This window comes from Bacillus sp. J41TS8 (genome assembly GCF_018333035.1).
GTDB classification, from domain to species: Bacteria; Bacillota; Bacilli; order Bacillales; family Bacillaceae; genus Bacillus; species Bacillus paralicheniformis.
This window is the reverse complement of the sequence record NZ_BORF01000019.1, coordinates 1-57,671: the sequence shown is the minus strand read 5'-3', so window position 1 is coordinate 57,671 and position 57,671 is coordinate 1. Positions and strand designations below refer to the sequence as shown.

Genomic DNA, 57,671 nt, shown 5'->3' with positions numbered 1-57,671 from the left:
ACCGGTCAGCGCAAAAGCTCCGCATCAAAATGGAGACCGAGATTCTTTCCTCATATCAATTGTCATGGACGGCTTTTTCGATTCTTTACGATCTATGGGTATGGGGCAGACTTGAAACGAGAAAACTCGCTGAACTGTCAGGCATTTCAACAGCCACTGCGAGCAATGTCATTAAAACGCTTGAAAAAAAGAACTTTTGCGGAAAAAGCACGGATCCGAGAGACCGCAGACACGTATACGCCGAGATCACCCCTGAAGGAAAAGCCGCTATTGAAGAGCTCTATCCGGCGTTCCACAAAGGGGAAACAATGCTGATCAAAGGCATGACAAAAGAGGAGCAGAATACATTGATCGAGCTCCTTCGAAAAGTGAACGACAATCTTCATAAACCATAAGCAACGACGGGAACAAGTAGCGGGCTGTCTCCCTGTTCCAGAGAGCCGGCGGCTGGTGCGAGCCGGTACAAAGGCAGACGCGAATTACCTCCCCGAGCTTTCTTTGTGAACCTTCAAGTAGCAAAGAACGGGAAACCGTTATCTGAAATAGAGCGGAAGACGGAGGTCTTCAACCAGGGTGGTACCGCGTGCATTTGAGCCACGTCCCTTATCGGGATGAGGCTCTTTTTTTATACAAAAAAGGAGGAGTTATCATGCAGCAACAACAATTTGATCAACTGACAACTGCCGAGAAGCGGGAAGTCGAAAGGCAGCTTCGCTTATATATGAACGGAGCGGAGGAGGTCATTCCCCCGGAAGAACTGCGGGCAAAGCTGGCCAAATCGATTTTGACCGGCGAACCGCTGAAAATTAAGCTTGGTCTCGATCCGTCGGCGCCTGACGTTCATTTAGGCCACACTGTCGTCTTGAATAAGCTGCGCCAATTTCAGGAAAACGGGCATATCGTCCAGCTCCTGATCGGAGATTTCACAGGAAAAATCGGCGATCCGACAGGAAAATCCGCCGCAAGGAAACAGCTGACGGACGAAGAAGTCCGCCGCAATGCCGAAACATACTTTCAACAGTTTGGAAAAGTGCTTGATCAGAACAAAGTCGAGCTTCACTACAACTCAAAATGGCTGAAACGATTAACCTTGGAAGACGTCATTGCGCTCGCGGGCAAAATTACCGTCGCCCGTTTAATGGAACGCGATGATTTTGAAGAAAGAATTGCCATGCAAAAGCCGATTTCGCTTCATGAATTCTTTTACCCGTTGATGCAGGGATATGATTCGGTCGTTCTCGACAGCGATATCGAACTGGGCGGAACGGATCAGCATTTTAACGTGCTCATGGGCAGACACTTTCAGGAAAAGTATGGAAAAGAAAAACAGGTCGTCATTCTCATGCCGCTGCTTGAAGGACTTGACGGGGTTGAAAAAATGTCGAAATCAAAGAACAATTACATCGGCATTGATGAAGACCCTCATGAAATGTTCGGGAAAACGATGTCGCTTCCGGACAGTTTGATGAAAAAATATATCCATCTTGCGACCGACTTGGAGGCGGAAGATAAAAAACGCCTTATCAAAGATTTGGAAACGGGGGCCGTTCATCCGCGAGACGCGAAAATGCTTCTCGGGAAAACCATCGTCAACATGTATCATGGAAGCGAGGCAGCCGAAGCGGCCGAACAGCAGTTTAAAAAGGTTTTTCAGCAAAACAGCGCACCGGACAATATAACGGCTGTACACTGGCAAGGTGACGGAACGGTTCCTGTCACCGATTTATTGGTGACGCTCGGACTCCTCCCTTCCAAAAGCGAAGCCCGCCGAATGATCCAAAACGGCGGTGTTAAAATCAACGGCATCAAAGCAGAATCGATTCATGCGGATGTTACGGTCGAACACGGTATGATGATCCAAGTCGGCAAACGGAAGTTTGTCAAATTGCAAATGCCTCAATAAACAAACAGCCTAATCATCCTTTTAAAAGGATCGATTAGGCTGTTTTTCATGAAAAGCGCAGGCGTTAAAATTTGCAACAGGACGGTATCCAATCGCCTGATTGTTTCGATTCGAAGCCGAATTGCTAAGAACGTTGTATAAACAGCAAAAAGCATATCCGAACGGCCTTCCTCTTCGGCCTGATCTTGATGTTGCCCTCACCTCTCTGATTGCAAATAAGGCCGCCAGCGGCGGCCTGCCATTTTACGATTCATTTTTCTTCTCTTATGCAGCAACAGCGCTGCCATCCTTCCTTCAGCAGCTCAAATGTCAGCTCGTTTGTGTTGTGCACGATCAAATCAGCCCCGCTCAGCGATGTCTCATCACCGACTCCCACCGCAAACATCCCTGCGGATTTGATCGCGGCGATCCCGGCTTCAGCGTCTTCGATTGCTGCACACTGAGACGGAGGCACACCGAGCAGCGCTGCGGCCGTCAAAAAGATTTCGGGGTCGGGCTTTCCGCGAGCAAGCGCAGCCGGGTCAACGACAGCATGAAATTCGTCCATGAGCCCGAGCCGTTGCAAAATAGCGGGCGCGTTTCGGCTTGACGAAGCTAACGCGATGCTTACATTTTCCCTTTTCAATTCGGCAAATAGCCCGGCGATTCCCGGCAACAGGTCATGCGGTGTCAAGTTTTGGATCAGCTGTTGGTAGTATTGATTTTTCCGGCGCATGATCTCTTGTTTCTCCGCCTCCCGATACGTTCCGGCCGCACCGCCGTGAATCAAAATCGTGTTAAGCGACTGCTCTCTGTCGATGCCTTTCAGCCGTTCATTAAAGCTCCGGTCAATCTGAATGCCGATTTGTTCGGCAGTATGTTTCCAAGCGAGATAATGATACTCGGCCGTATCCGTGATCACGCCGTCCAAGTCAAAAATGACCGCTTTCATAATGTCGAACCCTTTACCCGGCTGATCATCATAAAAGCTTCATAGGGTTCCATGTCCATGCTGCCACTTATATCAAGCCGCTCGCGGGCGTAATTGGATAACAGCACATCCCACTTGTCTTCAAGCAATTCCGGCGGAGCATGAAACAGCGCCTTTTCTTCTGACAAATTCACGGCGACTAACAGCTTTTCGCCCCGGTATTCACGGATATACGCAAAGATTTGCGGATCATCCTCAAGCAGCAGCTGGTAATCTCCATGTACGATAACTTTATGTTGTTTGCGCAGCCCGATGAGCTTCTGATAATAATAGAAAATTGAATCTTCATCTGAGAGCGATTCTTTCACATTGATTTCTTGATAGCGGGGATTTACCGCCAGCCAAGGCTCTCCATCTGTGAAGCCCGCGTGTTTTCCGTCATCCCATTGCATCGGCGTTCTCGCGTGATCCCGCCCTTTTTTCGCCACGGCTTTTCGAAAGTCTTCCTCTGTCATCGTTTGATTTTCGAGCACAAGTTCGCGGTATGCGTTTTTGATTTCGAGATCATCATACATCTCGAGCGGCATTTCACTGTTTGTCATGCCGATTTCTTCTCCCTGATAAATGAACGGGGTTCCCTTCATCCCGTGCAAGACCGTTGCAAATGCTTTGGCGCATTGTTTGCGCAGTTCGCGGTCATTGCCCCAGCGGGATATGACCCTCGGTTGATCATGATTTTCGAAATAGAGCGTGTTCCAGCCGACATTCATTAAAGCGGCCTGCCACCTCGTCATCGTCTTTTTTAAAGCGATCGGATCAAACGGCTTCATCTGCCATTTCCCATTCGGCGAATGTTGTTTTGTATCGATGTCCATATGTTCAAATGTAAAAATCATGTTCAGCTCATGTCTGCTTGGATCCGTGTATTTTATCGCTTCTTCAACATCTGAGCCGTTTGCTTCGCCGACCGTCATGCAGTCGTAACGGGACAGCACTTCCCGGTTCATCTCTTGTATAAATTCGTGCAGACGGGGGCCGTTTGAATGATAGCGGCCGACGACATAAGGACTGCTGTCATCTGTTTCATAATCGGGAAAGTCGACATATTTGGAAATGGAACCGATCACATCCATCCGCCAGCCGTCAACGCCTCTGTCCATCCAAAACGTCATCAAATCGTATACTTCCCGGCGAACCGCTTCATTCTCCCAGTTTAAGTCAGGCTGCTTTTGTGAAAAGTAGTGAAGATAATACTGCCCTGTCCGCTCATCGAATGTCCACGCCGATCCTGAAAAGATCGATCCCCAATTGTTCGGTTCTGAACCGTCCGCCTTTGGATCTTTCCAAAAATAATAATCACGGTAAGGATTGTCCTTTGACTTGCGGCTTTCGGCAAACCAGGCATGTTCATCAGACGTGTGGTTCACGACAAGATCCATGATGATTTTCATTCCGCGTTTATGCACTTCATCAATCAATTGAAACATATCATCGTTCGTCCCGAACTTTTCGTATATGCTTCTGTAGTCGCTGATGTCGTAGCCGTTGTCATCCTGCGGGGAATCAAACACAGGACACAGCCAGATAACATCGGCTCCGAGGCTTTTAATGTAATCGAGCTTTTGAATCACGCCCTGCAAATCACCGAATCCGTCTCCGTTGGAATCATAAAAACTCCGCGGGTAAATTTGATACACGACTGCCTCTTTCCACCATTGGCTCATCGGGCATCCTCCTTTCATACCGTCCGTTCAGTGCGATTTGCTCTCCATAAACTGTCATGGAAAGCGGTTCTCCTTTTACAAGGTTGAAGGCGACGCTGTTTTCCTCTACCTGCACATTGATTAGCCGGTTCCGATAATTGATGTTGAACGAATAACCGTCCCATTCCTTCGGCAAAAACGGAGCAAACGACAGCGTCTCATCTTGGGTCCGCATGCCGGCAAATCCTTGCACGATCGCGAGCCAGCTTCCAGTCATCGATGTAATATGAAGCCCTTCCTCTGTGTCATGATTGTAATTATCCAGGTCAAGCCTCGCTGTACGCTTATACAGTTCAAGCGCTTTCTTTTCCATTTTGAGTTCAGCCGCCAGCACCGCATGGACAGACGGCGAAAGGCTCGATTCATGAACCGTCATCGGTTCATAAAATTCAAAGTTGCGCCGTTTTTCTTCCGTCGTAAATCGATGATTAAAGAAATAAATGCCTTGCAGAACATCCGCCTGCTTAATAAAACTGGAGCGGAGAATTTTGTCCCATGACCAATTCTGATAGAGCGGGCGGTCATCCGGTTCAAGCTCATCCGCTGCCTGAAGCTCTTTATCCAGGAATGTATCATGCTGAATAAAAACATTTAATTCCTCACTGTATGGATAGTACATTTTCGCAATGATATCCTTCCACCTCTCGATTTCGGCTTCCCGTATATCAAGCCGGCGGCGTTTTTCCTCCGGGAGGACAGCGAGGTTTTCGAGCGTGTACTCAAGCGTCCACGACGCAATCAAATTCGTATACCAGTTGTTGTTGACATTGTTTTCATATTCATTCGGCCCTGTAACGCCGTGGATCATATATTTGTTGTTACGTTTTGAGAAGTGGACACGGTCAGCCCAAAATCTGCTGATTTCGACGAGAACGTCTATCCCGTATTCTTTCATATAGTCACGGTCGCCTGTGTAATTGACATAATTGTAGATCGCATAACAGATTGCGCCATTGCGGTGAATTTCTTCGAAGGTGATCTCCCATTCATTGTGGCATTCATCGCCTGTGAAGGTCACCATCGGATAAAGGGCTCCCTTCAGCCCCAGTTTGGCCGCATTCCGTTTAGCTGCCTCCAAATGATGATATCGGTATAAAAGCAGATTCTTTGTCACCTCCGGCTCGGCTGTCGCCAAATACACAGGAACGGCGTACGCCTCAGTATCCCAGTAGGCGGCTCCTCCGTATTTCTCGCCCGTGAATCCTTTCGGCCCGATGTTTAAGCGCGAATCGGTTCCGTAGTATGTCGAGAAAAGCTGAAAGAGGTTGTACCGGATGCCCTGCTGAAGCTCATCATCCCCTTTAATTTCAATGTCAGCCTTTGCCCACCTTTCCATCCAATGTTCGGTATGCCTCCGCTTCGCTTCTTCATATCCCTGCTGAAGAACATCAGCCAAAAGCGCCCTGCCCTTTACTAAAAGCTCTGCTTCTTCAAAGTCCCGGGACGTTGTGACAATGATCAATTTTTTTAAAGAAGCCTTTGTTCCCGGCTTCACTTCGTAACAGAAGCGGTTTTCCGCGTACATCGCATCCGTTTGAAAATGCTCGCTGACATATCCTTCTGTCACATTGCACATTGAAGCAGCCACCGTAAAACGCGGCGTTCCAAACGGATTCTCAATCGTTTTTGTCACAAGATGACCGCGATGAGATTCGGCGCCTTTCGCTTCTTCCTGCCAAAACCGCTCTTCGAAATTGGCATCCTCATTTGCGACATGGCCATCAAGATAAGGGACAAGTGTAATAACAGCTTCATCGGTCAGGCATTCCGCTTCATAATGAATCGCGCACAGCTGCTGGACATCAAGACTAAGAAAGCGCTCCGACGAAATTTTGACAGCCTTTTGATTCACGCGAACGACAGCGCTTCTCCGCAGGATGCCTTCCTTCATATTGAGCTCCAATTCAAACGATTCGATGCCGTTTTGATTGAGGTCGACTTTTTCGTCGTCTACATATACATCAATTCCGATGAAATTCATCGCATTGATCACTTTCCCGAAATATTCGGGATAGCCGTTTTTCCACCAGCCGACACGCGTTTTGTCCGGAAACCAAACCCCTGCGATATATGTGCCTTTGAGACTTTCGCCTGAATAGCTTTCTTCAAAATTCCCCCTGATCCCCATATAGCCGTTCGCCAAGGATGTCAGACTTTCCTGAAGCCGCTTATGTTCTTTTTCAAATTGGTTTGTTTTGATTTTCCACTGGTCGATCTCAAATAGCCGCTGATTTACCATGATTTCCTCCTGACTGAAGATTTTCGTTGTGATGGCGGGTTTTGAATATATGCCTGAAGATGAAAGAGACCATCAAAGCGCTTCCGCACGAATGGATGAGCAGCATCATGATGAAGTCAAAGCGGATCATACCAAAAGCCATTGCAGCCGCTGCCGGAAGCGCTGATCCGCACACCGCCGCTGCGGCCGCTTCCTTAAACGACCTTATCCCGGTCATGTTGGATTTTTTGGAGATCCAGATGCCTCCCGTCAGAACGGCCGTTACAAAAAGCGAAATGATGAAAACCGCGGAACAGGCCAGCATGATGATAAGCGGCTTATATTGGGCAAACCACATGGCACCGATAAAATCCCCTACATGATCGGCATCTAGATCATTCAGCCCGGCCTTTGCCGGATAGCGGACAGAAAACCCCGCTCCGCTTTGATCGCTGATAATCAGATGATCTGACTGAAAGATGAGCGCGTTTTGATAGCCGCCTTCCGCCTTTATCCGGCCGTTCTCACCGCTTGTTTTCAATTCATGCTTCAAATCGACCGCCAGCAAGGTTTTCTCTTTCTCCACACGGTACAGCTCGTCTGTGCCTGTCAATCTCCCGTTTGTCAATTGGTAGCCTTTTAATTGTTTGATGAATGCCGCGTCAGCCTTTTGAACAACGTTTGGGAGCAAATTCCCGGCGTTGAAGCGGTCCATTTTCATCAACGCAATCGACACGGGCGCCGTTAAGCAAGCTGTCAAAAACATAAACAGAAAAGAAATTTCGAGCCAGCTGAATGTATGTTTGCAGCGCATGACGCCCGCCGGTGATGCCGCTGCTTTAAGAAAGCGGACGATCAGCTTTTCGTGTCTCATGTCGTTCATCGGTTTATCCCTTCGTTCCGCCGGATGTCAAACCGGACACAAAGTTCTTTTGGAGAAAGAAGAACAAGATGCAAATCGGCAGAGCCGCAAGAATCGCGCCCGCTGCAAACAGCGCGACTTTTTGCTGCTGCGGATTGGAGATGAATGTCTGCAAACCGACGGCGATGGTCAGGCTTTCCGGCGAGCGAAGCAGAAATTTCGCCAGCAGATAGTCGCCGAACGGCCCCATAAACGCCCACAGCGCCTGGACAGCAAGCATCGGTTTCACAAGCGGCAGAACGACCGAAGCAAAGATCCGCAGGTGCCCCGCTCCGTCAATCCGCGCCGCTTCATCGATTTCTCTAGGCACTGTATCAAAGTAGCCCTTCATCAGCCATGTGTTCATCGGAATTCCGCCGCCGATATAGATTGCAGTTAAAAACCAATATTGGTCCAAAGCTCCGATCAGCATGGCCAGGACGTAAAAAGCGGTCAGCGCCGCCATCGTCGGCACCATTTGAATGATCAAAAAGAAAATGAGACTCTTTTTTCGGCCCGCAAACCGGTAGCGGCTGTACGTATAGCCGGCAAGCGTCACAATCGTCACCTGGAACACCATGACAGACAGCGCGATCACAAGCGTATTTCCGTACCAGTTGAGGTAAAGCGTCTCTTCAAACAGCCGCTTAAAGTGGTCCAATGTCCATTGGCCCGAAAAATCGAGTGTAAAAGCCGCTACATTCCCGACCCGAAATGCGGATGATGCCGTAATCAAAAGCGGATAAATAATCACGATGCTTAAAAACGTCAAAAATATATAGGTCAAAACCTTGTTCAGCATCCCGGTGAACCGCGTATTTTTGAAAATCCCTCTCATCTACATGACCTCCTCATTGCCAAAGGCATTCGATTTCTTAAAAGCAATCAGGGAAACCCCGATGACAATGAAAGAAATGAGCAGTGTGACAGCAGCCGCCACGGAATACTGCGGCGACGTTCCCGTCGTCAGCTTATAGATCCAGGATATTAAGATGTCGGTTGACCCGGCTCCGGCTCCCGCACTCCCCGGACCGCCCTCATTAAATAAATAGATGATCGAGAAGTTATTGAAATTAAACGTATACTGGGTAATCATCACCGGTGCGGTCGCAAATAAAATCATCGGCAGCGTAATGTGTTTAAAGCGCTGAATAAATGTCGCGCCGTCAATTTTTGCCGCTTCATAAAGCTCTCCGGGAATCGCCTGAAGCACCCCTGTCACCATGACATAAATGTATGGAAAACCGAGCCACGTCTGAATCATAATCAAAGCCGTCTTTGTCCAGAACGGATCGGTCTTCCATGCGACAGCCGGGATATCGACGAACGGGAGCTGGTTCAAAAGCGGGATCACTTGGACGTTCATCGCGCCCGCCGAGTCATTAAAAATGTTGGCAAAGCTCATAATCGTAATAAATGCCGGAACGGCCCACGGAAGCAGAAAGATGATCCGGAACATCCGCTTGCCTTTAATAAAGTTTTGATTGACGACCAACGCTGTCACGATGCCGAGAACAATTTGCAGCGTCGTCGCACAGATCGTCCAGATGATCGTCCAGCCCAGTACATCGGCGAATGTTTGCCGATACGAGCCAAGGAAAAAGATATTCATGAAATTTTTAAAACCGACCCAGTCGATGAGACTGTTGGGCGGAATATGATAAAAATCGTAGTTTGTAAACGCGATAAACAGAGTCACCAGCACCGGAAAAATAATCACAAACACCATCATGAGGTATGCCGGCAGCGTAAATAAATACGGGAACCCTTTGTCACCTGCGTTTCTGATCATATCCCCGGCCGTCTCGCTGATTTTCAAACCCGCCGCTTTCATCGCGGCGGTCTTCCGGGCATCATACAGATTAAAGATGTAAAACATCAGAAAAACGAGCGTCAATATCAATTGCAGCGTGCCCTCTATCAACAGAAACAGCGAGTGATCTTCTCCCGGGACAGTCCCCAGCGTCGCGAGGCCGATCAGCGCCTGATAACCGAAAACCGCTAACTCACAAATAAACAAGCCTGTGATGACAAGAAAAAGGATCCCCTTTGAAAACTGCCGGTTTGCAATCTGGCCAGCACCGGGAATCATCGATAACAGCGCTGCCTTCCGGCTCCGTTTTGCAAGTGTTTGGTTTTTGTTCATTTTTTTCGCCCTCTATTCTTCCGGACGCTAAAACCGCCGTTTTATTTCACATACTTTTCTTTAATGTTTTCTTTGATTACGCCGACGGCATCGTCCGCTGATTGCTGAGCCGATTTTTTCCCTGCTGCTGCGTCAAATATCAGGCTTTCTGCACCTGTCCACACCTCGGCCATCTCCGGAATGTTCGGAGTCGGCGTCGCCGTTTCGTATTGTGTGATGACCGCCGACGTCAGCTCGCTTTTTTGCTCCCCTGCTTTTTTTCGTGCAGCGAGGTTGGCCGGAACTTCGTTCGTATCTTCATAAAAACGGTAAGCGTTTTCGTCATTTGCGGCATATTGCAGCCACTTTTCGGCAAGCTCTGCCTCTTTCGTATATTTTGAGGCGACCCAGCCTTTTCCACCTGCAAACGGGGCATATTCTTTTCCGTTTGGCAATGTCGGGATTTTCGCGGCACCGTAGTTCAGACCGGCTTCTTTATAATTGGAAGCCGACCAGGGACCTCCGATAACAGCCGCTGCTTTTCCTTCCATAAAGGTCTGCTGAATAAAATCGTCAGCGCTCGTATTGTCCTGCATGCCTTTCGGCCAATATTCACTGAACCATTTCTCGGCGTATTCCACCGCCTCCACGGCTCCCTTGTTGTTCAGACCGATGTCTCTGGAATCCGTGCCGTCAGCTCCGAATACATATCCGCCGTATCCCGCCATTAAACCGTATGACATGTAAAAGTCCGTCCACTTTGCGAGAAAAGCGGTCGATTTTCCTTTTTCCGAAGAAAAAGCGAACCGCTTGTCTTTTGTTAAATCCTCGAGCTCGTTAAAGGTTTTTGGCGGCTCTTTTAACAAGTCTTTGTTGTAATAGAGTACGAGAGTTTCAATAACAAGCGGGATTCCGTAGACTTTTCCGTCAACTGTTACTTGCTGCATTTCTTTGTCGCCGAAGCTTTTAGTATCAGACGGTTTGACTTCCAGCAAATGCCCTTGCTGTCCTAAGCCGCCGATACGGTCGTATGCCGCAAGCATGACATCGGGCGCATTGCCTGCCGGGCCGTCAAGAGGAAGCGCTTCAAGCTGATCGAACATTGGCTTTTCAACAATTTTGACTGTCACATCATTCTCTTTTTCAAAACCTTCCTTTATGCTTTCAACGTAAGGTTTATAGACCTCTTCTACAGACACGGTCAGCACCTTTTTCCCGCCGCTGCCCCCCGTTTCTTTTGAACTTGAACAGGCGGCAAGACCGAACAGCAGAACTGACGCCAGCATCGCTAAAAATCCTTTTTTTAAATGTTGCATCTTTTTTCCCCCTTCTATCTTAGAATCTGAGACAATTGTAATCCTCGATAGAAAGCGGTTACAATAGTTTAAATTCTGTTACCGGTAACAGAATTTAAACCGCTCCCAAAATGAAAAAACCGCCTGGCTGTATGTCAACCGCATCATTATGGTGAAGCGCTTCTTCCGACCACGCATCATATATTCTTTTGTCGCTTGCAATCTTCAAATCCCGCAATCTGACACGCCGCGGCTCGCTGCCCTGGTGGAAGAAGTAGATCAGCTCTTTTCCTTCATGTGTTCGGGAAAAACTGACAAAATCGTTTTCGTCGTCAACCAGCTTCCACTCGAGCGCTCCATAAGTCAATACGTCATTTTCTTGTTTTCGCAAAGCGATCAGCCGTTTCATAAATGTGAGCATCTCTTGATTCTGTTTCTCTTCTTCCCAAACCATGCACTTCCGGCACAATGGGTCATCCCCGCCGTCCAGCCCGATTTCGGTTCCGTAATAAATGCACGGCGAGCCTGTCTGAGCAAACATAAATGCCAAAAGAGAGCGTACTTTTTTCTCATCTCCTCCGCATCTTGTCAAAATCCGCTTCGTGTCATGGCTGTCCAGCAAATTAAACATCACCTCATTGACCTGCTTCATCCCGCTCATGAGATGCGAATTGATGCGGCTCGCCATTTGCGAAGCTGAAATCGATCCGTCTGCAAAATAGTCAATCATCGGTTCTGTGAACGGGTAGTTCATAACCGAATGAAATTCGTCTCCTCTAAGCCACGGATCAGCCTGATGCCAGATTTCGCCCAATATAAAAATGTCGGGCTTTTCTGCAGTAACGGCTTGACGGAACTTCTTCCAAAACGCATGATCGACTTCATTTGCCACATCCAAACGCCAGCCGTCGATATCAAATTCGCGTATCCAGTACAGCGCGATATCAAGTAAATAAGCCTGAACTTCCGGGTTGGCGGTATTGAGCTTCGGCATCTCGGGCGTAAACGCAAATGTATCGTAGCCGCCTTCTTTAACAGGAAAAGAATGAACATGAAACCAGTCTTTATAACGGGACTTTTCACCGTTTTTGACGACATCCTGCCACTCTCGCGAAGCGCTGCCGATGTGATTAAAAACAGCGTCAAGCATGATCTTCATTCCCCGCTCGTGAAGCCGGCTGACCAGCGTGCGAAAGAGTTCCTCATCGCCAAAATGCGGATCGATCGAGCAATAGTCCAATGTATCGTATTTATGGTTGGAAGGCGCGGCAAAGATCGGCGTCAAATAAATGCCGCCTACCCCCAAGTCTTCCAGATAGTCCAGTTTGTTTATGATCCCCTGCAAATCCCCTCCGAAAAAATCGTCCACCTCGGGGTCCTTGCTTCCCCATGGCAAAGCGTTTTCCGGAGACAAATCCTCTCGGCCGCTGGCAAAGCGCTCCGGAAAAATTTGATACCAGACGGTTGATTTGACCCAGTCAGGTGCATTAAACGTATCTGCCTCATGAACAAACGGAAATTTAAAACAGTACTTGGCCATATCTGCCGCTTTTCCGGCAAACGGACAGGCACCACTGCTTCCGTAAAAAGTGTCTTGACCATCAGCGCCTGTAAGGATAAACCCGTATTGCAGACGCCTGAATGGAGGCGCCACTTCGGCAAACCAGTAATCATGCGTGCTTGTCGCGGCAATTTTCGCCATCGCAAGCTCGTTCGCTTTCCATGTGCCGCCGGTGTGTTCGTAAGGATCTCCCCAAATCAAGCAGACGTGTTCGGCATCATTCTTTTTTGTACGGATTTTGATGTGCAATGTCCTTCCATCGTAAGAATAGGCATCAGAGCTGAAAGGCTGATGATGAATCGCTGCATATTCCATCATGTTTCCCCCTTTTTGGTTGTCCGGCTGTGATAAACCGGCTTTTATTCTGAAATTATCATGACGGCATAACAGGAACAATCATTTTCAGCTTGTTACCGGTAACAGAATGAGACCCTTACAAAGTCGATTCCCGGACAATAAGTTCCGGCTCAAAAAATTGATTGCCTTGCGACGCTCCGTCTTCATTGATTTTTTTCAGCAGGATTCTGGCGCAAGCCTCTCCCATTTCAACAACAGGCTGTCTGATCGTCGTCAGGCGAGGCGAAGCGATCCGGTCGAGAAACACCCCGTCATAGCCGGTAACCGCGACATCTTCCGGAATTTTTTTGCCGAGCAATTGCGCCGCACGGATGACCCCGAGCGCGATGCGGTCGGAAGCGCAAACCACGGCTGCCGGTGCATCAAGGGATGCCAGCACTTCCAGTGCGCGTGCTTCACTTTTTTTCGAACTGTTTTCCATCCGGAAAATCGCCGCTTTTTTCAGACTGCCTTCCATCGCCTGAAGGTAGCCTTTTTCCCTTGACCGTTCAAAGGGTTCATCCAAATCGATTCCAAAAAAGACGACATTGCGGACGCCCAGCCCAATGACGTGGCGTGTTGCCATATAGGTACCTTTTTCATTGTTAACATCAATAAAATCATAGCCCATTTCATTTTGGCCAAATACAACGACAGGCTTTTCAAATACTTTAATCAGCCCTTCAAAATCGGCTTTTCTCAATCCCGTCGCTATAATGCCGTCACACTGGCCGATATTGAGAGATTTCCTTGTGACAAGCTGCAAAGCATAATGGTGACGGTCCAGCTCGCGGCTGATTCCCGTTAACAGGTTCATATAATAAGGTTCAGTCGTATCCATTTCTTCCAGTATGAGCAGCTTGACGACCTGTGTTCTGTTTTGAACGAGCGCTCTTGCTGCATAGTTCGGTATATAATTGAGCTCCTTCATTGCGGAATGAACAAGCTTTTTCAATTCATCCGTCACAGTCTCAGGATGATTGATCACCCGCGATACCGTCATTTTCGATACATTTGCTTTCTTTGCTACATCAGATAACGTTGCCATTTCATCCCCGCCTTACCTATACGATTCAAACTGTCAGCTAGTCCTTCCTGAGGGCTGATGACACCTTGTTAAAATTAATTATAAGATGGAATCAAAGAAATTTTATAAGAAGGAGAAAATAAAAAAACGGATTTCCTTTAGGAAATCCGTCCTATCACTCTTTTCTTCTATCTTTGAACATAGATCGAAACCGATCCGCCGTTTACGTGAAACTCTCCCCAGCCTTCTGCATTGATGACAACAGAATCGGAACGGTTTCCGGTGATGTCATGCCATGTCTCACCGGCGTTTTGCCGGCCGACATACATTCGCTTTGTCCCGCCGGGTCCGTCTGTTATTAACGCCGCCAAACCAGAATTTGCAACCGAGCTGTCGCCTTCCCTCGTCCAGCCGACAATGTCATGATGATCGAAATAATCATGCTGTGCTCCGTACGCATATTGTATTCTCGCTTTTAAGATCGGTTCGATTTTGTGTTTCAGGGCAGGAATTTCGCGCTGCGAGGCTCCTTTCGTCCCGTACATATCCCCGTAGAAAATCTGCGGGTAGCCTGCTTCTCTTGTCAAAATAAAAGCGTAAGCCAGCGGCTTAAACCATGTTTGGACAGTCGACTCAAGCGATTGCCCCGGCTGTGTATCATGGTTATCAACAAACGTAACCGCTTTCACAGGATGCTTGGAAACGACTGTTCCGTTCAGCAATTTCCTCATATCATAGCCGCCTCCCTGTGTCGATGCAGCATGGAACTGGTAATGAAGCGGCACGTCAAACACTGAATGATTAAAGTTTGTTTTGTTCAAATAGTTTTCCAGCGCACCTAAGTCATTCTGCCAATATTCGGCTACCGTAAACATTTCCTTTCCTGTTTTTTCCCTGACATGATTGACCCAATCACGCAAAAAAGAAAATTTAATGTGTTTGACGGCATCAAGGCGGAATCCGTCCAATTGCAGCTCATTGGCATACCACGTTCCCCATCTCTTTATTTCTGCCGTGACATCAGGATGATCATAATCGATGTCGGCATACATCAAGTAATCATAGTTGCCGTTTTCATTGGAAACTTCCCAATCCCATGCCTTTCCTTGAAACTTATAGATGCGGTTCAGCTTTCGGGACTCGTCCCAATCGGTTCCGTCAAAATGGTACCAATGCCATTTGAAATCGCTGTATGTGCTGCCGCGCCCCGGGAATTGAAAATGTGTCCACGCTTTGATTCGCTGTTCTCCTGATGTTACGCGGTTGCGGTCGGCGGGATCGACTTCAACAGCCGTTACATCTTCGGTCGCATCAGCGCCGCCTTTGTGGTTGATGACTACATCGCCGTAAACGTTGATGTCCCGGGAATGAAGACTGTTGATCGCAGATTGCAGTTCTCCCTTTGTGCCGTACTTTGTCCGAACCGTCCCTTTTTGATGAAACTCCCCTAAATCATACAGATCGTAAGCGCCGTAGCCTACATCGTCTTGACTCGTTCCCTTATATGCCGGGGGAATCCAGACGGCAGTAATACCGTGTTCAGCCAAATATGCCGAGTCATTTTGTAAGCGTTTCCAATGTTGGCCGTCATTTGGCATGTACCACTCAAAATATTGCATCAGCGTCCCATTAAGATTTGCCGCCGCAGCTGCAGAGTGAGGCAGCAAGAAGATGAGCGCAAATAACAGCGGCAGCAATCGGGCATAAAGCCGTTTGTGTTGTTTCATGATTTTCCTCTCCCCTTTCAAAGTGAAACACATGCTATTGTATAAATATTTTGAATTTTTAACAAATATCGTTTTCCCTATATTTTCTTGCAACAGAAAAGCGCCGATATGGCGCTTTCTTCTCATTTATTCAATATCCTCTCTGCTTCTTCACTTCTTCAAGCTGAGATACAGTTACCAATTGATAGCCCTTTGCTTTCAGCTTTTTAATAATCTCTTCCGCCGCTTCTGCGGACGTTGCATAAATATCGTGCATTAAGACGATTTTTCCGTCTCCCGCATGACTCATGACATGATTGACAATCTTTTGTTTATTTCTGTACTTCCAATCTTCCGGATCAACATCCCACAACGAGACCTTCAGATTGGAAAGCGAGCGGACGGAATCATTGATTCCGCCATATGGAGGGCGCAAGTGTGCCGGCTGGTGTCCGCTGATTTTTTCGATCATTTCTTGCGTGTCGTTAATTTCCTGATACGCTTTTTCATTTGACAGCCTTGTCAATAACGGATGGTCCCAGGAATGGTTGCCGACTTCGTTTCCTTCCTTCAGCATCCGTTTTATCGTTTCGGGATAATATTGGGCTCTGCTTCCAAGCACAAAGAAGGTCGCATGCCCTTCATGCTTTTGTAAAGCATTCAATATTTTATTCGTTGTAGCGGGATTCGGGCCGTCATCAAATGTGAGAGCAATCACTTTTTCATCAGGATTTATTTTCGCCTGTTTCGGAAGGGGGACAGGCTCCTGCTCTCGTTTGGCCTGAAGACGGCTCTTTTTCATATCCTGATATTGGTCTTTTAAAATATCTTTTACCCATTCTTTTTTTATTTTTACAGACTGCTCAAGACCGGTTTGTTTTTTCTCAAAATAAAATTCGACTTCGTTTTCCAGAAGCGCGAAGCGGCTGAAATGCTCTTCCTGAGGGCTTGTCCCTTCTTTTAATAAAGCAGTGTCGGCAGACGGATTCCGATTTTTCAATTCCTGATAGGCAATGCTTGAAATCCTGTTCAGAAAATCTGAATTTTCTTCGAACAGGTCTTGAAGGGACAGCAGCTTTTTCTGTTTTAAATCGGCGTTAAACGTCTTGACAGACGTTGTACCCGAAACGCCCCCGGCCTCTATGTATTGATTCAGCACCACACTGGCTGCATCTTTTGTGTAATAGACAACCTTATATTTGATGTTCAGTTCAAAAGGCCCGTCTTCATGCTGAGCCTGGGCCTTTGCATTATCCTCTTTAAAACTGGCCAATTCTTGATTCACATAATCTTTTATTTGTTCATCGATTTCTTTTATGCGAAATACCGGATAGTGGATGGCATACCGCTCTTGTTTGCTGTCGCTGACCATGGATTCGACGCCGAGGCCGGATTGTGCGCCGTCTTTTTTTGGTTGAGGGGGCTCTTGACTGTTGCTTGACACCTTATTGTAAGAGTACCCCGCCAAACCTATTAATATCGTTAAAAAAATCAACATTTTAACCCATCGAAATGATGGTTTGCCAGACATCGCTGCTCACTCTCCTGTTTCATGACTTGCTTTCTCTGTTTCTATTACAAATATTGTTTCTCATACCGGGACTAATATAAAAGCGTCGACGGAAGCTTTATTTCCTGATTTCCGGCCGCATACGGGGCGATATCATACTGCTGAAATACAATTGAAATTCCGCTGCTTGTATAATAGAAAGCCGTGTGTTCATCCAAGCGGATATCGCTCTTTTTAAGATCAGAATAAAACTGTTCCGGATGTTCGTTGATATAGCTGAAAATATAGTTTTTTGCTTTTTCGATTTTTGCCTGATTGTTTAATACGTCAGTCAGCACGACTTGTTTGCGCTTGTCAAAGTCAAAGTTGTAGGATGTAGCGGTGTACATGCCGTGCGCGCCGCCGGAGAACTGATAGTCATAGATTAAAAAGCTCAGTTTGCCTTCCTCGTTGTATTTGACTTTGTAGGACGTTTCATAGACGTTCTCCTCGTCCTTATCCTTCTTTTCGGCATCTTTAACGATTTTTTGAAATTCTTTATAAGAGTTTTTTAAATGATGTTTTACCGCTTCGTTGGCCAGCTGGGCATCTTCTTCCTTCAAATCGCTGAATACCGGAAAAGAAAGCGAACTGATGTCTTTGTAATATTCCGTGTGAATCGCGGCTTTTCTATTTTGTGAAGCGTTTATTTGAGATGTTCCTTTATTGATGATGAATAGCAGCGATGCTGTGAGTACAAGGAATCCTAAAATAGCCATCGCTTTTTTCATAAGCATGCTCCTTTGTCAATCTTCTTTTAAACTCGTAACATATCATTTTCTTTTGTAACACAAATGTAATATTTATTTCATATTTGTAATGATACCCACTTTTAAATCCCCCGTCAACTTTTTTGGGTAAAAATTTCTTCTGACGGCAAAAATAAGACACTCTCAATTCCTGAGAGTGTCGTTAACGGAATGATGAATGAGACGTGCGTCTTCACGCTTTTTTTGAGGGGCTGTAAATGCAGGAAAAACGCAGGCTGGGGTCTTCGTGATCAGTCTGACCGGAGTCTTCATTTTAGCCGTATTGTTTCAGCATGTCGGATAATGTCCGCTTCATCCTTTCGATTAATTCGGAAGGCTTCTGAATAATTGCTTCCCGGCCGAATGAAATGAAATAATCCGCAAAAAAATCAATATCCTTCGGCGCGATCTCTCCTTTCAGCACGCCGGACCCGTCTTCTTTTACATCCAGCTCAAGGTGTGGCCATTTGAGTGAACCGTGCCGTTCTACTCCTTTTTTTGTCAGCTCCGCTGATAATTCCAATGTCTCCCTTGGCCGGGACACAGCTGAAAAACGGTTCTTTAAATTAAGACCGGTCAAATCAAGTGGGGCCGTATGTTCATCAAGCTCGGCCCGCTTAATCCGGTCACACCTGAAGATGCGGTAGTCTTGTCTTAAAAAACAGTAAGCCGGGCAATACCACTTCCCTTGATTGGCATAGATTCCGATCGGCTGAATGTTTCTCTTGCTTACTGCACCGTTTGCTTCATATTCGATGATCAACACCTTTTGCTGAACTGCCGCTTCAAGCAGCACCTTTAAGACCGGAATGTCGTCTTTTTGCTCATAAGGCGTATAAAAAGCAACGCGATCCTTCATACTGTCAATCGCATCCCGGATGTCTCCTGTAAGGTTCAAATAAAATTTCTTTTTGATGGAGTCGTACTGAGCGTCAAACGGCAGGGATATATAATGCTTCAGCGCATCGATCGCAAAGAAGATGGCGATCGCTTCGTTCTCGCTGAAGGCGATGGGAGGAAGAATCCTTTCATTTAACACTTGATACCCTCCGTGGGGGCCGGTTTCAGAATAGAGGGGCACCCCCATTTCGCTGAGCTCTTGCAAATCCCTTAAAACCGTTCTCTTGGAAACGCCGAATTCCTGCGCCAGCTCCCCGACCGTAAATCGTTTTTTCCGGTTTACCATCATGATCATTTCATTCAATCGTTTCGCTTTAGACATGAAAACCTCCAATCATTTTTTAACCATGACATAAGTTGTCACCATTATAATATACAATCTTCTTAGATCAACAAAAAAAGGAGATGTTCGCTCTATGAAAACGCAATTTACACCTTACATCCTGATGAATGGAAGAGCAAAGGAAGCGATTGATTATTATCGTGATGTACTCGAGGCTGAAGTAAAGTTCAGTCAGACGATTGGCGAAGGCCCCGCAGATGAGGCGGCGAATTTTAAGGATGGCGAATTGGCTTTCATCGCACACGCCGTTTTGACAATCGGCGACGCCGTCATGATGATCGCCGACATCATTCCTGAACTGCCTTTCCAAAGTGGAAACCAATTGTCCATTTGCGTAACGGCAGCTGACGTTTCTTCGGCCAAGCGGCTGTTTGGCAAGCTGAGCGAGCGGGGCGAGGTCAAGCTTGAGCTGAAGGAGACTTATTTCAGTCCCGCTTACGGCATTGTCACCGATCCGTTCGGCGTTACCTTTCAAATTTTTGCCGCGCGTCCCGCATAAATGAACAAATGAGACATATCAAAAAAGGCCGGGTTTCATGAACCGGCCTTTTTTGCACGGAAAAATTTTCAGGGTTTTTTGGCTAAAAAGCGGTATTTGACCACAAAAATTTAAAAAACTGCGTTTTTTCAAATTCACTTGACAAAGGGCATTTATGGAAACGCCTCTTCTTTTTGGTATAATAAGGGGTAGCAACAGTTCGGTTCTATATAAGGGCGGTCGGCTCACCCTCCATCTCTTGGAGAGAAAGGGGGTGAGCATGTGACAGTATCAGAGGCGTTGCAACTTATGGTCTCTTTCGGCATTCTTGTCGTGGCAATTCTGTCATCGAACGACAAAAAAAAGTAAGATCGCCCTTGATTCCCACACCAAGACGATCTTACTTTTTAATTGGGATCTAAAAATAGAGCCGACTCCTTTTTACGGAGCCTCTCTGTTGCTTCCGGGAGATGTTGCCGCATCTTCCGGTTTTTTTCAGTTTACGCATTCATCTAAAGATTATTCTTTTTCACACCTTGAATATATCACGATTTCCTTTATTTATCAATATGGATGCGTTTATATAAAAATGGAGTCACGGTCAAATGCGATATGAGAAGATAAATTCCTGATGACAGGATCATCTGGTCAATCGTAACTTCAAAATCGGGAAAATGCCTTTCTACATCAGAAAGGCCCCTCTTTTTTTACTCCCCGCTTCACATGTGAGGAGAGGTTGACCAATATCCCGGCTGACGTCAGCATGAACATTAACGAAGAACCTCCGTAGCTGACAAACGGAAGAGGAATTCCGGTAATGGGAAGAAGGCCGAAAACAGCGCCCAGGTTAAATAATGCCTGAATCATGATCTGGAATGTAATGCCGACCGCCAGCAGCTTTCCAAACGGATCATCGATTTGCGCAGCGATCTTAACACCTCTGAACATGATCAACAGGTAGGCCCCGATGATCATCAACAGCCCGACACCGCCGAGTTCTTCACTGATGACCGCCATGATAAAATCCGTATGGGCTTCAGGAAGAAACCCCAGCTTTTGAACGCTGTTCCCCAATCCATTCCCCCATACCCCGCCCGAATCAATGGCAAGGTAGGAATTGATCAACTGGTAGCCGTCTCCGTTTTCATTTTGAAAAGGATCGCTGAACGATGTCAGCCTTTTTAACCGGTACGACGCTGTCATAGCAAAATATGCGATGCCCGCCCCTGCCATTGTTCCGAGAAGCAGCAAGTGCCGTATTCTGAGACCGGCGCACAACAGAACCGCTCCGCAGCTTAACAGGATCGAAACAGCGGTGCCCAAGTCGGGCTGGTTTAAAATCAAAAAAAACACAGCGGCCAAAATGATCAGCGGCGGCATGACGCCCTTTCCAAAATCGGCGATGTATCTCTGCTTTTTTGCATACACATAGGCGAAATAAATAACCATCACAAGCTTCACAGCCTCGGACGGCTGGATCATGAGCGAACCGAGTTGAATCCACCTTTGAGAATTGTTTTTCTCCATCCCGATTCCCGGCAGCAAAACGAGAATCAGCAGCAAAAAAGAAAGCTTCACCAAAAAACGGATGAGTTTGCTGTAAGCTTTGTAAGGGAAAAAGACGGCAGCCGAAAAAAAGGTCAAACCGATGAGCAGCCACTGCAGCTGCTTCATAAAAAAATAGCTGCCATCATGATACTTCATATATCCGAGGGGGTAGCCGGCACTGTATACCATCAGCAAGCCAAACGAGGATAAAAACAGAACCGAAGCAATCAATACATAATCCAGTTTCTTTAGATGGAAAAGAATCATTTTGCGCACCTTCATCCCCAGTCATTCCCAAACATGTAATGTTTAGATCTGATATTCACACTGAAAACGAGACCTAAGGCGATCATGTTGGTCAGCAGCGCGCTGCCGCCATAGCTGATAAACGGAAGAGCGAGCCCTGTGATCGGCATTAACCCGATCGTCATCCCGATATTTTGGAACACTTGGAATACAATCAACCCCGCAACCCCCGCACATATATAAAGACCGAACAGACTGTTGGACGAGATCGCGATCCTGATGATTCTGTAGATCATCAGAAAATAGAGACAGACTAATGTGACGGCACCTAAAAAGCCGAATTCTTCACCAATCACGGCGAAAATAAAATCGGTATGAGCCTCCGGAATCTTCCCTCCCTGCACTTGGGTTCCATGAGTAAAGCCGCTTCCTGACATCTGGCCCGATCCGATCCCCAATAACGCCTGCGTCAGCTGGTATCCATATGTAGAAGCATGTTCATGAGGACTGAGCCAGCCGTATATCCGGTCAAGCTGGTGAGGCTTAATTATCTTTGAAAAAATCTCAAAGTAATGATTGTGCAAATACGTCAAAAAGGCGACCAATCCCATGAATCCAAGCGACAAGGACATGATCATTCTCCCCGAAATCCCCGAGACAAGCATCAACGTGAATGCGATCGACAAAATCACCAATGCGGACCCTAAATCAGGCTGTACCAATATGAAGAAAAACGGAATCACCGTGTACACCATGATTTTCCCCGTCGGTATGATGCTCTCCGTGAAGGAGAACCTTTTATGCTGAAATTGGTTGAGTATCGAAGCCAACAGAAGAATCAAAATGATCTTCATAAATTCTGAAGGCTGGATTTCGATGACTCCGAAGCTGATCCACCTTTGCGAACCATTTTTATAAGTTCCAAAAAAATGAACGAGAATCAGAAGAAAAACGGCTCCCGCAAATAAACGAAGCGCCAATCGTTCTAGCAGCTCATAGTCGATGTAGGCCGTTCCCGCCATGACGCCAAACCCGACAAGATACCAAAAAACCTGCCGTTTCGCAAAATAAAAAGGGTCCTGTGTTTCATACTGGCCGGACCCGCTGTAAACGGCCAGCAGACTGATGATAAACAAACAAAATAGAATGAGCAGAAGGCTGATGTCAATGTTGATAGGCTTTCTTTTCATCTGTAACATGCTCCATCATGATTTATGTGACAGCTGGTTGAAAACGAATTGAACCGCTGCGGCATCATCAATATAGCCGATTGGAAAAATATAATCCGGTATGACATCAACAGAAACGATGAAATACAGCAAAGCGCCGCCCATCAGCAGCAATTCACGCGGCGTCCCCCGCCCTGAGGTAAATCGGCTGTACATGTCGTGCAAACGGGTCAGAAAAGGACCAACGCCGGCGACTTTCTCGACTTTGGATTCAAACTCAGCCAGAATGGTACGCTTTCCTTCCTCCGTCTGGGAATATTGTTCGTACTCATTCAATTTGTTTTTCAGTTCTTCCGTGGTAAAGGACCGATCATAGACATTTGAGGTTTGCAAAACATCTTCAATTTCGGCAACTGACGAGTGAATATCCTGACGTTCGCTTTCCCTCGTCTTCTCGATCGCATAGCCGGCCGCTGTCATCATCTCATCAAAAGAAACGCCGAGACTTTCTGAAAACCTTTGCAAATGGTTCAGGTTTGCTTTTCTTTTGCCATTGATGATTCTTGAGATGGTCGCTTTATCGATTTGAGTGCGTTCGCTCAATTCTCTTAAAGATAATGATCTTTTTCGCAAATGCTCTTTCAGCAGCGCCCCCAGCTGATTTTTCTTTTGTTCATCCACGAGCCTTTCTCCTCTCACACTAAAAATGTATCAATCTATCAGCCAAAAGGCCAAGTCGGTATAAATATATAGAACCGTTGTCAAAATGTCAACGAATAACCATAGACATCTGTTTTATCTCACTTATTCCACCCTATAATCGTTGACAAATAAACAAAAAAAGAGCGAGTCAAAACTCACTCCTTATCCGATATCAATCCAAACCCGTTTTAACGCCAAACCCGACAAGCACCAGCCCCGCGGCTTTTTGAAAGACCTTCTGGAATTTCACGCTTCTCAGCCATTTTTTTGCGAAATCGATCAAATATACGAGGATGAGGAACCAAAACACAGCAAGAAAGGTAAGGATTAAAGCGAGGATGATCAACTGCTGGTTGACGCTTTCTCTTAAATTAATAAATTGAGGCATAATCGTGATATAAACCAAAACAGTTTTCGGATTCAGAACGTTGCTGAACAATCCTTGCATAAACGAATCCTTATAATGCCGGCTTGATGCGTTTTCGGTTTTGTTCTTCTCGGCTTGTATGTCCTCCAAAGAAAACATTTTTTTCGCGAAAAAGCTTTTAATGCCTAAATATATTAAATAGGCCGCCCCCAAGTATTTGATCGTATTGAACAGAATCACCGATTTCGCAATCACCACCGCTAAGCCGAGAACGGCAATCAGCGTCCAGAAAGAAAGCCCTGTCGCCAAACCGAGAACATTGCAGCGCCCGGCGTTCGGCCCGTAGCGAAGCGTGTTTTTCACCACAAGCATCGTATCTGCTCCTGGTATCACCACCATCATGGCGGCAATCGATATGTATGACAGCAGGCTATCCATCAGATGTCTCCCCCCATACTGGTTTTATATAGTGACTACTTTAGTAACCACTTATTAAAAAGTGTATCAGCGGACTTGAAATAAATCAATACATCCAGCAAAATATGAGTGACAAAGGTAGCGACTCTTGTTGAAGCTGGAGGGCTTATGAAGGAAAACATATTAGACGTACTGAAAAACCTGAATTTCACCGAGTATGAGTCGAAAGCATACTTGGCGCTTTTGGAAGAATCGCCGCTGACAGGCTATGCGGTGGCAAAAAAATCGGGTGTTCCCCGGTCGAAAATATACGAAGTGCTGGAGAGCCTCGTGATCCGCGGCGATATCTTTGTCAGCTACGGCGGCACACCGCAGTACATCCCCGTTCCCGCCAAGGAACTGATTAAAAACCGGCGGCTGAAAGCGGAAGAGACTTTTGAACAGGCAGAAAAATATTTCGAGAAGTTTGAGCGCACTGCAAATGACCGGGAAAATATTTGGAACATCACCGGACGAAGCGAGATTATCGATAAAGTAAAGGCTTGTATATCATCAGCCGGAAAAAGGATTCTCCTCGAAATTTGGAAAGAGGATTTTCCTGAATTGGAGCCGGAACTCAAGCAGGCCGCAAAAAAAGGCGTCATCGTCACCATCATTGCGTACGGCGACATTGAAGCTGATTTCGCCAATGTCTATCTCCATGACAGCAGCACGCAAATTACAGAAGAGTACGACGGACGCTGGCTTGTATTCAGCGTCGACGATTCGGAAGTCGTGGCCGGCATTGTCTCGCACGGGAAAGACAGCCGCGCAGCCTGGACGATGCATGTAGGCTTGGTGATGCCGATTACCGAAGTGATGATTCATGATCTGTATCTGATGGAAATCATGAAGAAGCACAGAGAGGTATTGGAGGAAAGTTTCGGCGAAAACCTGATCCATTTGCGCCGAAAATTTTCGATTCATCCGGATTTCAAAAAGCATTATATGAAATAAAAGGCCCGCGCAAAGAAAGCGCGGGCCTTTTATAATTATGATCTTTCGGTTGCCTCCCAGCGGGATACTTCTTCCCTGACGAGCGGCGCCGTTTTTGTTCCAAAAAGTTCAATCGCCTTCATGACATCTTCGTGCGGCATCGAACCGACCGGAACGTGAAGCAAAAAGCGGGTGATCCCGACATTCTTGCGCAGGTGAATAATTTTTTCCGCCACCGTCTCGGGATCGCCTACATAGAGCGCCCCTTCAAAGCTTCTGGCTGCATCGAAGCTCGACCGGCTGTACGGCCCCCAGCCCCGCTCCCTCGCAAGTGTATTCATAGCCTGCTGGGTGGAAGGGAAAAACCGATCGGCGGCCGTCTCGGTATCCTCCGCAATAAAGCCGTGGGAATGGGAAGCGACTGTCAGCTTTGAGGCATCATGCCCTGCATGTTCCGCCGCTTTGTAATAAAGCTCAACAAGCGGGGCGAAATGCTGCGGACTCCCCCCGATAATCGCGAGAACCAGCGGCAGGCCGAGCAGGCCGGCGCGCACGACGGATTCCTGGTTTCCGCCGCTTCCGATCCATACGGGCAGCGGATTCTGCACAGGGCGCGGGTACACGCCTGTATTTTGAATAGCCGGACGATGTTTGCCGCTCCATGTGACCCTTTCCGACTTTTGCAGCTCGAGCAGCAGATCAAGCTTTTCTTCAAAGAGCTCATTATAATCATCTAAATCATATCCAAACAGCGGAAAGGATTCGATGAAAGACCCTCGGCCCGCCATGATTTCCGCCCTGCCGTTTGAAATCCCGTCGAGCGTCGCAAAATCCTGAAAAACACGGACGGGATCAGCCGACGACAGCACGGTGACCGCGCTCGTTAATCTGATGTGCTTCGTCTGTGCAGCCGCTGCGGCCAGGACGACGGCAGGAGAAGAAGCTGCGTAATCTTGACGATGATGCTCTCCAACTCCGAATACATCCAAGCCCACCTGATCGGCAAGGACGATCTCCTCCACTACTTCGCGCAGCCGCTCCGCATGGCTAATGGCTTTTCCGGTTTTGATATCAGGGGTCGTTTCTACAAAGGTGCTGATGCCTAATTCCATGTCGCTTTTCCTCCACATTGTATCCTTTAATTATTCTGTACATCGTTGATTGATGTATGCCGTATTCTTTTCACCCGGCACTCACATTGTTATATATAGAATACGGCGGGCGTTCTGATCATGCAATTGATCCGACTTGTGAATCAGGATCAGCTTCTGCTCCATTTGTTTTCCAGCTTGGTCTGCCGGCAATCATGCCGGTCTGGTATTCATGCATTCACAAAGAAGATACCAGCTTACACAAGTTTCTGCCCGCAGTTCGGACAGAAGTTGGCTTCCCCCGTTTTCGTTCCACAGTTTGGACAGAAGTTCGGCTTTGTCCCTGCCTGCGGCGTGCTTTGGGGCGTTGGTGTCTGCGCCTGCTGATTTTGGTTCATCTGATTCATCATTTGGTTCGCTACGTTCATCCCCATCATCATGCCGGCCATATCGGATGCGGCACTGCCGCCTGTCATCTTTCCTGACGCCATGCCGTCTGTCATGGAGATCTGCTGATATCTGTTCAGATCGCCAACCATGCCGTGGGAAGCGTTCTTCGTGATCATGTCCTGGATTTCTTTCGGATAATTGAAACTCATGATGTTAAAGCCTGTAACCGTCATGCCGTCGCTGACAATCTCCATATCAAGGTCTTCCTTGATCCCTTTTGCGATATCAAAGGCGTTGGCTTGAAGGTTGAACATATCTTTTCCTTCTTTTGTGATCCACTTCATCAAAAGCTGATCAAGGATAGATGTGATCCGTATTTTGATATCTTCCACAACATACTGATCTTTCACACCGGCAATTTTATCGATTAATGCGACATAATCATTCACCTTAAAATTAAATGTGCCGTTCGCTCTGATCGGCATGCCGCCCGGTAGTCCTGCAGCCGGGATATTGATGGCATTCTTCGTCCCCCATTTGACGGTAAACTCCTTCGTATTGACAAACAGGACTTCGGCGCGTATCCCGCTGTTAAAGCCAAATTTAAAACCTTTTAAAGTAGATAAAAAAGGAATAATTTCAGATTCGATATCATAGTCGCCTTCATCTTGGAATATGCCTTCAATTTTTCCATTGTTTAAAAAGACGGCATCCTGACCGGGACGAATGATCAGCCGGCTCCCCTTTTTGATTTCGCGGTTGTTCCATTTGTAGAAAATCATATCATCGCGAAATTCATCCCACTCTACTACATTTGCAAATTGATTTTTAAAAAACACCATTTGAGCTCTTCCTTTCCCTTTCTAAAAGCTTCCCCGGCTGCCGCTGTGCGAATGTCCTCCGCTCGTCGTTCCGCCGCCTGAGCTTTTATTATTGGACGGTTTTCTTTGTTTTGTGACGGTCGTTCTGATGTACTCGTCATTCTTTCTGATCACTCCGGAAGTATCACCGTTCATATACGTGTTTGCACTTACGGTCACTCTGCCGCCTGAATTGTATTTCATAATGGCGACGGCAATTCCCGCGATGACTGCTGACACAAGCAATTGAAACCATGTCTTAAAAAAGATGCTGTCCGCCCATGGTTTCTTCTCCATATCATCATACGCCGCCTTCATAAACATTTCGAATGCGGCCTCATAATGATTGCCAGATATATCCGGCGTGATTTTTTCTCTAATTTTGTCCAGTCTGGCGTCATTCAAATATTCTTCAGCCTTTTTAAAGCCGGCAAGATAGACTTCTCTATGCTCCATATCAACCGTTAACACAGCTGCGTTTCCATGCTTCTTCTGATAGCCGGGCGCTTTTTCGTCATAGAAGTCCTCCGCATATTTCTTTACATCGCGGCCATTCGTATCATCGGTCGTCACAATGATAAAGTCGGTTTCCCGTTCGGCTCCCAATTTGGCTGCCAGCGTCTCCAGCTTCTCGATTTCCTGTTTGGTCAGAAGCCCGGCTTCATCATAAACATACCGCTTCTGTTCAGAGGCTGCCGCACCGGAGGCTATAGGGATGAAGACAAGGAAAATCATACATAGGATCATTGCGCTTCTCAATAAATTTCTCATCATGCCCCGCCTCCCATCACAGCAGCGATGATTTTCCAGACCGCAAATATGGAGACAGCCAGTCCGCTAAACCACATCTTTTCTTTAAATGAGCTGATCGGCGGCTTGCCGACGACTTTTCCCGTTTGTCCGTTCATCGCAAAAATGTAATCCTTTTGTTTGTAGTTGTAATTGACCATCCAGACGGGCAAAAGCACATAAAAGCTTTTCATTTTTTGCGTATCGACGTGTTTCGTTTTCACATCGACGGAGCTGTATCCGGATAAGGTGGAATCGATATATGACTCGATGTAGCCGCTGATTTTGCTTTTCGCCCGCGGAAAAAGCTCTTCATCATCGTAATTATATTTTTCAGCGATGTAGCCTGCCAAATAGGCGGTTTTAAAATCTTTCAGCTGATCATACGGATAAGGCTCCAATTTGTCCATCAATTCATCGTTCATCTTTTCTGATGCATCCACCGGGACTTTGATGTAGTCGAGATTGATATCGCGAAACGCATCATAATGTTCGGTCTTCGTATAGATGTAGTCGCCCTGTGTATACCTATGTACCTTTGTGCAGCGGGCGCTGACCTGCACTTTGCTGTTTAAATCGTACATCCAGAAAGGAACGTACATGCCTGTGATGCTTTTAATCCGGTCCGCCGACATAAAGCCCTTTGGTGTTAACAGCCCTTTTCTGCACCACTTGCGAAACGCGTCTGCCGCTTCCTCTTTGCTGATCGTAAAAGGAATGACCTTTGCCGGGGCAAGGTTTCCGGACAGGCGGTCGGCGATCACTGCCGCTCCCCCGCAAAAGCTGCAGGAGGTAGCCGTCGTTTCTTTTTCAGTGATCAAAATAGCGCCGCAGTTTTGGCAATGATATTCTGTTGCTTCGTCTTCAGTAAATCTCGCTGTTTTTAATTCTTCCGGAATGTTTTCAATCTTGTCCTGTCTCCCGCAGCTCCGGCAGGCCAGCGTGCCGGATTCAGCGTCAAAGGCCATGTCATCCCCGCAGCCCGGACATTTATAAGAAATCACCATGTCTCTTAACCTCTCACTTTATTCATTTCAAATTGTTATGACTTTTGACCCGCCATTTTTGCTTTCAGTGCGGCAAGCGCATCATCCACACCAGAGGGGCTATCATATTTAGCTTTCAGGTCTTCTACGTCATCTTGAGGAGCGGCGTTCAGTTCAGCCATCGCATTCGCTTCATCAAGCGCCCGGTTGGCCTTTTCTTCCATTCTGCCAAAAGCGGACATTGAATGGTTGGCATTCGCTGCAGATGCACCGAGTTTATTCATTCTTTCCTGTGTTTTCGCCGCTGTCCATTTCGCTTTGATCGCGGCCCGACGCGCTTCAAGCTCTCCGATATCAGAAACAAGCTTATCGTGCATTTTTTTCATTTGAAGCGCATTGGATGACGCCGTTTGTAATGCAGTTTCTAATTCGGACCCCTTCGTTTCCAGCACCGCTTTCTTTTCTAAAAATGTTCGGGCATCCGCCTCGCTGCCGGCTTCCAATGCCTTCATTGCATAGCGCTCAAGCTTGTCGATTTCCGCCCGGCAATCCGCCAGTTCTCTTTTTGCCCTTTGCTCGGCCGCCATGACAGACGCCGTTTCCGCCTTTACTTTGTTTAAGTCGCTGTTTAAGTTCCTGACGTACTGATCCACCATTTTTTCCGGGTCCTCTGCTTTATCAAGCAAAGCGTTAATATTGCTGGCCATAATGTCTTTGAACCTGCTTAATATACTCATCTAAAAACTCCTCCTTATAGTAAAATATACTTAGTTTAAATATACTATTTTTCCAGAGGAAAAGTTTCGGTTTTTTAATAAAAAATTGATATAATGGCAGTTTTTCGAGAAAAATTTTCAAACAAAAACAAAAATATTCAGACGGAATATTCTGATTTATATGTTGATTTATTTTTGATTTCGGAATAAAGTAATACTATATGAAAAACATTCGGAACAGCATGCAAGCTGGAACGGATGCAGGGTCGGTATCACCAGAAAATGACAGCGCTTACATATTCGCGTGACTCACGAAAGAAAAATCCAGCATTCAACGCATCAATCCGGCTTCTGTCAGAAAAGAATTCTGATTTGAAAGGGGAGCGAATCATGCCAGGGAGAAAAAAAGGCAGTTTGAAGTCGACGATCACGGTTGCCATGTCCAACTATTTGGAGGCGGGATCAATCGTCGCAGGGGCCGGCGGGCTTTCGTTATGGGTTGAATATTTAGGGTTGGACGACGCCCGGGTCGGGCTTCTCGGCGCCTTAAGCGCAAATGGTTTCGGCGCGGCGATCGGCGCTTTTCTCGGCGGTTTTTTAGTCGACCGTTACGGGAGAAAATTCATATACAAGTACGATTTATTAGTCTATATGCTTGGCGTTTTGCTGATTGCCGTGTCGTTTAATTTTCCGATGCTTTTAACCGGTTACATCGTGACGGGAATTGCGGTGGGCGCAGCGATTCCGGCTGCTTGGACTTATATTGCCGAGGAGGCGCCTGATCACGAACGCGCCGGACGCGTCGGCTGGGGGCAGCTGGCATGGTCGGTCGGACCGGCGCTTACGCTGCTGCTATCGGTTGCCTTGGCACCGCTCGGTTTGCTGGGAAGCCGGTTGATTTTTGCCCAATTATTCGTTGTCGCGGTCATCACGTGGATTTTGCAGCAGCAGATTCACGAATCGTCCATCTGGGAGGAGCAAAAGCGAAAAGAAGCTGAAGACAAAGCAAAAGGAGTTGCAGAAAAGGCATCGATCAAAGAGCTGTTGACCAACAAAGCGAACCTCCACGCCATGATTCTCCTTATCGGAATTTACGCGTTTTGGAACCTTGTTGCCGGAACAATGGGATATTTCATGCCGTATATTTATGAGACGGTCGGCGGTTTAACAGCGGCGCAAGCCAACCTGCTGCAGGCATTTTTATGGATTTTGACAGTGGCGTCCACATACTTCGTCTTTATCCGTCTCGGCGATAAAGTCAATCGGAAAACGCTTTTTGGCATAGGAGCAGCCATGGCAACCGCCGCATGGGTCATCCTCACCTTCGGTACGATGAACATCACGGAGCTTTTATTATTCGTATGCCTGTGGGGCATTTCTGCGGGATTTGGAGCGCAGGCGTTTTACGGGCTGTGGGCGGCAGAACTTTTTCATACGAAATACAGGGCGCTCGCCCAAGGCTTTATGTTCTTCATCGTCCGCATCGGCGTCGGGCTCATCTCATTGATCGTTCCTGCGATGATTACGGGATTGGGCTTTAAAACAGCCGGCGCCGTCATGATTGCATTTCTCGTCATTCATATGATCATCGGGCTCCGTATGGCGCCGGAAACGCGCGGCAAATCGCTTGAAGCCATTCAAAGCGAACGCTACCACCAAAGCGGCTGACCTGTGGTCAGCCGCTTGTTCTAAACCTGCAGGTTTGAGGCTGTCAACAGCTTCCTCTTCTCTGAATACGTGTCGTTTTCAATCGCGATCTCTTGATCAAAAATCAGCGTTTTCCGTGAGTCTTCATCATAATCAGGCCAGCTGACATCATCGGTGCTCGGATTTCCGGAGCGGGCAAAAGACACCCAGGCAGCCTGGATCTGTTTAGCAAGCAGCTGTGCTTCCTCCCCAGCCTTCGTACCTGTCAGTTGTTCCAAACTGTCCATATTGCCAAATACAAACGGAATCTCTAAGCCGTGCACCGCTTTGTTGAACGGCGGATGCTCCGAATCGGCATGCCAGTCAAACCGGTACATAAAGACAGATGCATGTCGTGATTGAGCCGAAGCGAACACAACGGACGGATGCCAAAAGACTAGATCTGTCATCATATCAACATGGCCTTTCAATGATCTCGGATACAGAGGCGCGGCGGCTTCAGCGGCCTCTTTTCCCATGTATTCTTCTAAAATCTCATTGATCTTCCTCTCAGGCAAAAGTTCCGAATCAGAGGCAAAAAACAAGGCGCCTTCATCGCGGTTTGTTCCGATTAATAGACCGATTCCTTTTGCCGCGCCCTTCGCGACGGCGGCCTCCGGCTTCAGCGGGAGGGTTTTTTCGTCAAGTGCAGGCTGAAAGATCAGTTCAAAAATATTTTCTCCCATTAAAGTACGCAGCTGATCGGCGGCTTGAAGAAGTTCTTGATCAGATACATCGCAAAGGCGCTCCAGATGATGATGATCAATATCGAGAATCGTTAAGAATCTTTCTGCTGCGGCTTTCGCAAGCTTTTCAGATATTGTTGCGGCGGCCCCGCTTTCCATAATGGCCTGTTGAAAAAGCCCCTTTGCTTTCGGCATCGCCAAGAGCGAAGCGATGCTCATCGATCCCGCCGATTCTCCAAATACCGTAATATGATGACGGTCTCCGCCAAAGAAAGCGATATTTTCTTTCACCCACTCAAGGGCCGCGATTTGATCCAAGAGGCCAAGGTTGCTTGTGTAGGAATCATCAATTGCAGAAAGATGCAAAAAACCGAACGGACCGAGGCGATAATTGATGGTGACCACGATCACCTTTCCCTGCTTTGCGAGCTGAGTCCCGTCATAGAACGGTTCACTGCCGGCTCCGAGATAAAAAGCGCCCCCATGAATCCACACCATAACAGGCAGATCCCCATCCGCCTCTTCAGGTGCGTACACATTTAAATAAAGGCAATCCTCAGACTTTTCAACCCCCGTTGACTCACCAGGCAACCCCCTGTCAGGCTGCGGACAAACCGGACCAAATTGAAAAGCCTCCCGCTCACCTTCCCAGGCTTCAATTCGCTGCGGTTCCCGAAACCTTAACTTGCCGACGGGAGGTTTTGCGAAAGGTACGCCTTTAAAGATACGGACACCGTTTTCCGTTCTGCCTTTCAGCTTTCCAAAGCACGTTTCGACAGTCGTTTCATACATTTTATTCCACCCCTTTCACTTTTCAATGATAATGGAATCGGACGATACCGTCTAATCGGAATACTTGCATTTTGGAAAATGAAGGGTCTAGTATAGGATCAGAAGAGATGTTCAACTTATTGTTTAAAAATTTGACGGAAAAGAGGGATTTCAATGAAACTGTCGGGACACACAGTACTGATCACAGGCGGCGCATCAGGAATCGGCTTTGCTTTTGCCGAACGATTTATGAAATCGGGAAATACGGTCATCGTCTGCGGGAGAAGGGAAAGCAAGTTGAAAGAAGCAAAGGAAAAATATCCGGAGCTGATCACGCGTGTATGCGATGTAACCGATGAAACGGAACGACTGGCATTATTTGAATGGGTCAAAGAACGTCACCCTGGCGTAAACGTACTTGTGAATAATGCGGGTATACAGCAGCGCTACCACATTTTAAAAGCAGATGTCATAGACAATTGGGCTGACTACAAAAAAGAAATCACCGTCAACATGGAGGCACCGATCCACCTGGCCATGCTCTTTAGCCAATACTTTGCCAAAAAACCGGGGAAAACAGCGATCATCAATGTGACATCAGGCCTGGCGTTTACACCGATGGCGATCGCACCGATCTACTCATCGACAAAAGCCGCTCTCCATTCTTTTACGATGAGTTTAAGACATCAGCTTTCCGAGGCCGGCGTTGAGGTCATAGAGGTCGCTCCTCCCGCGGTCAATACAGATCTGGGCGGTGTCGGACTGCATGATTCCGGAGCTCCTTTGGATGAATTTGCCGATGAGATTTTTAAAGGGCTGGAAGAAGGCCGATTAGAAATCGGTTATGCCAGATCGGAAAAAGCCTTGCGGATGTCAAGAGATGAAATCGATGAAAGCGTCAGCCAAATGTACAGTTCTTTAAAACATTCCATCGAATAAAAGGAATGTTGGCATTGTCATTTCAATAGAGGTTGTTCCTTCCAGACGGCCGTTTTATCATAAAATGAGAAGGAGTGATCCAAATGCCGTTTATTCTCCAGCGCATTTATCAAGAAAACCAGCAAGCAGAAGGACGCCGCATTTTAATCGACCGTGTGTGGCCGCGCGGCATTTCAAAAGAAAAAGCGAACCTTGACTGCTGGATGAAAGAAATCGCTCCAAGTCCTGATTTAAGAAAATGGTTCGGTCATGACCCGAAAAAATTCGAATCGTTTAAAGAAGCCTATCAAAATGAAATCAAACAACAGCCTGAAAAACAGAGAAGCTTCAAGGAATTAAAAGAAATGGCTGCGGACGAAACCGTTATTCTGCTTTACGGTGCAAAGGATGAGCGCCATAACCATGCCGTCGTTCTTTATGAGATGCTGAACCGGCAAAGCCTTTGACCTTGAAACTTTTTTCAACGCTTTTCGTATGACAGATAAAGCAATATGCGAAAAGGATGGTAAACATGGAAATGAACCTGTTTTGGATCGGGCTTGGTTTAGCTGCTTTAGGCTATTTTATCGGTGACGGCTTGAAAAACTTTAAAAACCCAAAAGGGAGTTATTCAGGCTATCCCTATTTAGTTAAAGAAGGCGATTTACATTATTATTTAGGTTTAAGTAAAGTAGAAACGAAAGAAATGCTGAGTAAATATCCTGACATACCTAAAATTGAATTAAATGGCACAACCTATTATCCGTATCAGCATTTGATGGATTGGATGTTGTCCGCCGACCTTTATAAACAGTAAAGCGCAGCTTGAAGCTGCGCTCACTTTTATGATTCGAGTATTTCAACATAGCCTTCCGATCCGTTAATCCTAATCTTCTGTCCGTCTTTAATTTCTTTCGTCGCATGCTCAACCCCCACCACCGCCGGAAGCCCGTATTCCCGCGCAATGACGGCGCCATGTGTCATGAGGCCGCCCACTTCCGTCACCAAACCTTTGATTGAGACAAACAGCGGTGTCCAGCTCGGATCTGTAAAAGGCGTGACAAGGATATCCCCCTCTTCGATATCGGCTTCTTCCAATTTCAGAATCACTCTTGCCCTACCTTCGATGACTCCCGATGAAACAGGAACGCCCGCCAATGCTCCCGCCGGAATGTGGTCTCCCAGAACTTCTCCCGTGATGACCTCGCCTTCTGAAGTCATCATTCGCGGAGGCGTTAATTTTTCATAATGCTGATATTCTGCTTTTCTTTCCTCGATCTTCTTCACATCGAGACGATTAGCGCAAACGGCCTCTCTCAATTCATCAAAAGACAGATAATAAATATCCTCCTTCGCTTGAATCAGCTTCTTTCGCTGCAAAATGGCGGCTTCTTTCATCAACGCTTCCTTATATATAAAATAGCGTTTGATCAGAGCATATTTGGGATATTCCCGATAACCGATAAAATTCCGCAAAACGCTGATCATCTTCTTTGTCTTTTTTGCCTTTTGTCTGCCTCCCTTTAGTTGTTGCAGACGGCTTAACAGATCCCTCTCCTTTTGCTCCGCTTCCAATCGCCCCTGTTCAAACTTGACCGTTCGCGCACCAGGTTCAAAGTTTTTGATGTTGCTCAAAATCACTGGAGCAAGAATGGAAGGGCGTTCGCTCCAGCGCGTCTTGGTCATATCGATCTCACCGGTGCAGCGCATGCCGTATTTCTCAAGGAATGCCCGCAATGCGCCGATAAAGGCGGGACCGCCGTCAAGCTGTTTGAGATCTTCAAAAAAGGTTTCATTATTGGCATATGCTAAATACTTCTGAACCTCGGGGTATCCTCTGGCAGCATCTGATACATCCAAAAGCGCCAATCCCATTTCAGATGTGACATTGTACAATACCGATTGAGAAAGGGTATCGGCGACATTTTTTTCGCCAAGCCATTTCTCCATTTTTCGATTGAGCCAGTAAACGGCATATAAACCAACCATAATTACAGCCATGCTCTCTGAATCATAGAGAACTTTTTTCAAGTTTTTTTGATCCTCTTCTATCTGTGCAAATAACGTTTCACCCGATGCGTTTTTCAATCGCTGTTCAGCCTCTTGAATGGATGCTTCCGCTTTCGACATGAGCCGTTTGACTACACCTGTGTCGTTTTTCCGGTAAATCTTAAGCGCATCACCCGGCAGCGACCATGACAGCCCTTCAGCCCCTAATCTAAACATCCGCTTCCCTTTCGGCAGGGTTTTGACAAGCTCCTTTCTTTTCAAAAAATTCACAAGAGCGCTATGCATGAAAGGATCATTTTTCCCCGCCGTACTGAGGACGACTTTCCGCCCTGCAAAAGATGCCAAATCGTGTGATAAATCAATAAAAAGCCTTCCGCCGGCACAAGTCAGCTCATAATCCGAGATCAACCCGAAAAACGATATTCCAAGCGGCTTTATCGGTTCTGTCATCATTTGCTGATGCCCGACAGACATATAGACGCGAAGCTTGTCATCGCTCTGTTTCGGAAGAGGAAACAATGTCGTTATAGGCCGGCTCTGGACAAAGAAAAATTCGCCATCAGCCAGACACCATTCAATATCCTGCGGAAAACTGAAATGGGCTTCGATTCTCCTTCCCAGTTTTTCAAGCCGGATGATCTGTTCATCTGTTAATGTTTGCTCTTTCCGGCAGCCCGCTTCGACTTCGCGCGCCTCAGTGCCGCCGCTTTCCAAAGAATAGACTGCCGTCTTTTTCTCGGAAATCGTTTTTTGAATGATCGCGCCTTCACGAACCTTGTAGTTGTCTGCTGAAACTGTACCAGATACAAGCGCCTCTCCCAAAGCAAAGCTTGCATCAATCGAGGTGACCTTCCGGTTGGATGTAATAGGATCTGCCGTAAACAAAATGCCGGACGCATCCGGGAACACCATCTGCTGGACGACGACCGATAATTGAACTTTGCGGTGGTCAAAACCGTTTTGAATCCGGTAGATCACGGCCCGCTCTGTAAACAGTGAAGCCCAGCATTTGCTGATATGCTTCAAGATCGCCTCTATTCCTTTTATATTTAAATACGTATCTTGCTGCCCGGCGAAAGAGGCATGAGGCAAATCTTCTGCCGTAGCGCTTGATCGGACCGCATATGCATCGCCGCCAGCATTTGAGTGAGCGCTTTTAACCGCTTCTTTGATCTCTTCGGCGATTTCGGCCCTTTCAATACCATTGCGGATCTGAAGGGCAAGATCGTTAATCTGTTTTCTGTCCTTCACTTTTAAAAGAGACAGCTGATCAATCAGTTCACTGACCTTATCGTTTTCACCGATCATCTTTTCATATGCTTTTGTTGTTATACAAAAACCGGGAGGCACTTGGATGCCGACCATTTTTGACAATTCGCCCAAGTTCAGCCCTTTTCCTCCGACAAGCGGCAAATCGGTTCGATCGATCTCATGAAAGCCCAATACATAGTGTCCCATCAGGAATCCCCCTTTTTATTCGCCTTCAATGCCGAAACGAATCATATCCAAAAACCGTTTTCGTTCTTCAAGAAGACGTCTGCTCCAGGCTGGATCAAAATCGTCCTCAGCCGTTACTTCCGCTAGAAACTTTTGTTCAAAATGCCCCATCATGACCATGATAAGTTCGAACGCCTCTTCACGATCCACTCCTTCCCTCAACGGAACTTTCGCAAAAAGCTGTTTTAGAATACGATTTCTAACGGCAAATTGCTCCACATACTTTGCAGCGATTTCTTTTTTTAATTCGGAAGGCGGTGAATAAAAGGCATCTTTCGTTAGCTTGTATACATTTGGATAATCCGCGAAAAACTCAAGCTTAGCCATGCTTATTTTTTCTTTCGCTTCAAAGAAATCATCACAAGACGCCAGGTCATCAAGGGAAAGGCGCGACTTTACCTTCTCAATACAATAATCGAGCACAGTTAAGTACAGAATTTTTTTGCTTTTAAAGTGATGAAAAATCAGCGCCTTTGAAATGCCGGCCGCTTCCGCCAGCATTCCGGTCGAAGTCTTTGCATAGCCATGCCGGGCAAAAACCTCCAAACAGGCATCGAGTATTTGCTCTTTTTCATAAAGCTGTAAAGGCATTGACCATCATTCCTTTTCGTTATTGACCAATCGGTTAGTATAAATTGCAACGATTGCTGACCATTCGGTCAATATAATAAAACAAGAAAGAGGTTTTAACAGATGAATTTATTGGTAAAATGAAGGTGGAGCTTACAAAATATGCCGGGGTGAAAAGGCAATGCTGGTGTTGATGGTAAAGTTTATTTTGCTCTTTATTTTATGTTCCATTTCGTTTTCTTTATTTAAAGCATGTGTTTACACAGCGGGTAAAAAACTGATTGACCGGACCGCGGAAGGATCGGCGCTCAACTGGACCTGCAGCGTATTCATCAAAAACGGCGTGGCCATGACGGGCGATGACTGCTTTGTCATGGCTGTTTCAGCGGCCTTGTTGGCCATTTATATATAAAAGCCTCAAACTTTCAATAAACAAACAAGGGTGACTAAGATGTGCGGCAGGTTTACGCTCTTTTCTGAATTTGATGAGATTATTGACCGTTTCGAGATTGATCAAATGACGGTTGAAGATTACAGCCCCAGTTATAACATCGCGCCTTCCCAGCGCATTCTCACCGTCATCAGCGACGGTTCCCATAACCGGTTAGGGCGGCTGCGGTGGGGATTGATTCCGCCGTGGTCAAAGGATGAGAAAATCGGTTATAAAATGATCAATGCGCGCGCTGAGACTTTGGCTGAGAAGCCGAGCTTTCGAAAGCCGCTGATCAGACAAAGGTGCCTCATTCCGGCAGACAGTTTTTATGAGTGGAAGCGGACCGATGCAAAGACAAAGCGGCCGATGAGGATCAAGCTCAAAACAAATCGACTGTTTTCATTTGCTGGGCTTTGGGAGAAGTGGCAGCCTGCAGGCGGCAAGCCCGTCTATACATGCACAATCATTACGACAACGCCCAACGATTTAATGAAAGACATTCATGACCGCATGCCCGTCATTCTTGATCGCCAGGCTGAAAAAGAATGGCTGAATCCGAAGAATCAAAACCTTGCATACTTAGAAAGCCTTTTAAAACCATATGCGTCAAAAGAGATGGAAGCGTATGAAGTCGCGCCTCTCGTCAATTCACCGCATCATAATTCTCCTGAGCTCATCAAAAAAGTCCCTTTGCAATAAAAAGGGGCTTTTGGGCGAGGCGGCCGGTCATAATGGTGAGGGCACCGCCTCCATGATTCTAAAAATATTCATTGTGTCAAAAGGTAAAATTCACTGCTGAAGCCGATGCCTTCCCAAAAACGCAGCGCCGATTGATTATCGATATCAACCGATACTTGAACGTGAGACACTTGATGCCGATCAAACCAATCCATCATACGATCTGCAACAAGCTTCCCCAGCTTATTTCTTCGATAGCCCGGGGCTATGTACACTTCATCGATGTGCCCGCTCAGACAATCGCTGACTAAATCTTTCTTAATAGAAGCCAGTCCGTATCCGACCGCTTCTTGCTTTTCATTCACGACGGCAAAAACCGCTCCGTATGCGGACTGAACATATTGTTTCAACTGCTGCTGTATCATTTGTCTATCTTGATCATCCAATGTGCAATCAGCCGTTTCCAATGCATTATCATTCCACAAATTAATCAGTTCATCAACAAACTCAGGCTTCAGAGGGGCATCAAGCTGTTGAATATGTATGGTCATGGCGTTTCTCCCTGTGCAAGACTTTTCATCAATCACATTTTAAATTAGAATAATATGCAATACAAGGATTTTACTGCTAAAGAAAGGTGATGGTGAAATGGACAGCCGTACAGCGCGGGAAAAAGAACCGCCGCTTGGCAAAGCATTCCATTATATCACGCTTGCCGGGATATTTCTTCTCATCATTCCATCCGGGTTCAATCCCGTTTATTTGAATGTGGGATTCATCCTGTTTGGACTGAACATCGGTGTGCGTTCATTCGTTCTTTTGAAGAAGAATAAAAAAGGAGAATTTATCTTTACGATCGCTGCTTGTTTATTTTTGATCGGTTACAGCGCTGTCAGGCTTTATTTCATATCATAATAAAAAAGCAGGTTTTCCCTGCTTTTTAAACCAAATCCGCCGTTTTGAGCCCCCTGCATTTTTGCAGACCGTCAGAACGCAGACAATAAGCGGCCGTCTTTTTCTTATATTGTTTAACGACGTCTATATGATCATCGTATCTGTAAACCAACAGCTTCACAGCGTTTTTCCCTCTTTTTGTTTCGATAACAAACGGTGTCCCGGCGTTTTTCGGATTTACAAAAAGCGGCTCGTCTCCCGGGTAGATGTAATACCGCTCCATAAATACGGCCTCATTAAAGTTTTGAATAAATTGACTCTTGTCAGATCCCTCTAAACGCTCTCCTCCGAACGTCACTGTAACATTCGCTTCCTCAAGCTTAACATGAACTTGAAATTTGCCGGTCAGCCACTCTACGACACCGCTCGGAAGGCAAGTGACCAATATTTTAAAAAGACTGAAGATAACCAAAAAGGTTACAAAAAGCCATGTCACTCGATCATCTCCTCTTGTCTGAATTTTAAAGATGTCCTTGATTCATCCTATCATACAGACTAAAGGATTTTATTGTACATTGTGTGAACAAGTGCAGCCCAGATGAACATTCGCCTTCAGTGATCCCCGCCCTGATGCTCTTCTTTTGGGATTTCAGAAGGAGCCTTCGGAACTTTCCGCAGCTGATGATTGACCACATCAGAGGAATAAAGTGTAACAATCATCGTTCCTCCATGCCGTTTCGCCCTGATCAAGACCGGCTGGTTATATTTATTTTGAAAGCGCAAATCAGGCCCGCCCCAGCTGACCGTCGCGTCGCGCCCCGGCGGAACATAAGGGACACGCCGGCTGTGGGAATAACGCTGGACGATTTCCAGTCCTGCCCGGTCAACCGCATTAAACAATGTTGACGAAACCTGGCAAATGCCTCCGCCAACCCCTTCAGACAATTCGCCTCTCACGATCACCGGAGCCTTCATATACCCCTTGTCCGGCGTCCTCATACCGACAACTTTGTTAAATGAAAACGTCTCATTAGGAAACACAACATGATTGTCGATCGCTTTTGCCGCGAGTGAAATGTTGTGCGTCCTGCTTTTATTCCCGGAATTAAAATACGTCACATACTGACCGATCCGCTGTGTCCGGATATGGGAAAGCAGTTCGCTGTCCACTTTCGGGTAAATGTTCAATTCAGGCACTTCTATCGTGGACGGACCATCCCCATAAAAATACGCATAAAACTGCTCTCTAACCCCCTTCCTGGAAAGGCTGTAGCCAACCTTGCCGGGAACGATCCTTCCCTGATCATTGATCACGGCGTTGACGGGATCCTTGTGTACTTTCCGCTCAAGCCTGTCAACGAACTCGGCGTATTTTTTATCATCAATCAACGGTGTCCCGGGAAGCGGCATTGTAAAATCTTCGCGGTTCACAACGGCCACTTTCTTCCCTTGCTGGGTGATCGTTAAGCTGTCAGAATGCCCCGCAGGCTGCGCTAATAATAAAAGTCCAGTCATCCAAATTTTCAGCATAAGTCGATGTACCTCCCGCTATTAGTATGAACAGGAGATGATATTTGATGTACTGGACGTATGATGCTTTCATGATGATCTATATTTTCGGATTGAAAAGGTACACTAATGGAGAGAAGCTAAAATAAGTAAAAGCATGCATTAAGCCTGTTTATTTTCATTGATTCCTTTTCTTTTTTGCCTGAATAACATTACGGTGGTTGCGATCAGAACTGTCAAAAAAATGATACCTGAGTACAGAAACCCAACTAGCTCTATGCCATTAAATTTGTACGTCAAATAACTGCCGATAAAAAAGATTGTCCCCAGCAGGGAAAATGAATTCAATCGATTCACAATTTTTTTGACCATTTTTAAAACCCCCATGGTCTTGCGATTTTAATGCCATTTGCACATTTGCCCCAATATCAGATGCAGAATTAGAGGGACATTTATTAAGGCTACTCTTACCAGAGTTCATTCTTCTAGTAATATAAAGTATATGCCCTTCTCTTTGAGAAGGGCATACAATTACTTGTTCTGTTGATTTTCTTTTAAAGTGAGATTTAAAAAGAGAAGAGCCAATAAGATGAAAGCAATGTTCACCAACCAGGACTTCCAGCTGGACGCAGGGGCAGAAATTGTACCGAGCAGATGTATAATAGATGAAAATGATAAAAGCAAAAACATTAGTTTGTTGTGCGACATCAGTTGTTTAACCTTTCTGTTAAAAGTTCAGAACCCATTATACCTTAATTAACCAAAATTCAACAAATTATCTTTCGATCAATTTACAACATCGCTTTTAAAGAATGATGTTTGATGAACAACTTAATTTCTTATTTTTTGGGGTCACTTCAAATAATGGAAAGTGCATCTACCATTCTGGCCAATAAAAAATCGGCCTCCAATCAACTGCACAACATCCGTGTGCAAAGGATCAATGTCCTCAAGCTCTCCTTCTTGGACTCGATATCACGTTCGTTTTTCTTATCTCTATCGTATGACAAAATGGAGTAGAGAAAGTCCCCCATTTTATCCCGCTTTTTGTCGGATTTTTCTCGGATTGGAACATAAAAAAAGCACTCAATCAGAGATCGAGTGCGTGATATATGCAATTATTCTTCATCGTCCCACTCTTCGTCTTCTTCCCAATTTTCTTTAGACTCCTTCAGGTCTTCCATGAAAAACTCTAGAAAATTATTTGCAACAACATCTCCGTAACCTGCGTCATTAGCCCATACAATTACAGGACACTCTCCGTCTTCCATTTTATTTGTATCGAGACAATAGGAGAACTCATCAACATACTCTATTACAACTATCCCATCGGGTAAATCATAATATTTCCTATAATCCTCAGTTTGCTCTACAACATAGGCCCCCTCAAGGTCATATCCGATTATTTCCACACCGAAAATTCCACCTGAGCCATAGTTTTTTAAAAACCATTTATAACTTTCGGGAAGAACAACATTGAGGTGATGCTCGATATAAGCTATCTTATCTTCACTCACGCCACCTGTAAAATCATCCTCTTCCGCATATTTTTCAATGAAATTTTGAACTTTAGAGTAATCCATTTTATACACCTACCAAATTTAATTTTCAAACTGTTCTGCTCTCCATTTCCAATACCTTTTTCTAAAGTTGTTATATTGTAGTCGGAGTTCTTTATCGTTCCTAAAACTCTCGCCACCTTTTTTCAGACCGTGTAGAACTTTAAAATTATTCTGATGTACTGAGGAAGGGATTTCAACCATTGGACCTGGCTCTTCTTGAATTAAATGATGGAGGTTGACTAGTGTTCCATCTTTAGCATAAGGGGCATTTCCTTTTTTCATTCGCTGAAGGTTGGTTTTCCCTTTTCGGTCCTTTTGGTTTATGTCAATATCCTTAAGTGTATAAACTCTTCGGTTAATGTCCTTGTTTTTTCCGGCTACATTTACTTCCCCTTCTATTTCTACTGCGCCAAATCTTTCTTTATTCACCCAAGGTAGATTTATATTTTTTCCTGTAAACGGTTTTCTGCTTATATCAGAGACTTTCTTCGCAAACTGAATAAGACTGTCTTTTATATGCTCCCCATTAAGTGCATGATAAGGAACTTTGCCCCCGCCTGCAAGCTGAACTTGCGGCGCAAAAGGGTTATGTATTTGAATCCCTTTTATGTTTGAAGCGACTCTTTGTAACGATTTTTTGAAAGACGAAACACTTTTTTTCACTGCTTCTTTCGATGCTTTAATCGTTTTGTTCGCTACATTCTGAGAAGCTTTAGTTGCTTTGGCAGCGACTTGCCCTACCTTCCCCGCTTTGGCAGCTTTTGCTGCTTTGTCAACGCCTTTAGAACCAACAATCGATGTCCCGACCATTCCAACGGCATAGCTAAACCATCTGGCTTGGGTGTAAGAATCACCATTGACGACATCTCGCTGATACGAGTCTTCAATTCCTTTTTTTATAATATTGAATGTGACATCAGGATGATGAAGCGTAAAGTTAATGCCCTCAATCGTTTCGTCTGCGTGAACGACCATGTCCCATAGGCCTACAGCAGTGTCAACGGCTGCATTTTTAAGTCCTTCAGCGCTTCCTTTTATTGCGTTGCCAAAATTACGAGCGCCTTCAATTTGATTGAAATACCGCTTTTGCCAAGGGGAAAGATTTTCGTATCCAATTTCCGTGGCCATCTCATAAAACTCTGAAGCCGTTGAAAAATTGTAATCATCAAGCTTCTTCTTTAGTTTAGCAATTTTATTATCCTGTTTGTTAACCTCGCTAACTTCTTTTTCAAGCTTTGATCTCTTATCAAGCTCATCCAACATGACGCCCATCGCTGTGTCTTGTCCACCACGCAAAGCATCCATTTTATCCGGCTTTAAAATCGCGCCTTTTTGATAGCCGGTAATTTCAATTTTAGGGCCTGTGTACATTTTTTCAAGCCGGCTTAAGTATCTCTGCATCGTTTCCAGGTCGTTTTCAGCGGTTTTAAGAGCGCTTGTCTGTTCGCGGTCAAAAGTGTGCAGCTTTTCAATTGTCTGATTAATCTCCTTTAAGGCTTTCTGATTCTGTTCATGAAAATCGGTATCATTCAAATCAGGCAAATCGACAATATGACTGACCTTCGCGATCGTGGCGTTGGCTTTGGACACTAGGTGTTTTGTTGTGCGGTTCGCAGCATTCAATCCTTGTTCCAGCTCGTGCTCAAGAAAGCTTTGCGAAATAAACCCGTTATGGTTAGGTTCCAGGGAATTCAGCGCGCTTTTCATTTTCTTTAGCGTAGAACTGTATTCCTCTATGAAAGTATCATAGAACTTTAGAAAAGGGGTGTGACATTCCTCGTAAAAGGCGCGGATCGCGTCGCCGCCTTTTCCTTTTAAAGCATCATCAAGTGATGTAATACCATCTACGGCTTTTTTGACTTTTGCGAATTCGTCTGACTGATGTTTTAATTGTTCCAGCGTTTGATCAATGGCTTTGTGCAACGCCTGAACATCCAGAGTTTTCATAGCATTCTCCTCTAATTTCTCCTCTAATACTAAAGTGACATACCTCGAAATATTTTACCACTTTATAGAAAAGAATTGGTGAATAAATCCTGTGAATCTTTGAAAATAAATTAAAGTAATTGGTCAAAAAAATAAAAGTACAATAAGATACAAAAAGAAAAAGTGTTTCCAATCGAGGGGCTATCAATTTGACTGGAAAGAATTCTTCACCGTCTTTTGGTGTGAAGATAAATGAGTTGTAAAGGTTTTCAAATTTGCCTGATGCCGAAATTTTAAAGGCAGAGAACAGATAAGAATTTATACACATGTCACAGAAATTGAAAAAGGATGCTTCACAGAAAGTTCAGGAGACTTTCGGAAACATCCTCAATATCGGTATTTCGTGAAGAAATGTTATTAAAATGTTATTTTTTCGATTAGGGAAGGTGACGAAATGCGGCTGAACCCTTGGTGTACCAAGGGTTTTAGCCGACAACTTACATCATGCCGCCCATGCCGCCCATTCCGCCCATGTCAGGCATTCCTGCGCCGCCTTTGTTTTCTTCAGGCTTGTCGGCAACAACTGCTTCAGTTGTCAGGAACATAGCCGCTACAGATGCTGCGTTTTGCAGAGCTGAGCGTGTTACTTTTGTAGGGTCAACGATACCTTTGTCGATCATGTTCACCCATTCGCCTGTTGCAGCGTTGTAGCCTACACCAATAGCTTCGCCTTTCAGGCGCTCAACGATGACAGATCCTTCAAGACCCGCATTGTGCGCGATTTGACGGATTGGTTCTTCAAGAGCGCGAAGAACGATGTTGATACCAGTCAGTTCGTCGCCTTCAGCTTCAAGGGCAGCTACTTTATTGTAAACATTGACAAGAGCTGTACCACCGCCGGATACGATTCCTTCTTCTACCGCAGCGCGGGTAGAGTTCAGGGCGTCTTCGATGCGAAGCTTGCGTTCTTTCAATTCTGTTTCAGTCGCAGCGCCGACTTTGATGACAGCTACGCCGCCTGCAAGCTTAGCTAGGCGCTCTTGTAATTTTTCTTTATCGAACTCAGAAGTTGTTTCTTCAACTTGAGCGCGGATTTGGTTGACGCGTGCCGCGATTTGCTCTGTATCTCCCGCACCTTCAACGATTGTTGTGTTTTCTTTTGTCACAACAACTTTAGAAGCGCGTCCCAATTGGTTGATTTGAGTTGATTTAAGGTCAAGACCTAAATCTTCTGTGATCACTTCGGCACCTGTCAGGATCGAGATGTCTTCGAGCATCGCTTTGCGGCGGTCTCCGAATCCAGGCGCTTTAACAGCCACTGCGTTGAATGTTCCGCGAAGCTTGTTGACAACCAATGTTGCAAGAGCTTCACCTTCAACGTCTTCAGCAATCAGAAGCAACGGTTTGCCTTGCTGAACAACTTGCTCAAGCACCGGCAGGATTTCTTGAATGTTTGTGATTTTTTTGTCTGTTACTAAGATGTACGGGTTCTCAAGAACCGCTTCCATCTTATCGGAATCTGTCACCATGTAAGGAGACGCATATCCGCGGTCAAACTGCATACCTTCAACCACTTCAAGCTCTGTTGTGAATCCTTTTGATTCTTCGATCGTGATGACACCGTCGTTGCCGACGCGCTCCATCGCTTCAGCGATCAGGCTTCCGACTTCTTCGTCAGCAGCGGAGATTGAAGCAACTTGTGCGATTGATTCTTTGCCTTCGATTGGTTTGGAGATTTCTTTCAGGCTTTCAACCGCTACAGCCACAGCCTGCTCGATACCTTTGCGCACGCCTACAGGGTTAGCGCCGGCAGTTACGTTTTTAAGACCTTCGCGAATCATCGCTTGAGCTAGAACTGTCGCTGTTGTTGTACCGTCACCGGCAACATCGTTTGTTTTGCTCGCAACTTCAGCAACAAGCTTTGCGCCCATGTTTTCGAACGCGTCTTCAAGCTCGATTTCTTTCGCGATGGTAACACCGTCGTTTGTGATTAATGGAGAACCGAATTTTTTCTCAAGAACGACGTTGCGTCCTTTAGGTCCCAAAGTTACCTTTACAGCATCCGCCAATGCATCTACACCGCGCAGCATTGAACGGCGGGCTTCTTCGCTAAACTTAATATCTTTTGCCATGTTATTCGAACCTCCTATATAATTGTCTCGTTTTTATTTATGACTTAGCCGATAACAGCTAAAATGTCGCTTTCACGCAAGATTAAGTAGTCAGTACCTTCATATTTCACTTCGGTACCTGCATATTTTGAGAAGATGATGCGGTCGCCTGTTTTAACTTCTAATGCAACGCGCTCTCCGCTCTCTAACACACGGCCTGAACCGGCTGCAACCACTTTACCCTCTTGTGGTTTTTCTTTTGCGGAGTCAGGAAGTACGATTCCGCTGGCAGTTTTTTCTTCAGACTCAACGAGCTCAATGACAACGCGATCACCTAATGGCTTTAACAATGAAACAACCTCCTCAATATTTTCATATGTAATTTTAGCACTCGCACTCGGTGAGTGCTAACACAATTCTTATAATAAAGAATCTCCCAGGCAATTTCAAGTGATAAGGTCAAATTTTTTTGCGCTTACATTTCTCCGCATGTCCTTATCATCCTATAATTTAAAAAGAGTGTGTTACAATAAACATAGTCTGAATTAGATTTTTAGAAAAGGAGTACATAAAGCTTGAGAAAACAATACTGGTTTATTATATTGGCATACGTTCTCATGCAATTGTCGGCCGCTGTCGGCTTGCCTCTTCTTTACTTTTTGGGAGTGGGCAAAGGACAGCCAAAGGCTGAAGCCCAGCTTACATTGACAGGCGTCTGGTCTGTCATCGCGTTTACCCTCTGTCTCGTTATCGTGCTGCTGATTTTGCGGACGGTGCCGAAGACGACGCTTCGCAACCGCCCGAAAGCATCGGTTGGAGCGTCAATCGGATGGGCGGTAGCCGGCGTTTTTCTCGCTTTGTTTTCGCAGTCAATTGCCGCTTCGATCGAAATGTACTTGTTCGGGGTCAACCCGGAATCGGAAAATACGCAGCGGATCATGGAAATCATCACCGCATTGCCGCTGATGGTGTTTGTCTCTTCTGTATTCGGACCGATTCTTGAAGAAATCATTTTCAGAAAGATCATTTTCGGTGCAATCTATGAGAAAACGAATTTTTTCATTGCCGCTTTGTTCAGTTCGGTGCTCTTCTCGGTCGTCCATTTGGATTTCAGCCATCTGCTCATTTATACAGCAATGGGATTCACATTCTCCTTTTTATATGTCAGAACCAACCGGATTATCGTCCCGATTTTCGCCCATGTCGCCATGAATACGCTCGTCGTCTTACTGCAGACATTCCGGGAGCCTATTGAAGAATATTTGAAACACGTCGAGAAAATGCAAATGATTATTGGAGGATTTCTATGATGAGAAGCCCTAAATTCTGGGGAGCGATTTATTTATTAACGGGTGTGCTGTTTACATATCTGGCGGCAACCTCGCCCGGAAGCATGTGGTCTTTTTACACGATCCTGCTGATGCTTTTCGCAGCCTATAATATCAGCATTTCCTTTAAAATGTTCGCCCTGGCCGGCAAGATGAAACGAAAAGATCAATAGCCTTTTTTGTGAAGGAAAAGAGCCATTCTGAAAAAGAATGGCTCTTATTTAGTATGGTCGTTCAAAAACGCTTGATTTTCCTCTTGAATCATTGTTTTTTGCGCCTGCCTGTAGGATATTCTTGAAATCACGATACTGATTTCATAAAGAATGAGCAATGGCACTGAGACCATTAAATGCGACAAAAGCTCAGGCGGTGTAATGAGGGCCGCGATGACGAACAACACAAAATATGCGTATTTTCTGATTTTCGCCAAAAACATCGGCGTCACGAGGCCGAGCCTTGTGATAAACATGATGACCACAGGCATCTGAAACAATAAGCCAAAAGGAAGCGTCAACTGAAGCAGAAACTGAAAATATTCGTGTATTCCGATGACCTGGTTGACATTCAGATCATCTGAGACTCTCGTCATAAAGTCCACGACAAACGGAAATAAAATAAAGTAAGAAAAGGCAATGCCGCCTAAAAAAAGAATAATCGATATCGGAATATAGCTGAGCGTCACTTTTCGTTCCTTTTCATACAGCCCCGGGCTGATGAAAGCCCACAGCTGGTATAAAACAAGCGGCGAAGTCAAGACGGCGCCGATGATGAACGCGAACTGCACGTACACAAATAAAGGATCGGTCAGCTTGAACGCGTTGAGCGTCAGCAGCTTTGCTTCATCCGTCTGCTGCAGATAGATAATCAGCGGCTTTGCCAATAAAAAGCCTGCCGCAACAAATAAAACAAAAAAGAAAAAAGTGATCACAAGCCGTCTGCGTAGTTCTGTGATATGTTCTATCAGCGACATTTCTCTTTCCTTCATAAATGTCATCCTATCCTACTGATCTTCTTTCTTTTTATCGGAATCGTCGTCAGCCAAACCTTTTGTCGCATTCTTAAACTCCCTCAGCGTGTTTCCCGCCGCTCTTCCCAGCTCGGGAAGTTTTTTCGGGCCGAATATCAAAAGCGCCACCACGACAATTAAAATAAAGCTTCCAGGACCGATTGGCATAAAGCCTGCCCCCTTTCCTTTATTTTTCGTTTTCCGTTTTACTTTTCCTGCATTGAATAATGTTTCATGAAATACACCAGCGACTGAAGTTCAACCGCCAAATCTATATGATGAATGCGAATGTGTTCCGGCACATTCAAGCGGGCCGGCGTGAAATTAAGAATGCCTTTAATGCCAAGCTCCACCAGCCTGTCTGTAATCGACTGTGCGGCTTGAGCCGGTACCGTCAAAATGGCGACGGGGATATCATCCGTCATATGCTCTTCAAGTCTATTCAGATCATAGACGGGAACACCGCCGACCTCGGTTCCGATTTTTTCCTCATTGATGTCAAACGCCATGGCGATTTTTGTATTATTATTTTTGATAAAATTGTAATGGAGAAAGGCTGTCCCCAAATTCCCCACGCCAATGAGCGTTACGTTCGTCATTTCATCCTGATCAAGCGTCTTTCTGAAAAAGGACAGCAAATAATTGACATTGTAGCCGTATCCTTTTTTTCCGAGCGCGCCGAAGTACGAGAAGTCCCTGCGGATGGTCGCAGAATCGACTTTGACGGCATCGCTCAGCTCAGCGGAAGATACACGCTGTTTTCCGGATGCATGAAGGTTTTTTAAAAAACGATAATATAATGGCAACCGTTTCGCTGTCGCTTGCGGAATTTTTGAATGATCCATGTTCATAAACTAATCCTCCATGCCTACATCAGCTTTTTCCCTTTTATAGTCACCGTTTTTCCCACCTGTCTTTTCGAGAAGAAAGGTCGGTCCTATCACCATTCCCTTATCCGCCGCTTTGCACATGTCATATACGGTCAGCGCACATACGGAGGCCGAAGTTAACGCTTCCATTTCCACACCTGTGCTCCCTTTGGTCTTCACTTTAGATTGAATATGCAGGATGCTCTTCTGTTCTTTCTCCTCCCAGCGAAAGGCGATGTCGACTCCTTTCAGAGCGATCGGATGGCACATCGGGATGATGGCGGATGTCTGTTTTGCGGCCATGATTCCGGCCACTTGCGCCACCGCCAATACATCGCCCTTTCCGATTTCCCGGTTTTTGATTTTTTCATGTACTGTTCGATTCATAGACACGCTTGAAACAGCCGCAGCTGTGCGTACTGAAGCTTCCTTTTCGCTTATATCAACCATCTTGGCTCTGCCTTGTTCATTAAAATGTGTAAACTCATTCATGTTCTGAACTCTCCTTATAACGATCATACACTATTTTTTTCATTCTGTCTTTTTCTTTGGCTAAAATCTTCCAGACTTCACTTAATTGTTTGCTGACTGCGCAGTGATAGGCTACACTTAAAATAGCAGACAAGAGGTGAAAGATCATGATGATTTTACAAGTGAACCAACTTTCAAAATCGTTTGGAGCCGATACGATTTTAACGAATATAAAACTCGAAGTCAGATCTCGGGACCGGATTGCGATCGTCGGACGCAACGGCGCCGGAAAATCGACTCTTCTAAAGATTATCGCAGGAAAACTTTCATATGAAAAGGGGGACATCATCAAGCCGAAAGATTTGACGATGGGCTACCTTGACCAGCATTCCGGCCTCGATTCCAAGCTGACGCTCAAAGAGGAATTGCTGTCGGTATTTGATTTTCTAAAAAAAATGGAAAAAGAAATGCGCGCGATCGAGGAAAAGATGGCGCAGGCCGGACCGGACATGCTTGAATCATTGATGAAGACGTATGACAGGCTTCAGCAGGAGTTCAAGGACAAAGGCGGCTACCAATATGAGGCAGAGGTCAGATCCGTCATGCACGGGCTCGGCTTTGCGGGATTTGACGACTCCGTCCGCGTCCAGGACTTAAGCGGAGGTCAAAAAACAAGGCTTGCCCTCGGAAAAATGCTTTTGACAAAACCCGACCTCCTCATTTTGGACGAACCGACAAACCACTTGGATATCGATACCCTGACATGGCTTGAACAATATTTGCAAAATTACAGCGGAGCGATTTTAATCGTTTCCCATGACAGGTACTTTCTTGACAAAGTGGTTACCCAAGTTTACGAGATCAGCCGGTCCCAAAGCAAAAAATATACCGGGAACTACAGCTCTTATCTCCAATTAAAAGCCGAACAGCTGGAAAAGGAAACAAAGCTTTATGAAAAGCAGCAGGACGAAATCGCCAAGCTGCAGGAGTTCGTCGACCGGAATCTGGCCAGAGCTTCGACGACGAAACGGGCGCAGAGCAGACGAAAGCAGCTTGAACGGATGGAGATCATGGATAAACCGCTCGGAGATGAAAAGTCGGCGTCTTTCCGCTTTGAAATTACAAGGCAAAGCGGAAACGATGTACTGCGGGTGGAAGACTTGACAGTAAGCTATCAGGAGCAGCCCCCGCTGCTCCGTTCATTGAACTTTCGCATTACCCGCGGGGAAAGCGTTGCACTGGTCGGACCGAACGGAATCGGCAAGTCAACCCTTTTAAAAGCATTGATTCAAAAGCTGCAGCCGGTATCGGGAACAATCGCGACAGGCTCCCATGTCTCAATCGGCTACTATGACCAGGAACAGGCTGAATTGACGTCGTCAAAACGCGTGCTTGACGAGCTTTGGGACGATTATCCGGAAATGAATGAAAAGGATATCCGGACCTGCCTCGGCAACTTCCTGTTTTCGGGAGAAGACGTATTAAAACCTGTACACGCGTTAAGCGGCGGCGAAAAAGCAAGGCTTGCCCTCGCCAAGCTGATGCTCCAAAAAGCGAACTTCCTTATTCTTGATGAGCCGACAAACCATCTCGACCTGGACAGCAAGGAAGTCTTGGAGAACGCTTTGATCGATTACCCGGGAACGATATTATTTGTGTCCCATGACCGCTATTTTATCAACCGGATCGCGACAAAAGTACTGGAGCTTTCCCGCGACAAAGCAGAAGAATATTTAGGCGACTACGATTATTACACAGAAAAAAAAGCGCAGCAGCTTGAACTGAAAGAACTAGAAAAACAGACGGAAGAGCATCAGAAAAACGCTTCCGAAAAACCTGGCGCAAAAAAGAGCTATGAGGAAGAAAAAGAGCTGAAAAGAAAAGAACGCCAGCGGCAGCGAAGGATTGAAGAAATCGAAACAAGAATTACGGACATTGAAGAACAGATCGAAAAAAATGAGGAGCTCCTGTGTGACCCCGCCGTCTTCCAAGACCATGAGAAGGTCCAGGAAATCCACTCTGAAAATGAACGGCTGAATGAGGAGCTTGAACAACTGTTAACAGAATGGGAAACACTCTCTACAAATGAATAAAGGATGAACCGCTCCAAGCCGGAGCGGTTTTTTTGTCCACAATTAAAATCCTTTATTTAAAAGAAAGAAAGCGATTTACCCACAATATCCACAAAAAACATAATATTTATACACATTATTAACAGGTAAAAAAGGTCTGTAAATTAAGGTTTTTAACATTATACACAAGACTGTGGATATATGTTAATAACCTGTTAATAACTATTCCCGGGCAAAAAAACCTCACAGAGCGTGAGGTTTTAATAAGACGTCAGATCTAAGCCAGGCTGACCGTTCATATCATATTTTCCTCTGATTCCTTTTTCAAAAGCAACCGTACCTGCGGCGGCAATCATCGCGGCATTGTCCGTACACAGCGAAAGCGGCGGGATCAAAAGCTCAATCTCCGGATGGCTGCTGAACGTTTTTTCGAGCGCCGCTCTCAGCCCTTTGTTTGCAGCAACTCCTCCGGCAAGCAGCACCTGTTTGACGCCATAAACTTTCGCAGCGCGTTCCGTTTTTGTGACGAGGACATCAATGACGCTTTCCTGAAAGCTGGCTGACAAATCTTCCGGAGCTATCGTTTCACCTTTTTGTGAAGCGTTGTGAAGCGTGTTGATGACTGCAGATTTCAATCCGCTGAAGCTGAAATGATAAGAGCCTTCTTCAAGCCATGCGCGCGGTAGCGGCACATTTGCCTCGCCTTTTTGCGCAAGTTTGTCAATGTGAGGTCCTCCCGGATAAGGAAGCCCCATCGTTCTCGCCACTTTGTCATAGGCTTCGCCTGCCGCATCGTCGAGCGTCTCTCCGATGACTTCAAATGAGCCGTGCTCTTTCATATACACGAGTTCGGTGTGGCCGCCTGAGACGACAAGGGCAATCGCCGGAAATTGAATGTCCTGAACAAGTCTGTTGGCATAGATGTGACCGGCAATGTGATGGACGCCTACGAGCGGTATGCCCCGGGTAAAACTGAGCGCTTTCGCGGCATTCACGCCGATCAATAAAGCGCCGACAAGCCCCGGTCCTTCCGTTACTGCGATGGCATCAATGTCATCAAATGTCATGTCCGCTTGTGCAAAGGCTTCCTCAAGCACGATCGTCATCTGTTCCACGTGATGCCTTGATGCGATCTCGGGAACAACGCCGCCAAACCGTTTATGACTCTCGATTTGCGACGCTACGACATTTGAAATGATATCCGTTCCGTTTTTGACAATCGCGGCGGCCGTCTCATCACAGCTTGTTTCGATTCCTAATACATACAGATCTTTTTTATGATTCATTTAGTCTCACCCACATTAATAATGCATCTTCCCCATTATCGGTATAATAATTTTTACGAATTCCTCCCGGCTCAAAGCCGAGCTTTTTGTATAAGCTTTGTGCAATATGATTCGATACCCTTACCTCTAAAGAAAGCTGAGCCGCCTTTTTCATCCGGCAAAGCTTCATCGCGGCTTTCAAAAGAGCTTCTCCTAAACGGCGGCCCCGATATGCAGGTGAAACGGCAATGTTGGTGATCTGGGCATCATCCATGACGATCCAAATCCCGCAGTAGCCGACAACTTGCTCCTCAACTTCGAGAACGAGGTAATGAGCATACATATTGTGAAAAAGCTCATGATGAAAAGATTCTTTTTTCCACGGAGAAGAAAAAGAGCTTTTTTCAATTTCAAAAACCTGGTCCAAATCTTTTGGATTCATATCGCGTATGACCATTTGCGTGTTCATGGCTTCACCCGTTTACTTTTGTTTTTCAAGCCAGACGGCCTCGGCTTCGGCCAGACGAATATAGTTTGGAACAACGCTGTGCACAGGCTCGGCCTCTTTAAGTTCTCCGATTAAAGCCAATTCTGAAGGTCGTGGAAGCTGCAGGGCAGGGCCAGAAATGACCGCTTGTTCACCGAGAATCTGTTCGATCATCTCCTGATGAATCTCTGTGTCACTTCCTATGAAAAGGACTTGCTGATCCATGGCTTTCAGCTTTTTAAGCCAATCCTCAAGCATAATGTTTTGGTCCTCTTCCAAGCCATGCAGTTTGCCGTCCCTATACTGGTATAGTCCCGTATAAACCTGACCGCGTCTGGCATCAAACAACGGACAAATCAAGCCTTGGAAAAAACGGCCGTTTGCCGCCAGCACTTCAAGGCTTGAAACGGTTTTAATCGGAATATTTAATGACCATGCAAGCGTTTTGGCAATCGTAACACCGATCCGCACGCCTGTATATGAACCCGGACCTTTGGCAACTGCAATTTGGGTCAGGTCATTCGGCTCTAAACCGCACTCTTTAAGGAGTTCGTCGATCGCCGGCATAGCTCTGACTGAATGGTTTTTCTTTAAGTGGGATATATGCTCGGCTATCACTTTTCCGTCTTTAACTAATGCCACGCCGAGCGTTAAATTGGATGTATCAATCGCAAGTATCGTCATGTTTGCTGATCTCCTCGCAAAGATTTTCGTAGCGGCTGCCTTTAGGGGTAAAGGTCAGCTTTCGTTCATCATCGCCAAGCCGCTTAATGACCACCTCTAGGCGCTCTTTCGGAAGCTGCTCCTCAATCAAATGCGCCCATTCCACAAGGCAGACGCCGTCTCCCTCAAAATATTCATCTAATCCGAGATCTTCCGTTTCATCTTCCATTCTGTAAACATCCATATGAAACAGCGGAAGAGAGCCGTCCCGGTATTCTTTGATAATGGTAAAAGTCGGGCTGCTGACAACCCGCTTGATTCCGAGCCCTTCGGCAAATCCTTTTGTAAAAGTCGTTTTGCCTGCTCCAAGGTCGCCCTCCAATGTGATGACATCACCGGGCAGAACATACTTTGCTGCCAGTCTGGCAATGTTTTTTGTCTCTTCAGGCTCTGTCGTTTTCCACTCTAACGTTTTCACTTTACTTGTCACCTGTCTTATTTAAAATGGTTATATCCTTTTTTTTCGAGAAGAACGCGGTCCTGTCCATTATGATAAAACACGTCCGCCTGCCCTTGTTGTGTGACGCGGCCGATTTGATAAACCGGCACATGACGTTCAGAGCATTCCTGACTAAAACGTTCCCATTGATCATTAGAAATCGTACCGACGAGTTCAAAATCCTCGCCGCCGAAAAGGACCCACTCTTCCCATTTTGTGTTCAGTGTATGTAAATCCGAATGGACCGGAATCATCTCTTTATATATGTCAATGGAAACACGGCTCGCTTCGGCAATTTCATTTAATTCGCTGGCAAGCCCGTCGCTGATATCATTAAGTGCCACATGATGATAGCCTGAACAGAGCAAACCTGCCTCAACCCTCGGCAAAGGCCTCTTGTGCCGCTCTATAAAATATTGAGACTGCTTCTCGTCTTTCATCTCTGCTTGGCCCAATATAAAAGCCAGACCGGCAGCAGATGAGCCAAGTTCTCCCGTCACAAAAACGACATCCCCGGGTTCGGCATGGCTTCTTAAACAAGTTCTGCCCTTTTCAATCTCGCCGATTACTGTTACGGTCAAAACGAGCGGCCCGTTGGCAGATACGGTGTCACCGCCGATTAAGTCCATTTGATATAGTGTCGCCAGTTTATTCATTTCTTCATACATGGCTTCAATATCCACCGCGTGCCAGCCGGAAGGAACAGCAATGGACACAAGATAATACTTGGGGCTGCCTCCCATCGCGGCAATATCACTAATATTCACAGCCAATGCTTTATATCCGATATCGGCAGGCGATGAATGGGATGATAAAAAATGAATACCGTCGACCATCGTATCGACCGCAACAATCTCCTGATAACCGTTCTTTGTATGATAAACAGCGGCATCGTCCCCAATACCGATCTCTATTTCTCGGTGAAAAAGCGAACGGGGCGTAATCCTTTGAATCAATTCAAATTCGTCCATAAGATCATTTGCTCCTTTGCTGTTGCAACCAATCAAAACACTATCATTAGTTTATCGAATTCTCACCAATTATCCAAGAAATAAAGAAACTCGGCAAACATTGTGAAAAACGCCGATGAAGCCAAGTTTTCAGCATAGACCTGAAAGAAGACATAAAAAAAAACGAAAACCTCAAAGATTTCGTTTGTGTACAACATGGCGGTCCGGACGGGACTCGAACCCGCGACCTCCTGCGTGACAGGCAGGCATTCTAACCAACTGAACTACCGGACCACTTTTTATTTATTTTCTTTGTATGGAAATTAGATTTGGTTGCGGGGGCAGGATTTGAACCTGCGACCTTCGGGTTATGAGCCCGACGAGCTACCGAACTGCTCCACCCCGCGATAATATAAACAGCTTGGCGGCGTCCTACTCTCACAGGGGGAATCCCCCAACTACCATCGGCGCTGAAGAGCTTAACTTCCGTGTTCGGCATGGGAACGGGTGTGACCTCTTCGCTATCGCCACCAAACTATTTGCCTTCAGGACGAAGGTACTGGGCGTTCCTCACAGGATGTGAGGGCCTTTAGCCGAGTTTCCTTGCCTTTGGCTTTCTGAGAGCATTCTCTCAAAACTAGATAACGGTCAGACATTCACAAATATTTAGGTTAAGTCCTCGATCGATTAGTATCTGTCAGCTCCATGTGTCGCCACACTTCCACCTCAGACCTATCAACCTGATCATCTTTCAGGGATCTTACTTCCTTGCGGAATGGGAAATCTCATC

Annotated in this window: 56 protein-coding genes, 2 tRNA genes, 2 rRNA genes and 1 other annotated feature (1 of these 61 running past the window's edge); of the genes, 15 read left to right on the top strand and 45 right to left on the bottom strand. The window is 46.0% G+C overall.

Annotated elements, in window-relative coordinates; all coding sequences use genetic code 11:
- Positions 1-395: the 3' portion of a MarR family transcriptional regulator gene (locus KI350_RS20550; RefSeq protein ID WP_236808665.1), read on the top strand. 52 nt of this gene lie to the left of the window's left edge; the window shows 395 of its 447 coding nt (coding positions 53-447); the start codon falls outside the window, past its left edge; the stop codon is at positions 393-395.
- Positions 390-607 (top strand) — a binding site (T-box leader). (Overlaps the previous gene by 6 nt.)
- Before the next feature lie 42 nt (positions 608-649).
- Positions 650-1,903 carry a tyrosine--tRNA ligase gene (gene tyrS, locus KI350_RS20545; protein WP_065643593.1) on the top strand — a complete coding sequence of 418 codons (1,254 nt, stop codon included), beginning with the start codon at positions 650-652 and terminating at the stop codon, positions 1,901-1,903.
- A 250-nt stretch (positions 1,904-2,153) separates the two neighbouring features.
- Here tyrS and pgmB read toward each other — a convergent pair whose 3' ends face one another.
- The 13 genes from pgmB to KI350_RS20480 all read right to left on the bottom strand — a co-directional run bounded on the left by pgmB (position 2,154) and on the right by KI350_RS20480 (position 19,265).
- The gene (gene pgmB / locus KI350_RS20540) at positions 2,154-2,834 is read right to left on the bottom strand and encodes a beta-phosphoglucomutase (protein WP_065643592.1); all 681 of its coding nucleotides are present in this window, start codon (positions 2,832-2,834) and stop codon (positions 2,154-2,156) included.
- The gene (locus tag KI350_RS20535; RefSeq protein ID WP_059231890.1) at positions 2,831-4,537 is read right to left on the bottom strand and encodes a glycoside hydrolase family 13 protein; all 1,707 of its coding nucleotides are present in this window, start codon (positions 4,535-4,537) and stop codon (positions 2,831-2,833) included. Before KI350_RS20535 ends, pgmB begins: the two co-directional genes overlap by 4 nt.
- Positions 4,479-6,815 (bottom strand): glycoside hydrolase family 65 protein, encoded by a 2,337-nt coding sequence (locus KI350_RS20530; RefSeq protein ID WP_051303747.1) that lies wholly within the window; start codon positions 6,813-6,815, stop codon positions 4,479-4,481. Before KI350_RS20530 ends, KI350_RS20535 begins: the two co-directional genes overlap by 59 nt.
- Positions 6,793-7,677, bottom strand: coding sequence for a DUF1189 domain-containing protein (locus tag KI350_RS20525; RefSeq protein WP_065643607.1), 885 nt, complete (start codon positions 7,675-7,677; stop codon positions 6,793-6,795). The genes KI350_RS20530 and KI350_RS20525 overlap by 23 nt, the downstream gene beginning before the upstream one ends.
- Positions 7,678-7,681: 4 nt before the next feature.
- Complete coding sequence (locus KI350_RS20520) at positions 7,682-8,533, bottom strand: sugar ABC transporter permease (protein ID WP_023855564.1); 852 nt, start codon at positions 8,531-8,533, stop codon at positions 7,682-7,684.
- Entirely contained in the window at positions 8,534-9,841 is a 1,308-nt protein-coding gene (locus tag KI350_RS20515) for a carbohydrate ABC transporter permease (RefSeq protein WP_065643591.1), read from the bottom strand.
- A gap of 41 nt (positions 9,842-9,882) precedes the next feature.
- Positions 9,883-11,136 (bottom strand): extracellular solute-binding protein, encoded by a 1,254-nt coding sequence (locus KI350_RS20510; protein WP_065643590.1) that lies wholly within the window; start codon positions 11,134-11,136, stop codon positions 9,883-9,885.
- A 94-nt stretch (positions 11,137-11,230) separates the two neighbouring features.
- Positions 11,231-12,994, bottom strand: a complete 1,764-nt coding sequence (locus tag KI350_RS20505) for a glycoside hydrolase family 13 protein (protein ID WP_065643589.1) — start codon at positions 12,992-12,994, stop codon at positions 11,231-11,233.
- A 115-nt stretch (positions 12,995-13,109) separates the two neighbouring features.
- On the bottom strand, positions 13,110-14,060 hold the full coding sequence (locus tag KI350_RS20500) for a LacI family DNA-binding transcriptional regulator (protein ID WP_025810299.1): 951 nt from the start codon (positions 14,058-14,060) through the stop codon (positions 13,110-13,112).
- A 167-nt stretch (positions 14,061-14,227) separates the two neighbouring features.
- Complete coding sequence (gene amyS / locus KI350_RS20495; protein WP_025811956.1) at positions 14,228-15,766, bottom strand: alpha-amylase; 1,539 nt, start codon at positions 15,764-15,766, stop codon at positions 14,228-14,230.
- A 130-nt stretch (positions 15,767-15,896) separates the two neighbouring features.
- Complete coding sequence (locus KI350_RS20490) at positions 15,897-17,276, bottom strand: polysaccharide deacetylase family protein (RefSeq protein ID WP_039073307.1); 1,380 nt, start codon at positions 17,274-17,276, stop codon at positions 15,897-15,899.
- Positions 17,277-17,347: 71 nt separating this feature from the next.
- Positions 17,348-18,025 carry a DUF3298 and DUF4163 domain-containing protein gene (locus tag KI350_RS20485; protein ID WP_035337087.1) on the bottom strand — a complete coding sequence of 226 codons (678 nt, stop codon included), beginning with the start codon at positions 18,023-18,025 and terminating at the stop codon, positions 17,348-17,350.
- A gap of 292 nt (positions 18,026-18,317) precedes the next feature.
- Entirely contained in the window at positions 18,318-19,265 is a 948-nt protein-coding gene (locus tag KI350_RS20480) for a helix-turn-helix transcriptional regulator (protein ID WP_026578959.1), read from the bottom strand.
- Between the two features lie 94 nt (positions 19,266-19,359).
- Here KI350_RS20480 and KI350_RS20475 point away from each other — a divergent pair, with 94 nt between their 5' ends.
- Positions 19,360-19,785: a VOC family protein gene (locus tag KI350_RS20475; RefSeq protein WP_026578960.1), complete on the top strand. Its 426-nt coding sequence runs from the start codon at positions 19,360-19,362 to the stop codon at positions 19,783-19,785.
- A 261-nt stretch (positions 19,786-20,046) separates the two neighbouring features.
- Positions 20,047-20,133, top strand: coding sequence for a putative holin-like toxin (locus KI350_RS23470; RefSeq protein ID WP_003179417.1), 87 nt, complete (start codon positions 20,047-20,049; stop codon positions 20,131-20,133).
- 318 nt (positions 20,134-20,451) lie between these two features.
- Here KI350_RS23470 and ftsW read toward each other — a convergent pair whose 3' ends face one another.
- The 4 genes from ftsW to KI350_RS20455 form a co-directional block, all read right to left on the bottom strand.
- Positions 20,452-21,594, bottom strand: a complete 1,143-nt coding sequence (ftsW, locus tag KI350_RS20470; protein ID WP_065643588.1) for a putative lipid II flippase FtsW — start codon at positions 21,592-21,594, stop codon at positions 20,452-20,454.
- The gene (rodA, locus tag KI350_RS20465) at positions 21,591-22,748 is read right to left on the bottom strand and encodes a rod shape-determining protein RodA (protein ID WP_065643587.1); all 1,158 of its coding nucleotides are present in this window, start codon (positions 22,746-22,748) and stop codon (positions 21,591-21,593) included. The genes ftsW and rodA overlap by 4 nt, the downstream gene beginning before the upstream one ends.
- A 15-nt stretch (positions 22,749-22,763) precedes the next feature.
- Positions 22,764-23,408, bottom strand: a complete 645-nt coding sequence (locus KI350_RS20460; RefSeq protein ID WP_065643586.1) for a helix-turn-helix domain-containing protein — start codon at positions 23,406-23,408, stop codon at positions 22,764-22,766.
- A 193-nt stretch (positions 23,409-23,601) separates the two neighbouring features.
- A complete protein-coding gene (locus KI350_RS20455) occupies positions 23,602-24,234 on the bottom strand; it encodes a homoserine/threonine efflux transporter (RefSeq protein ID WP_020450387.1) in 633 nt (210 codons plus the stop codon).
- A 147-nt stretch (positions 24,235-24,381) separates the two neighbouring features.
- On the opposite strand from KI350_RS20455, the gene KI350_RS20450 reads away from it, so the two are divergent.
- The gene (locus tag KI350_RS20450; protein ID WP_020450386.1) at positions 24,382-25,209 is read left to right on the top strand and encodes a TrmB family transcriptional regulator; all 828 of its coding nucleotides are present in this window, start codon (positions 24,382-24,384) and stop codon (positions 25,207-25,209) included.
- A gap of 35 nt (positions 25,210-25,244) precedes the next feature.
- Here the strand turns inward: KI350_RS20450 and KI350_RS20445 are convergent, their stop codons facing one another.
- From KI350_RS20445 to KI350_RS20425, 5 genes are all read right to left on the bottom strand, one after another.
- Positions 25,245-26,300, bottom strand: a complete 1,056-nt coding sequence (locus tag KI350_RS20445) for an LLM class flavin-dependent oxidoreductase (protein WP_065643585.1) — start codon at positions 26,298-26,300, stop codon at positions 25,245-25,247.
- Positions 26,301-26,536: 236 nt separating this feature from the next.
- A complete protein-coding gene (locus KI350_RS20440) occupies positions 26,537-27,511 on the bottom strand; it encodes an SPFH domain-containing protein (RefSeq protein WP_065643584.1) in 975 nt (324 codons plus the stop codon).
- Positions 27,512-27,532: 21 nt separating this feature from the next.
- Positions 27,533-28,300 carry a TPM domain-containing protein gene (locus KI350_RS20435; protein WP_080131556.1) on the bottom strand — a complete coding sequence of 256 codons (768 nt, stop codon included), beginning with the start codon at positions 28,298-28,300 and terminating at the stop codon, positions 27,533-27,535.
- Complete coding sequence (locus KI350_RS20430) at positions 28,300-29,325, bottom strand: TFIIB-type zinc ribbon-containing protein (RefSeq protein WP_026578964.1); 1,026 nt, start codon at positions 29,323-29,325, stop codon at positions 28,300-28,302. Before KI350_RS20430 ends, KI350_RS20435 begins: the two co-directional genes overlap by 1 nt.
- A 35-nt stretch (positions 29,326-29,360) precedes the next feature.
- Positions 29,361-30,041 carry a PspA/IM30 family protein gene (locus tag KI350_RS20425; protein WP_039073312.1) on the bottom strand — a complete coding sequence of 227 codons (681 nt, stop codon included), beginning with the start codon at positions 30,039-30,041 and terminating at the stop codon, positions 29,361-29,363.
- Between the two features lie 369 nt (positions 30,042-30,410).
- On the opposite strand from KI350_RS20425, the gene KI350_RS20420 reads away from it, so the two are divergent.
- Positions 30,411-31,688 (top strand): MFS transporter, encoded by a 1,278-nt coding sequence (locus KI350_RS20420; protein WP_020450380.1) that lies wholly within the window; start codon positions 30,411-30,413, stop codon positions 31,686-31,688.
- Between the two features lie 20 nt (positions 31,689-31,708).
- Here KI350_RS20420 and KI350_RS20415 read toward each other — a convergent pair whose 3' ends face one another.
- Positions 31,709-33,184 (bottom strand): carboxylesterase/lipase family protein, encoded by a 1,476-nt coding sequence (locus KI350_RS20415; protein WP_212930581.1) that lies wholly within the window; start codon positions 33,182-33,184, stop codon positions 31,709-31,711.
- A gap of 153 nt (positions 33,185-33,337) precedes the next feature.
- Here KI350_RS20415 and KI350_RS20410 point away from each other — a divergent pair, with 153 nt between their 5' ends.
- The 3 genes from KI350_RS20410 to KI350_RS20400 all read left to right on the top strand — a co-directional run bounded on the left by KI350_RS20410 (position 33,338) and on the right by KI350_RS20400 (position 34,898).
- On the top strand, positions 33,338-34,102 hold the full coding sequence (locus KI350_RS20410; RefSeq protein WP_151253329.1) for an SDR family oxidoreductase: 765 nt from the start codon (positions 33,338-33,340) through the stop codon (positions 34,100-34,102).
- A gap of 83 nt (positions 34,103-34,185) precedes the next feature.
- Complete coding sequence (locus KI350_RS20405) at positions 34,186-34,548, top strand: DUF488 domain-containing protein (RefSeq protein ID WP_035337100.1); 363 nt, start codon at positions 34,186-34,188, stop codon at positions 34,546-34,548.
- A gap of 65 nt (positions 34,549-34,613) precedes the next feature.
- The gene (locus KI350_RS20400) at positions 34,614-34,898 is read left to right on the top strand and encodes a hypothetical protein (RefSeq protein WP_020450376.1); all 285 of its coding nucleotides are present in this window, start codon (positions 34,614-34,616) and stop codon (positions 34,896-34,898) included.
- A 26-nt stretch (positions 34,899-34,924) separates the two neighbouring features.
- On the opposite strand, the gene ppsA is transcribed toward KI350_RS20400, so the two are convergent.
- Positions 34,925-37,549: a phosphoenolpyruvate synthase gene (ppsA, locus tag KI350_RS20395; RefSeq protein ID WP_212930580.1), complete on the bottom strand. Its 2,625-nt coding sequence runs from the start codon at positions 37,547-37,549 to the stop codon at positions 34,925-34,927.
- Between the two features lie 15 nt (positions 37,550-37,564).
- Positions 37,565-38,179 carry a TetR/AcrR family transcriptional regulator gene (locus KI350_RS20390; RefSeq protein ID WP_130627164.1) on the bottom strand — a complete coding sequence of 205 codons (615 nt, stop codon included), beginning with the start codon at positions 38,177-38,179 and terminating at the stop codon, positions 37,565-37,567.
- A gap of 160 nt (positions 38,180-38,339) precedes the next feature.
- Between KI350_RS20390 and KI350_RS20385 the strand changes: the two genes are divergently transcribed.
- Both KI350_RS20385 and KI350_RS20380 read left to right on the top strand, forming a co-directional pair.
- Positions 38,340-38,570: a hypothetical protein gene (locus tag KI350_RS20385; RefSeq protein ID WP_025811974.1), complete on the top strand. Its 231-nt coding sequence runs from the start codon at positions 38,340-38,342 to the stop codon at positions 38,568-38,570.
- Between the two features lie 39 nt (positions 38,571-38,609).
- Positions 38,610-39,290: an SOS response-associated peptidase gene (locus KI350_RS20380; RefSeq protein ID WP_065643579.1), complete on the top strand. Its 681-nt coding sequence runs from the start codon at positions 38,610-38,612 to the stop codon at positions 39,288-39,290.
- A 68-nt stretch (positions 39,291-39,358) separates the two neighbouring features.
- Here the strand turns inward: KI350_RS20380 and KI350_RS20375 are convergent, their stop codons facing one another.
- Positions 39,359-39,820, bottom strand: coding sequence for a GNAT family N-acetyltransferase (locus tag KI350_RS20375; RefSeq protein WP_065643578.1), 462 nt, complete (start codon positions 39,818-39,820; stop codon positions 39,359-39,361).
- Between the two features lie 97 nt (positions 39,821-39,917).
- On the opposite strand from KI350_RS20375, the gene KI350_RS20370 reads away from it, so the two are divergent.
- Positions 39,918-40,184: a hypothetical protein gene (locus KI350_RS20370; RefSeq protein WP_025811980.1), complete on the top strand. Its 267-nt coding sequence runs from the start codon at positions 39,918-39,920 to the stop codon at positions 40,182-40,184.
- A 25-nt stretch (positions 40,185-40,209) separates the two neighbouring features.
- On the opposite strand, the gene KI350_RS20365 is transcribed toward KI350_RS20370, so the two are convergent.
- The 6 genes from KI350_RS20365 to groES form a co-directional block, all read right to left on the bottom strand.
- On the bottom strand, positions 40,210-40,659 hold the full coding sequence (locus tag KI350_RS20365; RefSeq protein WP_020450370.1) for a YfmQ family protein: 450 nt from the start codon (positions 40,657-40,659) through the stop codon (positions 40,210-40,212).
- A 116-nt stretch (positions 40,660-40,775) separates the two neighbouring features.
- Positions 40,776-41,693, bottom strand: coding sequence for a VanW family protein (locus KI350_RS20360; protein ID WP_020450369.1), 918 nt, complete (start codon positions 41,691-41,693; stop codon positions 40,776-40,778).
- A 1,097-nt stretch (positions 41,694-42,790) separates the two neighbouring features.
- Positions 42,791-43,255, bottom strand: a complete 465-nt coding sequence (locus KI350_RS20355) for an SMI1/KNR4 family protein (protein ID WP_065643576.1) — start codon at positions 43,253-43,255, stop codon at positions 42,791-42,793.
- An 18-nt stretch (positions 43,256-43,273) separates the two neighbouring features.
- A complete protein-coding gene (locus KI350_RS20350; protein ID WP_065643575.1) occupies positions 43,274-45,181 on the bottom strand; it encodes a T7SS effector LXG polymorphic toxin in 1,908 nt (635 codons plus the stop codon).
- 476 nt (positions 45,182-45,657) lie between these two features.
- Entirely contained in the window at positions 45,658-47,292 is a 1,635-nt protein-coding gene (gene groL, locus KI350_RS20345) for a chaperonin GroEL (protein ID WP_020450334.1), read from the bottom strand.
- Positions 47,293-47,336: 44 nt separating this feature from the next.
- The gene (gene groES / locus KI350_RS20340; RefSeq protein WP_003179248.1) at positions 47,337-47,621 is read right to left on the bottom strand and encodes a co-chaperone GroES; all 285 of its coding nucleotides are present in this window, start codon (positions 47,619-47,621) and stop codon (positions 47,337-47,339) included.
- 225 nt (positions 47,622-47,846) lie between these two features.
- Between groES and KI350_RS20335 the strand changes: the two genes are divergently transcribed.
- On the top strand, positions 47,847-48,581 hold the full coding sequence (locus KI350_RS20335) for a CPBP family intramembrane glutamic endopeptidase (protein WP_020450333.1): 735 nt from the start codon (positions 47,847-47,849) through the stop codon (positions 48,579-48,581).
- Positions 48,581-48,772, top strand: a complete 192-nt coding sequence (locus tag KI350_RS20330; RefSeq protein ID WP_023855536.1) for a YdiK family protein — start codon at positions 48,581-48,583, stop codon at positions 48,770-48,772. Before KI350_RS20335 ends, KI350_RS20330 begins: the two co-directional genes overlap by 1 nt.
- A gap of 44 nt (positions 48,773-48,816) precedes the next feature.
- On the opposite strand, the gene tatC is transcribed toward KI350_RS20330, so the two are convergent.
- Genes tatC through moaC form a run of 4 tightly spaced genes read right to left on the bottom strand, consistent with a single transcriptional unit; the run spans position 48,817 to position 50,966 of the window.
- Positions 48,817-49,593: a twin-arginine translocase subunit TatC gene (gene tatC, locus KI350_RS20325; protein ID WP_020450331.1), complete on the bottom strand. Its 777-nt coding sequence runs from the start codon at positions 49,591-49,593 to the stop codon at positions 48,817-48,819.
- 6 nt (positions 49,594-49,599) lie between these two features.
- Positions 49,600-49,773 carry a twin-arginine translocase TatA/TatE family subunit gene (locus tag KI350_RS20320; RefSeq protein WP_020450330.1) on the bottom strand — a complete coding sequence of 58 codons (174 nt, stop codon included), beginning with the start codon at positions 49,771-49,773 and terminating at the stop codon, positions 49,600-49,602.
- A 38-nt stretch (positions 49,774-49,811) separates the two neighbouring features.
- The gene (locus tag KI350_RS20315; protein WP_020450329.1) at positions 49,812-50,456 is read right to left on the bottom strand and encodes a redox-sensing transcriptional repressor Rex; all 645 of its coding nucleotides are present in this window, start codon (positions 50,454-50,456) and stop codon (positions 49,812-49,814) included.
- A 3-nt stretch (positions 50,457-50,459) separates the two neighbouring features.
- Complete coding sequence (gene moaC, locus KI350_RS20310; RefSeq protein ID WP_212930579.1) at positions 50,460-50,966, bottom strand: cyclic pyranopterin monophosphate synthase MoaC; 507 nt, start codon at positions 50,964-50,966, stop codon at positions 50,460-50,462.
- Between the two features lie 146 nt (positions 50,967-51,112).
- On the opposite strand from moaC, the gene KI350_RS20305 reads away from it, so the two are divergent.
- A complete protein-coding gene (locus KI350_RS20305; protein WP_039073316.1) occupies positions 51,113-53,038 on the top strand; it encodes an ABC-F family ATP-binding cassette domain-containing protein in 1,926 nt (641 codons plus the stop codon).
- 239 nt (positions 53,039-53,277) lie between these two features.
- Here the strand turns inward: KI350_RS20305 and tsaD are convergent, their stop codons facing one another.
- The 9 genes from tsaD to KI350_RS20260 form a co-directional block, all read right to left on the bottom strand.
- Positions 53,278-54,303, bottom strand: coding sequence for a tRNA (adenosine(37)-N6)-threonylcarbamoyltransferase complex transferase subunit TsaD (tsaD, locus tag KI350_RS20300; protein WP_095293006.1), 1,026 nt, complete (start codon positions 54,301-54,303; stop codon positions 53,278-53,280).
- Positions 54,293-54,751 (bottom strand): ribosomal protein S18-alanine N-acetyltransferase, encoded by a 459-nt coding sequence (gene rimI / locus KI350_RS20295; RefSeq protein ID WP_095293008.1) that lies wholly within the window; start codon positions 54,749-54,751, stop codon positions 54,293-54,295. Before rimI ends, tsaD begins: the two co-directional genes overlap by 11 nt.
- Positions 54,752-54,763: 12 nt before the next feature.
- Entirely contained in the window at positions 54,764-55,453 is a 690-nt protein-coding gene (gene tsaB, locus KI350_RS20290; RefSeq protein WP_095293010.1) for a tRNA (adenosine(37)-N6)-threonylcarbamoyltransferase complex dimerization subunit type 1 TsaB, read from the bottom strand.
- Positions 55,434-55,910: a tRNA (adenosine(37)-N6)-threonylcarbamoyltransferase complex ATPase subunit type 1 TsaE gene (gene tsaE, locus KI350_RS20285; protein ID WP_020450323.1), complete on the bottom strand. Its 477-nt coding sequence runs from the start codon at positions 55,908-55,910 to the stop codon at positions 55,434-55,436. Before tsaE ends, tsaB begins: the two co-directional genes overlap by 20 nt.
- A 17-nt stretch (positions 55,911-55,927) precedes the next feature.
- Entirely contained in the window at positions 55,928-56,902 is a 975-nt protein-coding gene (thiL, locus tag KI350_RS20280; protein ID WP_023855530.1) for a thiamine-phosphate kinase, read from the bottom strand.
- Between the two features lie 196 nt (positions 56,903-57,098).
- A tRNA-Asp gene (locus KI350_RS20275) sits at positions 57,099-57,175 on the bottom strand.
- A gap of 36 nt (positions 57,176-57,211) precedes the next feature.
- Positions 57,212-57,288, bottom strand: a tRNA-Met gene (locus KI350_RS20270).
- A gap of 12 nt (positions 57,289-57,300) precedes the next feature.
- Positions 57,301-57,416: ribosomal RNA gene (rrf, locus tag KI350_RS20265) — 5S ribosomal RNA — on the bottom strand.
- A 132-nt stretch (positions 57,417-57,548) separates the two neighbouring features.
- Positions 57,549-57,671, bottom strand: a 23S ribosomal RNA gene (locus KI350_RS20260); the annotation flags it as partial.

Coding starts and splice junctions, on each gene's coding strand:
- KI350_RS20450 (WP_020450386.1), top strand. CDS start 24,382: ATGAAGGAAAACATATTAGACGTACTGAAAAACCTGAATTTCACCGAG.
- KI350_RS20385 (WP_025811974.1), top strand. CDS start 38,340: ATGCTGGTGTTGATGGTAAAGTTTATTTTGCTCTTTATTTTATGTTCC.
- tyrS (WP_065643593.1), top strand. CDS start 650: ATGCAGCAACAACAATTTGATCAACTGACAACTGCCGAGAAGCGGGAA.
- KI350_RS20445 (WP_065643585.1), bottom strand. CDS start 26,300: ATGGAATTAGGCATCAGCACCTTTGTAGAAACGACCCCTGATATCAAA.
- KI350_RS20400 (WP_020450376.1), top strand. CDS start 34,614: ATGGAAATGAACCTGTTTTGGATCGGGCTTGGTTTAGCTGCTTTAGGC.
- KI350_RS20415 (WP_212930581.1), bottom strand. CDS start 33,184: ATGTATGAAACGACTGTCGAAACGTGCTTTGGAAAGCTGAAAGGCAGA.
- KI350_RS20500 (WP_025810299.1), bottom strand. CDS start 14,060: ATGGCAACGTTATCTGATGTAGCAAAGAAAGCAAATGTATCGAAAATG.
- KI350_RS20430 (WP_026578964.1), bottom strand. CDS start 29,325: ATGGTGATTTCTTATAAATGTCCGGGCTGCGGGGATGACATGGCCTTT.
- KI350_RS20520 (WP_023855564.1), bottom strand. CDS start 8,533: ATGAGAGGGATTTTCAAAAATACGCGGTTCACCGGGATGCTGAACAAG.
- KI350_RS20420 (WP_020450380.1), top strand. CDS start 30,411: ATGCCAGGGAGAAAAAAAGGCAGTTTGAAGTCGACGATCACGGTTGCC.
- KI350_RS20350 (WP_065643575.1), bottom strand. CDS start 45,181: ATGAAAACTCTGGATGTTCAGGCGTTGCACAAAGCCATTGATCAAACG.
- amyS (WP_025811956.1), bottom strand. CDS start 15,766: ATGAAACAACACAAACGGCTTTATGCCCGATTGCTGCCGCTGTTATTT.
- KI350_RS20525 (WP_065643607.1), bottom strand. CDS start 7,677: ATGAACGACATGAGACACGAAAAGCTGATCGTCCGCTTTCTTAAAGCA.
- tsaB (WP_095293010.1), bottom strand. CDS start 55,453: ATGACGATACTTGCGATTGATACATCCAATTTAACGCTCGGCGTGGCA.
- KI350_RS20535 (WP_059231890.1), bottom strand. CDS start 4,537: ATGAGCCAATGGTGGAAAGAGGCAGTCGTGTATCAAATTTACCCGCGG.
- KI350_RS20410 (WP_151253329.1), top strand. CDS start 33,338: ATGAAACTGTCGGGACACACAGTACTGATCACAGGCGGCGCATCAGGA.
- KI350_RS20305 (WP_039073316.1), top strand. CDS start 51,113: ATGATGATTTTACAAGTGAACCAACTTTCAAAATCGTTTGGAGCCGAT.
- ppsA (WP_212930580.1), bottom strand. CDS start 37,549: ATGGGACACTATGTATTGGGCTTTCATGAGATCGATCGAACCGATTTG.
- KI350_RS20455 (WP_020450387.1), bottom strand. CDS start 24,234: ATGGATAGCCTGCTGTCATACATATCGATTGCCGCCATGATGGTGGTG.
- rodA (WP_065643587.1), bottom strand. CDS start 22,748: ATGAAAAGAAAGCCTATCAACATTGACATCAGCCTTCTGCTCATTCTA.
- KI350_RS20360 (WP_020450369.1), bottom strand. CDS start 41,693: ATGCTGAAAATTTGGATGACTGGACTTTTATTATTAGCGCAGCCTGCG.
- KI350_RS20505 (WP_065643589.1), bottom strand. CDS start 12,994: ATGATGGAATATGCAGCGATTCATCATCAGCCTTTCAGCTCTGATGCC.
- KI350_RS20405 (WP_035337100.1), top strand. CDS start 34,186: ATGCCGTTTATTCTCCAGCGCATTTATCAAGAAAACCAGCAAGCAGAA.
- KI350_RS20435 (WP_080131556.1), bottom strand. CDS start 28,300: ATGAGAAATTTATTGAGAAGCGCAATGATCCTATGTATGATTTTCCTT.
- KI350_RS20510 (WP_065643590.1), bottom strand. CDS start 11,136: ATGCAACATTTAAAAAAAGGATTTTTAGCGATGCTGGCGTCAGTTCTG.
- KI350_RS20475 (WP_026578960.1), top strand. CDS start 19,360: ATGAAAACGCAATTTACACCTTACATCCTGATGAATGGAAGAGCAAAG.
- KI350_RS20485 (WP_035337087.1), bottom strand. CDS start 18,025: ATGAAAAAAGCGATGGCTATTTTAGGATTCCTTGTACTCACAGCATCG.
- thiL (WP_023855530.1), bottom strand. CDS start 56,902: ATGGACGAATTTGAATTGATTCAAAGGATTACGCCCCGTTCGCTTTTT.
- moaC (WP_212930579.1), bottom strand. CDS start 50,966: ATGAATGAGTTTACACATTTTAATGAACAAGGCAGAGCCAAGATGGTT.
- KI350_RS20375 (WP_065643578.1), bottom strand. CDS start 39,820: ATGACCATACATATTCAACAGCTTGATGCCCCTCTGAAGCCTGAGTTT.
- KI350_RS20390 (WP_130627164.1), bottom strand. CDS start 38,179: ATGCCTTTACAGCTTTATGAAAAAGAGCAAATACTCGATGCCTGTTTG.
- KI350_RS20330 (WP_023855536.1), top strand. CDS start 48,581: ATGAGAAGCCCTAAATTCTGGGGAGCGATTTATTTATTAACGGGTGTG.
- KI350_RS20315 (WP_020450329.1), bottom strand. CDS start 50,456: ATGAACATGGATCATTCAAAAATTCCGCAAGCGACAGCGAAACGGTTG.
- groL (WP_020450334.1), bottom strand. CDS start 47,292: ATGGCAAAAGATATTAAGTTTAGCGAAGAAGCCCGCCGTTCAATGCTG.
- KI350_RS20425 (WP_039073312.1), bottom strand. CDS start 30,041: ATGAGTATATTAAGCAGGTTCAAAGACATTATGGCCAGCAATATTAAC.
- KI350_RS20355 (WP_065643576.1), bottom strand. CDS start 43,255: ATGGATTACTCTAAAGTTCAAAATTTCATTGAAAAATATGCGGAAGAG.
- rimI (WP_095293008.1), bottom strand. CDS start 54,751: ATGAACACGCAAATGGTCATACGCGATATGAATCCAAAAGATTTGGAC.
- ftsW (WP_065643588.1), bottom strand. CDS start 21,594: ATGAAGGTGCGCAAAATGATTCTTTTCCATCTAAAGAAACTGGATTAT.
- KI350_RS20530 (WP_051303747.1), bottom strand. CDS start 6,815: ATGGTAAATCAGCGGCTATTTGAGATCGACCAGTGGAAAATCAAAACA.
- KI350_RS20370 (WP_025811980.1), top strand. CDS start 39,918: ATGGACAGCCGTACAGCGCGGGAAAAAGAACCGCCGCTTGGCAAAGCA.
- KI350_RS20490 (WP_039073307.1), bottom strand. CDS start 17,276: ATGTCTGGCAAACCATCATTTCGATGGGTTAAAATGTTGATTTTTTTA.
- KI350_RS20480 (WP_026578959.1), bottom strand. CDS start 19,265: ATGTCTAAAGCGAAACGATTGAATGAAATGATCATGATGGTAAACCGG.
- KI350_RS20515 (WP_065643591.1), bottom strand. CDS start 9,841: ATGAACAAAAACCAAACACTTGCAAAACGGAGCCGGAAGGCAGCGCTG.
- tsaD (WP_095293006.1), bottom strand. CDS start 54,303: ATGAATCATAAAAAAGATCTGTATGTATTAGGAATCGAAACAAGCTGT.
- KI350_RS20320 (WP_020450330.1), bottom strand. CDS start 49,773: ATGCCAATCGGTCCTGGAAGCTTTATTTTAATTGTCGTGGTGGCGCTT.
- KI350_RS20440 (WP_065643584.1), bottom strand. CDS start 27,511: ATGGTGTTTTTTAAAAATCAATTTGCAAATGTAGTAGAGTGGGATGAA.
- KI350_RS20380 (WP_065643579.1), top strand. CDS start 38,610: ATGTGCGGCAGGTTTACGCTCTTTTCTGAATTTGATGAGATTATTGAC.
- pgmB (WP_065643592.1), bottom strand. CDS start 2,834: ATGAAAGCGGTCATTTTTGACTTGGACGGCGTGATCACGGATACGGCC.
- tatC (WP_020450331.1), bottom strand. CDS start 49,593: ATGACATTTATGAAGGAAAGAGAAATGTCGCTGATAGAACATATCACA.